The organism is Glutamicibacter sp. St.4D3, assembly GCF_059728615.1.
In genome coordinates, this window is sequence record NZ_AP039380.1 from 3,076,837 (window position 1) to 3,134,507 (window position 57,671).

Annotated in this window: 47 protein-coding genes and 1 riboswitch (2 of these 48 only partly in view); of the genes, 18 read left to right on the top strand and 29 right to left on the bottom strand. The window is 65.0% G+C overall.

Annotated features, from left to right (window positions below; genetic code table 11):
- Window positions 1–168, bottom strand: the 5' portion of a protein-coding gene (locus AC6I21_RS14205) for an MFS transporter (RefSeq protein ID WP_497762683.1). Its footprint begins 1,155 nt before the window's first position; only the first 168 of its 1,323 coding nucleotides appear in the window; the start codon lies at window positions 166–168; its stop codon lies off the left edge, out of view.
- 142 nt (window positions 169–310) lie between these two features.
- On the opposite strand from AC6I21_RS14205, the gene AC6I21_RS14210 reads away from it, so the two are divergent.
- Entirely contained in the window at window positions 311–979 is a 669-nt protein-coding gene (locus AC6I21_RS14210) for a GntR family transcriptional regulator (RefSeq protein ID WP_497762684.1), read from the top strand.
- A gap of 45 nt (window positions 980–1,024) precedes the next feature.
- Here AC6I21_RS14210 and AC6I21_RS14215 read toward each other — a convergent pair whose 3' ends face one another.
- Window positions 1,025–2,359: an MFS transporter gene (locus AC6I21_RS14215; RefSeq protein WP_138926913.1), complete on the bottom strand. Its 1,335-nt coding sequence runs from the start codon at window positions 2,357–2,359 to the stop codon at window positions 1,025–1,027.
- A gap of 301 nt (window positions 2,360–2,660) precedes the next feature.
- Window positions 2,661–3,257, bottom strand: a complete 597-nt coding sequence (locus tag AC6I21_RS14220) for a TetR/AcrR family transcriptional regulator (RefSeq protein ID WP_497762685.1) — start codon at window positions 3,255–3,257, stop codon at window positions 2,661–2,663.
- 90 nt (window positions 3,258–3,347) lie between these two features.
- On the opposite strand from AC6I21_RS14220, the gene AC6I21_RS14225 reads away from it, so the two are divergent.
- The 9 genes from AC6I21_RS14225 to AC6I21_RS14265 all read left to right on the top strand — a co-directional run bounded on the left by AC6I21_RS14225 (window position 3,348) and on the right by AC6I21_RS14265 (window position 13,480).
- Window positions 3,348–4,913 carry a class I adenylate-forming enzyme family protein gene (locus AC6I21_RS14225; protein WP_497762686.1) on the top strand — a complete coding sequence of 522 codons (1,566 nt, stop codon included), beginning with the start codon at window positions 3,348–3,350 and terminating at the stop codon, window positions 4,911–4,913.
- 4 nt (window positions 4,914–4,917) lie between these two features.
- Window positions 4,918–6,123, top strand: coding sequence for an acyl-CoA dehydrogenase family protein (locus AC6I21_RS14230; protein WP_497762687.1), 1,206 nt, complete (start codon window positions 4,918–4,920; stop codon window positions 6,121–6,123).
- Window positions 6,120–7,967: an alkyl/aryl-sulfatase gene (locus AC6I21_RS14235; RefSeq protein ID WP_497762688.1), complete on the top strand. Its 1,848-nt coding sequence runs from the start codon at window positions 6,120–6,122 to the stop codon at window positions 7,965–7,967. Before AC6I21_RS14230 ends, AC6I21_RS14235 begins: the two co-directional genes overlap by 4 nt.
- A 60-nt stretch (window positions 7,968–8,027) precedes the next feature.
- Entirely contained in the window at window positions 8,028–9,272 is a 1,245-nt protein-coding gene (locus tag AC6I21_RS14240) for an acyl-CoA dehydrogenase family protein (RefSeq protein WP_497762689.1), read from the top strand.
- 26 nt (window positions 9,273–9,298) lie between these two features.
- Complete coding sequence (locus AC6I21_RS14245; RefSeq protein ID WP_497762690.1) at window positions 9,299–10,513, top strand: acetyl-CoA C-acetyltransferase; 1,215 nt, start codon at window positions 9,299–9,301, stop codon at window positions 10,511–10,513.
- A 51-nt stretch (window positions 10,514–10,564) separates the two neighbouring features.
- Window positions 10,565–11,320: a 3-oxoacyl-ACP reductase FabG gene (gene fabG / locus AC6I21_RS14250; RefSeq protein WP_497762691.1), complete on the top strand. Its 756-nt coding sequence runs from the start codon at window positions 10,565–10,567 to the stop codon at window positions 11,318–11,320.
- Window positions 11,313–11,789 carry a MaoC family dehydratase gene (locus tag AC6I21_RS14255; protein WP_497762692.1) on the top strand — a complete coding sequence of 159 codons (477 nt, stop codon included), beginning with the start codon at window positions 11,313–11,315 and terminating at the stop codon, window positions 11,787–11,789. Before fabG ends, AC6I21_RS14255 begins: the two co-directional genes overlap by 8 nt.
- 72 nt (window positions 11,790–11,861) lie before the next feature.
- Window positions 11,862–12,926, top strand: a complete 1,065-nt coding sequence (locus AC6I21_RS14260; protein WP_497762693.1) for an alcohol dehydrogenase — start codon at window positions 11,862–11,864, stop codon at window positions 12,924–12,926.
- Window positions 12,927–13,096: 170 nt separating this feature from the next.
- A complete protein-coding gene (locus AC6I21_RS14265; RefSeq protein WP_497762694.1) occupies window positions 13,097–13,480 on the top strand; it encodes a hypothetical protein in 384 nt (127 codons plus the stop codon).
- A gap of 508 nt (window positions 13,481–13,988) precedes the next feature.
- Here the strand turns inward: AC6I21_RS14265 and AC6I21_RS14270 are convergent.
- Complete coding sequence (locus AC6I21_RS14270) at window positions 13,989–15,293, bottom strand: MATE family efflux transporter (RefSeq protein WP_138927273.1); 1,305 nt, start codon at window positions 15,291–15,293, stop codon at window positions 13,989–13,991.
- Between the two features lie 174 nt (window positions 15,294–15,467).
- On the opposite strand from AC6I21_RS14270, the gene chrA reads away from it, so the two are divergent.
- Window positions 15,468–16,688 (top strand): chromate efflux transporter, encoded by a 1,221-nt coding sequence (gene chrA / locus AC6I21_RS14275; protein WP_497762695.1) that lies wholly within the window; start codon window positions 15,468–15,470, stop codon window positions 16,686–16,688.
- 164 nt (window positions 16,689–16,852) lie between these two features.
- Window positions 16,853–17,641 (top strand): MBL fold metallo-hydrolase, encoded by a 789-nt coding sequence (locus tag AC6I21_RS14280; RefSeq protein WP_497762696.1) that lies wholly within the window; start codon window positions 16,853–16,855, stop codon window positions 17,639–17,641.
- 13 nt (window positions 17,642–17,654) lie between these two features.
- Here the strand turns inward: AC6I21_RS14280 and AC6I21_RS14285 are convergent, their stop codons facing one another.
- The 6 genes from AC6I21_RS14285 to AC6I21_RS14310 form a co-directional block, all read right to left on the bottom strand.
- Window positions 17,655–19,103, bottom strand: a complete 1,449-nt coding sequence (locus tag AC6I21_RS14285; RefSeq protein WP_497762697.1) for an APC family permease — start codon at window positions 19,101–19,103, stop codon at window positions 17,655–17,657.
- 149 nt (window positions 19,104–19,252) lie between these two features.
- Window positions 19,253–20,425 carry an MFS transporter gene (locus tag AC6I21_RS14290; protein WP_497762698.1) on the bottom strand — a complete coding sequence of 391 codons (1,173 nt, stop codon included), beginning with the start codon at window positions 20,423–20,425 and terminating at the stop codon, window positions 19,253–19,255.
- Window positions 20,426–20,470: 45 nt separating this feature from the next.
- The gene (locus tag AC6I21_RS14295; RefSeq protein ID WP_138175478.1) at window positions 20,471–21,250 is read right to left on the bottom strand and encodes a CPBP family intramembrane glutamic endopeptidase; all 780 of its coding nucleotides are present in this window, start codon (window positions 21,248–21,250) and stop codon (window positions 20,471–20,473) included.
- A gap of 122 nt (window positions 21,251–21,372) precedes the next feature.
- Complete coding sequence (locus AC6I21_RS14300; protein WP_497762699.1) at window positions 21,373–22,299, bottom strand: FUSC family protein; 927 nt, start codon at window positions 22,297–22,299, stop codon at window positions 21,373–21,375.
- Between the two features lie 344 nt (window positions 22,300–22,643).
- The gene (locus tag AC6I21_RS14305; protein WP_497762700.1) at window positions 22,644–23,525 is read right to left on the bottom strand and encodes a LysR family transcriptional regulator; all 882 of its coding nucleotides are present in this window, start codon (window positions 23,523–23,525) and stop codon (window positions 22,644–22,646) included.
- Between the two features lie 79 nt (window positions 23,526–23,604).
- Window positions 23,605–25,512: a glycoside hydrolase family 15 protein gene (locus AC6I21_RS14310; RefSeq protein ID WP_497762701.1), complete on the bottom strand. Its 1,908-nt coding sequence runs from the start codon at window positions 25,510–25,512 to the stop codon at window positions 23,605–23,607.
- Window positions 25,513–25,586: 74 nt separating this feature from the next.
- Here AC6I21_RS14310 and AC6I21_RS14315 point away from each other — a divergent pair, with 74 nt between their 5' ends.
- Window positions 25,587–26,963, top strand: coding sequence for a glucose-6-phosphate dehydrogenase (locus tag AC6I21_RS14315; protein WP_497762702.1), 1,377 nt, complete (start codon window positions 25,587–25,589; stop codon window positions 26,961–26,963).
- A 64-nt stretch (window positions 26,964–27,027) separates the two neighbouring features.
- Here the strand turns inward: AC6I21_RS14315 and AC6I21_RS14320 are convergent, their stop codons facing one another.
- The 3 genes from AC6I21_RS14320 to AC6I21_RS14330 form a co-directional block, all read right to left on the bottom strand.
- Window positions 27,028–28,359: an SH3 domain-containing protein gene (locus tag AC6I21_RS14320; protein WP_497762703.1), complete on the bottom strand. Its 1,332-nt coding sequence runs from the start codon at window positions 28,357–28,359 to the stop codon at window positions 27,028–27,030.
- Between the two features lie 245 nt (window positions 28,360–28,604).
- A complete protein-coding gene (locus AC6I21_RS14325) occupies window positions 28,605–29,648 on the bottom strand; it encodes an LLM class flavin-dependent oxidoreductase (protein ID WP_497762704.1) in 1,044 nt (347 codons plus the stop codon).
- A gap of 39 nt (window positions 29,649–29,687) precedes the next feature.
- Window positions 29,688–30,350, bottom strand: a complete 663-nt coding sequence (locus AC6I21_RS14330) for an NADPH-dependent F420 reductase (protein WP_497762705.1) — start codon at window positions 30,348–30,350, stop codon at window positions 29,688–29,690.
- Window positions 30,351–30,439: 89 nt separating this feature from the next.
- Here AC6I21_RS14330 and AC6I21_RS14335 point away from each other — a divergent pair, with 89 nt between their 5' ends.
- Window positions 30,440–30,952, top strand: coding sequence for a MarR family winged helix-turn-helix transcriptional regulator (locus AC6I21_RS14335; RefSeq protein ID WP_497762706.1), 513 nt, complete (start codon window positions 30,440–30,442; stop codon window positions 30,950–30,952).
- Between the two features lie 125 nt (window positions 30,953–31,077).
- On the opposite strand, the gene arcA is transcribed toward AC6I21_RS14335, so the two are convergent.
- The 5 genes from arcA to AC6I21_RS14360 form a co-directional block, all read right to left on the bottom strand.
- Entirely contained in the window at window positions 31,078–32,325 is a 1,248-nt protein-coding gene (gene arcA / locus AC6I21_RS14340) for an arginine deiminase (protein ID WP_497762707.1), read from the bottom strand.
- A gap of 84 nt (window positions 32,326–32,409) precedes the next feature.
- On the bottom strand, window positions 32,410–33,858 hold the full coding sequence (locus AC6I21_RS14345) for a basic amino acid/polyamine antiporter (RefSeq protein WP_497762708.1): 1,449 nt from the start codon (window positions 33,856–33,858) through the stop codon (window positions 32,410–32,412).
- 382 nt (window positions 33,859–34,240) lie between these two features.
- A complete protein-coding gene (locus AC6I21_RS14350; protein WP_497762709.1) occupies window positions 34,241–36,322 on the bottom strand; it encodes an ABC transporter ATP-binding protein in 2,082 nt (693 codons plus the stop codon).
- The gene (locus AC6I21_RS14355) at window positions 36,323–38,056 is read right to left on the bottom strand and encodes an ABC transporter ATP-binding protein (RefSeq protein ID WP_497762710.1); all 1,734 of its coding nucleotides are present in this window, start codon (window positions 38,054–38,056) and stop codon (window positions 36,323–36,325) included. It lies immediately after the preceding gene.
- Window positions 38,057–38,287: 231 nt separating this feature from the next.
- On the bottom strand, window positions 38,288–38,659 hold the full coding sequence (locus AC6I21_RS14360) for an SdpI family protein (RefSeq protein WP_497762711.1): 372 nt from the start codon (window positions 38,657–38,659) through the stop codon (window positions 38,288–38,290).
- A 303-nt stretch (window positions 38,660–38,962) separates the two neighbouring features.
- Between AC6I21_RS14360 and AC6I21_RS14365 the strand changes: the two genes are divergently transcribed.
- Complete coding sequence (locus tag AC6I21_RS14365; RefSeq protein WP_497762712.1) at window positions 38,963–40,510, top strand: alkaline phosphatase family protein; 1,548 nt, start codon at window positions 38,963–38,965, stop codon at window positions 40,508–40,510.
- A gap of 109 nt (window positions 40,511–40,619) precedes the next feature.
- Here the strand turns inward: AC6I21_RS14365 and AC6I21_RS14370 are convergent, their stop codons facing one another.
- The 4 genes from AC6I21_RS14370 to AC6I21_RS14385 all read right to left on the bottom strand — a co-directional run bounded on the left by AC6I21_RS14370 (window position 40,620) and on the right by AC6I21_RS14385 (window position 46,427).
- Window positions 40,620–41,996, bottom strand: coding sequence for an NAD-dependent succinate-semialdehyde dehydrogenase (locus AC6I21_RS14370; RefSeq protein WP_497762713.1), 1,377 nt, complete (start codon window positions 41,994–41,996; stop codon window positions 40,620–40,622).
- Between the two features lie 43 nt (window positions 41,997–42,039).
- Window positions 42,040–43,758 carry a thiamine pyrophosphate-dependent enzyme gene (locus AC6I21_RS14375; protein WP_497762714.1) on the bottom strand — a complete coding sequence of 573 codons (1,719 nt, stop codon included), beginning with the start codon at window positions 43,756–43,758 and terminating at the stop codon, window positions 42,040–42,042.
- Window positions 43,745–45,385, bottom strand: coding sequence for an amidohydrolase (locus AC6I21_RS14380; protein ID WP_497762715.1), 1,641 nt, complete (start codon window positions 45,383–45,385; stop codon window positions 43,745–43,747). Before AC6I21_RS14380 ends, AC6I21_RS14375 begins: the two co-directional genes overlap by 14 nt.
- 109 nt (window positions 45,386–45,494) lie before the next feature.
- Window positions 45,495–46,427, bottom strand: coding sequence for a LysR family transcriptional regulator (locus AC6I21_RS14385; RefSeq protein ID WP_497762716.1), 933 nt, complete (start codon window positions 46,425–46,427; stop codon window positions 45,495–45,497).
- 703 nt (window positions 46,428–47,130) lie between these two features.
- On the opposite strand from AC6I21_RS14385, the gene AC6I21_RS14390 reads away from it, so the two are divergent.
- A complete protein-coding gene (locus AC6I21_RS14390) occupies window positions 47,131–48,462 on the top strand; it encodes an MFS transporter (protein WP_138178463.1) in 1,332 nt (443 codons plus the stop codon).
- Between the two features lie 546 nt (window positions 48,463–49,008).
- On the opposite strand, the gene AC6I21_RS14395 is transcribed toward AC6I21_RS14390, so the two are convergent.
- Both AC6I21_RS14395 and AC6I21_RS14400 read right to left on the bottom strand, forming a co-directional pair.
- A complete protein-coding gene (locus tag AC6I21_RS14395; protein ID WP_497762717.1) occupies window positions 49,009–50,385 on the bottom strand; it encodes an NAD-dependent succinate-semialdehyde dehydrogenase in 1,377 nt (458 codons plus the stop codon).
- A 132-nt stretch (window positions 50,386–50,517) separates the two neighbouring features.
- Window positions 50,518–50,832, bottom strand: a complete 315-nt coding sequence (locus AC6I21_RS14400; protein WP_497762718.1) for a 4a-hydroxytetrahydrobiopterin dehydratase — start codon at window positions 50,830–50,832, stop codon at window positions 50,518–50,520.
- Between the two features lie 222 nt (window positions 50,833–51,054).
- On the opposite strand from AC6I21_RS14400, the gene bcp reads away from it, so the two are divergent.
- Entirely contained in the window at window positions 51,055–51,531 is a 477-nt protein-coding gene (gene bcp, locus AC6I21_RS14405) for a thioredoxin-dependent thiol peroxidase (RefSeq protein ID WP_138926945.1), read from the top strand.
- Between the two features lie 124 nt (window positions 51,532–51,655).
- Here bcp and dsdA read toward each other — a convergent pair whose 3' ends face one another.
- The 5 genes from dsdA to AC6I21_RS14430 all read right to left on the bottom strand — a co-directional run bounded on the left by dsdA (window position 51,656) and on the right by AC6I21_RS14430 (window position 57,072).
- Complete coding sequence (gene dsdA, locus AC6I21_RS14410; protein WP_497762719.1) at window positions 51,656–53,005, bottom strand: D-serine ammonia-lyase; 1,350 nt, start codon at window positions 53,003–53,005, stop codon at window positions 51,656–51,658.
- A gap of 138 nt (window positions 53,006–53,143) precedes the next feature.
- Window positions 53,144–54,415 carry an AI-2E family transporter gene (locus AC6I21_RS14415; protein ID WP_497762720.1) on the bottom strand — a complete coding sequence of 424 codons (1,272 nt, stop codon included), beginning with the start codon at window positions 54,413–54,415 and terminating at the stop codon, window positions 53,144–53,146.
- 195 nt (window positions 54,416–54,610) lie between these two features.
- Window positions 54,611–55,309, bottom strand: a complete 699-nt coding sequence (locus tag AC6I21_RS14420) for a 4a-hydroxytetrahydrobiopterin dehydratase (protein WP_497763433.1) — start codon at window positions 55,307–55,309, stop codon at window positions 54,611–54,613.
- 125 nt (window positions 55,310–55,434) lie between these two features.
- The gene (locus AC6I21_RS14425) at window positions 55,435–56,115 is read right to left on the bottom strand and encodes a hypothetical protein (RefSeq protein WP_497762721.1); all 681 of its coding nucleotides are present in this window, start codon (window positions 56,113–56,115) and stop codon (window positions 55,435–55,437) included.
- A 58-nt stretch (window positions 56,116–56,173) separates the two neighbouring features.
- Window positions 56,174–56,290, bottom strand: a riboswitch (SAM riboswitch).
- A 116-nt stretch (window positions 56,291–56,406) separates the two neighbouring features.
- On the bottom strand, window positions 56,407–57,072 hold the full coding sequence (locus AC6I21_RS14430; RefSeq protein WP_497762722.1) for a M15 family metallopeptidase: 666 nt from the start codon (window positions 57,070–57,072) through the stop codon (window positions 56,407–56,409).
- A gap of 75 nt (window positions 57,073–57,147) precedes the next feature.
- Between AC6I21_RS14430 and AC6I21_RS14435 the strand changes: the two genes are divergently transcribed.
- A protein-coding gene (locus tag AC6I21_RS14435; RefSeq protein ID WP_497762723.1) for a response regulator transcription factor crosses the window boundary here: on the top strand, window positions 57,148–57,671 show its 5' portion. Its footprint extends 172 nt past the window's final position; 524 of the gene's 696 nt are visible here — the first part of the coding sequence; it begins with the start codon at window positions 57,148–57,150; its stop codon lies off the right edge, out of view.

Consider the following 57,671-nt stretch of genomic DNA (forward strand, 5'->3'; position numbering starts at 1 on the left):
CGCGAAGAACAGCGGACCGATCACCACCGAGGCCGCCGCCCCATACAACGCGTAGTCGTACCATTCGATGGCGGTGCCCAGCACGGAGGCGAAGATCGCCCGACGGCGCTGCTGCGCATGGTGCTGCTGGGCGGGGCCAACGCCAACGCTTGTGTCCTGCGGTGCCATGATGCGCTCCATTGGAAGGTGGGGAAGGTATCCGCCGATGACAGATACCTGAAATATCTTTCAGGTCAGACTAAGGTGTAGCTAGGGTCACAGTAAAGACCCGAGGACAAAGATTACGCGCCAGATACTGGCGGGAGCCGGGATGGGAGATGAGATGGCCACCTCGCTCACCGAGAAGCTCACCGCCGAACTGCGTGAGCGGATCCTGTACGGGGTGATTGCCCCGGGAACCATGGTGGTCGAGCCGCGCCTGGCCGAGGAATTCAAGGTGTCCAAGACCCCGGTGCGCGAATCCCTGCGCCAGCTGACCAGCGAGGGACTGCTGCAGATCCTGCCCAAGAAGGGGTACCTGGTCCGCGGGGTGACCCTCAATGACGTGTACGAGACCCTGGACATGCGGATGCTGCTCGAGCCCTTTACCGCCGCCGGTGCCGCGCGGCATGCCACCGCGCCGTTCATTGCGGCCCTGCGCAGCCAGCTTGACGAGCAGTCCCGGCTCGCGGCGGAGGATCCGATCGGCTCGATGCGCTGCGCCCAGCAGTTCCACCGGCAGCTGGCCGAGGGGGGACGCAATTCGCGTATTGCCGCCGCGCTGGAGCGCTGCTTCCATGACACCGCCCGTGCCCATTACGTGCTGCCCGGAATGCAGGCCTATATGTCCACTGCCCGAGAAATCCAGGAACATGAGGCCATCGTGCAGGCGATCGAAGCCGGTGAGGCCAAGGCGGCCCAGCAGGCGATGGCCGAACACCTCAAATCGATCCGCAACGCCATGCTCGACCAGTTCGAAACCGACGACATCTGGAGCTAGCGCCACTGGATTTGGCCTTGCCGACCAGCAGGAATCCGCTCTTTGCTACTTGGTCTGCGCGGCGCGCAGGACCTCGGCGCGGTTGCTTCCGGATTCGGCATCGATTTCCCGCAATGCGGGGACCGCATGGCGCGGGATGAGCACCGCGAAGGCCACGAAGGCGCAGAAGATGACCAGCACCGTGGCCATCCACGCGTTCCATCCCAGGCTGTCGGCCACGTGCGGTGCGAAGAGCACCGAGGTGAGGATGAACAGGTTCTTGACCACGTCGTTGAAGCCGAAGGCAAAGCCGTGGCCCTCCGGATGGATTTCCTCAATGGCCTCGGAGAAGCTGGCCATCCACGGGGAGAACACCGCGCCCAGTGAGCCGCCGATGAGCACGAACAATCCCATGACCAGGATGCCCGGGGTGCTGGGCCAGGTGAACATCACGGTGACCAGGGTTGCCAGCAGCGCGGCGGCCGTCAGTCCACCGCCAATGACCATGCCGCGGCGCACCCGCAACCGGTCCGAAAGCCGGGCGAAGAACAGCGAGGCGCCCAGGTTCGCCACCCAGAAGCCCATGGCGACCACCGAAGCCATGCGCACGCTGAAGCCAAAGAATTCCACGAGCATCAGCTGCGCGTAGGCGTTCATGGTGGCCAGGAAGAAGTAGAGGCAGGAGATGGCCAGGACGTGGGTCCAGAAGGCCCGGCTGGTCAGCAGGCTACTGCGTGACCCGGCGCCCCCGGACAGGGATTCACGCGCCGCCCCTTCGGTGTCCCGGATCTGTCGGCGCACGTCCGGGTGCAGGTCGCGAAGGATCAGCGCGATGATGATGGCCCCGAGCAGCGCCACCCCGGCCATCAGGTAGATCTGCGCCCGCCACGAGTAGTCGAACAGCTGCAGCGTCAGCGCGGCAATCGCGGCGGCAAAGAAGTTGGCCCCCACCGGCCCCCAGGTCCAGAAGGCGTAGGCCTGGGCGCGTCCGGTGCGCGGGGTGAAGTCGCGGATCAACGGCGCGGTGCCGGCCATGGCGATGCCCTCGACGAAGTTCATCGAGATGCGCGCCGCCGTGAAGTGCAAGACATCCGGGGCCATGGCCATGTACAGGCAGGAGGCCGCCGAGATGAAGGCGAAGGGGATCAACACCCTTACCCGCCCAATGCGGTCCACCATTTCCCCGCCAAGATACCCGGCCAGTGCGCCGGCGAGCAGGGAGACGGCGGTAATCGAGCCGTAGAACGCCGGGGTCATTCCCAGGTCCTTGAGCAGCAGCGGCAGCACCGGTGCCAGCTGGCCCTCGAAAGCGGAGATGAACACGGCCAGCACCACCACGCCCAGATAGACCCGGCGCCGTGCTCCGGTCGGGTATTCAAGCAAATAGCGGCGCGAGCGCATGTCGGGGCACCTTCCACTGAAAGAAGTTAGACAGAACGTCTAAGATTGATCTACCCCAAGTTACGTGACGTGAACCAGCTCACGCAAGGTCTTGCGCGGAAAAACTTTTCCGTGACGCGCAGCGGGCGCCGCAGCGGCAGTATGACGATTTCTTCGCCCCGCTGGGCGCGGCTCACCGCGGGCCCCGCTGGAGCACACCCCGCCGGGGCGGGGACTGCGAAAACGTGCCCACGAGGCAAAAAAGCCTGCCCCGCACGAAGCCTTTCGTACGGGGCAGGCGATGCGGCCCTGGCTGGCCGCACTATGGCGTGACGCTGAATCCCGAGGCCCAGTGGCGTCCATAGCGCGAGAGGTCGGCCAGCGTCTGCACCACCTGGTCCAGCCCCGGACGCGGCGCCGGGGCATCCAGCCACCACAGCAGGACCGCCACCTGCTCCCCCGCCCACGCCTGCGCGATGACCCGCAGATCCACGCGCGGACGCACATCCTGGGCGTGGACGCGGTCGGCGAAGATCTGTTCGGCGACCGCAGCCCAGCGCTCAATGAGCAGGCGAAGGCCGCGCCCGTCCCCCTCCCCGCGCAGGATCATCCGGTAGGTGTTGGGGTTCTTCGAGGCGTGCCCAAACAGCGCCCGCACCGGCTGGCCGGTGAAGCCGGCGTGTTCGCGGTCCACATCCTCCAGCAGCAGGCGCAGCTCGCCCAGGATGCTCTCCACCGTGTAGTCATACAGGGCTTCCTTCGTGGCGAAATGCGTGTAGAACGTTGCCCGCCCCACTGCGGCATGCGCCGCGACATGTTCGACTTTCACGGCGGCATAGCCCCGTTCCAGCACCAGTTCCACCAGTGAGTTGGACAGTGCGGCGCGGGTGCGCACCGTGCGCGGGTCTTCATAGCTCATGGTGCATTCATAGCAAACAAACTCCCCTCTGGACACTTCCTAGACAGTGTGTCTAAGATCATGACTAATCAATCGTTCTCTGGAGTAGGCATGAATCTTGGTATCTATCTGAATCGCTCGAAGCTCTACTGGCCCGACACCGAGGCCCTGGTCGCCGGGGACCGGCGCTGGACCTACCGCCAGCTCGACGATGACGCGAACCGCCTGGCCTCGGCCCTGGGCGGGCTGGGCGTGGAGGCCGGCACCAGCGTGGCCACCCTGGCCAGCAACCGCGGGGAACTGGTTGTCACCGAATTCGCCCTGGCCAAGTGCGGGGCGGTTCGGGTGCCGCTGAGCGTGCGCCTGGCCCCCACCGAAATCGCCCACGTGCTTTCCGACGCGCAGGTGCGGGTCATCCTGGTGGATCCCGAGCAGCTGGCCACCGCCCGCGACGCGATCAGCGCCGCCGGGGCGGACTGCCAGGTCGTGGTCTTTGACCCGGTGCCCGAGGCAAGGTCCGGGATCCTGGCCTACGAGGACCTGCTGGCCTCCGGCTCCACCGAGACCGTGGAGGTGGACGTTGCCGTGGACCACCCCGCGGTCCTGAACTTCACCTCCGGGTCCACCGGCACCCTGAAGGCCGCGGTGCAGACCGTGGGCAACCGGCTGGCCAACCTGCGCAAGATGACCATGAACCCGCAGGGCTCCATGTCCGCCGGCAGCATCTACCTGGTCACCGGGCCGATCACCCACGCCTCCGGGATGGGCGTGCTGGCGTGCGTATTCCGCGGGGTGAAGGTGGTGGTGCTGCCCAAGTTCAGCGCCGAGGAGTTCCTGGCCACCGTTGAGCGCGAGCGGGTGCAGCTGACCTTCATGGTCCCGGTCATGCTCAACCGCATCCTCAGCTTCCCGGGACGCGGGAAGTACGACATCTCCAGCCTCAAGGGCATCACCCTGGGCGGCTCGGCGATCTCCCCGGCCCGCCTGCGCGAGGCCTACGAGGCCTTTGGCCCGATCGTGAACCAGGGCTACGGGCAGGGCGAAACCACCAGCGCCGTGCTGTTCCTGACCAATGACGACGTCAGGCGCGGGGTGGAGGAGGACCCGCAGATCCTGCAGTCCTGCGGCCGGGCCGTGTACGACACGGAGGTGCGGGTCATCGACGAGGACGGCCAGCAGCTGCCGCCCGGCGAGGTGGGCGAACTGGTCGCCCGCGGCGCGGACTGCGTCACCGAGTACTTCCGCAGCCCCGAATCCACCGAGCAGACCTTCCGCAACGGCTGGGTGCACACCGGGGACCTGGGCTACATGCGCGAGGACGGCTACTTCTTCATCGTGGACCGCAAGAAGGACATGATCATCTCCGGCGGCTTCAACGTGTACTGCACCGAGGTCGAAAGCGTGCTCTACGAACACCCCGACGTCTTCGAGGCCATTGTCATCGGCGCCCCGGACGAGCGCTGGGGCGAAACCGTCAAGGCGTTCGTGGCCCTGCGCCCCGGCGCCAGCCTGACCCAGGAGCAGCTGCAGGAATTCTGTGCCCGCTCCCTGGCCAAGTACAAGGTGCCGCGCCTGGTCCAGTTCGTTGACGAGCTGCCCAAGAACCGCAACGGCAAGCCCGACCGCCGCGCCCTGCGCGAAGGCGAATGGGCGGCCAGCGACCGGAAGGTGGGTTAGCGAAATGACCTTCTCACTGCGACCCAGCTACCGCGAGAACCCGGCCCTGGCCGAACTGGTGGCCAGCCTGCGTGACTACCTGAACGGGGAACTGGCCGACTACGAGGCCGAACTGGGCATCAACCACGAATCCGTGCTGCAGCGCAGCATGCTGCAGCCGGTCTGGCGGCGCAGCCGCGAACTGGGCTTCTACGGCATCCACCTGCCGGCCGAATACGGCGGACGCGGGCTGAGCTATGTGGAGCTGGCGGCCCTGAAGGAAGAGGTCGCCGCCTCCCGCCGGGTGCTGGCCACCAGCGTGCTCGGGGACATGGGCGGCCCGCTGCGGGTCGGGGCGATCTTCCAGATCGCCACCGAGCAGCAGCGCGAAAAGTACCTGCTGCCGGTGGTCGCCGGCCAGCGGGCCTGCTGCTTCTCCATGACCGAAACCGATGCCGGCAGCGACGTGAAGGCCATGAGCACCACGGCCACCAAGGTGGCCGGCGGCTACCGGATCAGCGGGCACAAGGTGTTCTCCACCGGCGGTCCGTTCGCGGACTTCAGTGTGCTGATCGCCCGGATGGCCGGCACCGACAACGTCTACAGCGCCTTCCTGGTGGACCTGGACGCCCCCGGGGTGCAGGTGCTGCCGGGCCAGACCCCGCTCAGCGGCCAGCACATGGAGGCCGACATTGTCCTTCAGGACGCGTTCGTGCCGCAGGAGAACCTGCTGGGCGCGGAGGGTGAGGGCCTGAAGGTGGGCCTGGGCCGCGTGGTGGTCAACCGGCTGCTGCACTGCCCCACCGCCCTGGGGGCGGCGCGCACCGCACTGGAAATGGCGCTGGACTTCGCCGCCACCCGGATGATCGACGGTGAGCCGCTGATCCGCAAGCAGGCCATCGGCCACGAGCTGGCGCGCATGGCCACCGACTTCCAGGCCGCCCGCGCCCTGACCTATCAGAGCCTTGAGGCGCTGGACCGCGGGGAGGTGCCGGCCATCGACTCGTTCATGTGCAAGTACCTGGTGGCGGAGAACTCGTTCAGGATCGCGGATGCCTCCCTGCAGATCCACGGCAAGGCCGGGATGGTCCAGGGTTCGCCCATTGACCAGATCTGGCGCAGCCTGCGGATGTTCCGGATGCTGACCGGCTCCTCGGAAATCCAGCTGAACGGGATCGCCCGCCAGCTGGCCAAGCAGGCCGGGCAGAAGAACCTGGAGGTGGCCAAATGAGCCCGCACACCGCCGTGGCGCACGATTCCCTGCGCGGCTTCATCGCCACCCGCAGCGATCCGCTGATCCGGGACGAGAACGGCGAGGTCGTGGTGGATCTGGCGGAATACGCGTTCCTGCAGCAGGACCCGGCGCCCAGCGCCGATGCGAAACTGTGGACGCATTCGCGGCACACCGCCGCCCACGGGTTGTTTGAGATCTGCCCCGGCTTCTACCAGGTACGCGGCTTCGACCTGGCGGCGATGACGTTGATTGAGACCACGCACGGGGTGCTGGTGCTGGATGTGCTTTCCTGCAACGCCACCGCCGCGGCCGCCCTGGAGCTCTACTTCCAGCACCGCGGACGCCGCCCGGTCACCGCGGTGGTCATCACCCACCCGCACGCCGACCACTTCGGCGGGTTCGGCGCGGTGCGCGAACACCTGGCCGAGGACGCGGCGATCATCGTGCCGCGCGGCTTCCGGGAACACGCGATCAGCGAGAACATCCAGCTGGGGCCGGCCATGAAGCGCCGGGCCGGGTACATGTACGGTTCGGCGCTTTCCGCCGGGTCCGAGGGGCACCTGGGCTGCGGCATCGGCCAGCGGGTCGCGGCCGGGCCGATGAGCCTGCCCGAACCCACCGTGCTGGCCGAGGCCACCGGCGAGCGCTTCACCGTGGACGGGCTGGAATTCGAGGTGCAGCTGACCCCGGGCACCGAGGCCCCGGCGGAAATGAACCTCTACTTCCCGGCCGGGAACGTGCTGTGCATGGCGGAGAACGCCCTGCACAGCATGCACAACATCCTGACCCTGCGCGGGGCGGAGGTGCGCGACGCGCAGGCCTGGAGCCGCTACCTGGATGAGGCGCTGCGCCGCTACGGGGCGAAGGCCCAGGTGCTGTTCGCCACCCACCACTGGCCCACCTGGGGCAACGAGCAGATCCGCGACTTCTTGAGCGTCCAGCGTGATCTATACGGCTACCTGCACGACCAGACGGTGCGGCTGATCAACCTGGGGTGCACGCCGCGGGAAATCGCCGAGCAGCTGGTGCTGCCCCCGGCGCTGGAGGCCCGGGACTGCGCCCAGGGCTTCTACGGCTCGCTGAGCCACAACGTCAAGGGCATCTACCAGCGCTACCTGGGCTGGTACGACGCGAACCCGGCGAACCTGTGGCCGCTGCCGCCGCAGGATGAATCCCGGCGCTGGGTGCAGCTGCTGGGCGGCGCCGAGGCGGCCCTGGCCACCCTGCGCGGCCAGCTGGGCGCACTGGGTGAACCCGGCGCGCAGCCTACCGAACAGGTGGACACCGGGCAGCTGCGCTTCGCCGCGACCGTGCTGAACCACCTTGTGTTCGCCGCACCCCAGCTGGGTGCGGCCCGCGAACTGCTGGCCCGGGTCTACCGGCAGCTGGGCTACAGCTGCCGCAACGCCACCTGGCGCAACATCTACCTCACCGGGGCCGGCGAACTGCTGCACGGCCCGGTGAGGGAAACCGGGGGTTCACGCATCGGCGCCGGGGTGGATTTGTCCACCATGCTGGACGTGCTGGCCGTGCGCATCAACGCCCCGGAAGCCTGGGACCGGCCGCTGGGCATTGACCTGCACGCCACCGACACCGGAGCGCGGATCCACCTGCGCCTGTCCAACGGGGTGCTGCACCACCACGAGGTGGACAAAGCCGGGGACGCGGACTGCTGCCCGCCGTCGCAGGCGGCCTTCACCGGCCCGGCCGCGGCCCTGCCCGGGGCGCTGCGCGGGAAGCTGGAGACCGTGCAGGCCAGCGGGGACGTGGCCGCCACGCTGCAGCGCCTGCAGCGCATCATCCAGGCCCCGGACCCCGGCTTCGCCATCGTCACCCCGTAGCCGGCTCCCGGCCCACGGCATCCAAACAACGTACAGAGCACCGCCAAGAAGGAGAAAACCATGAGCGTCTCAGCCGCAACCGATTCCCAGAAGGACACCAAGCCGGCGTCGAAGAAGACCGCCCAGCTGCCCGACCACGACATCTTCCTGCTCGACGAGCGCGATGACGAGCAGGTGCGCCAGGTGCGAGAAAAGATCCGCGCGTTCAACACCGAACACGTCGAGCCGATCATCAACGACTACTGGGAGCGCGCCGAGTTCCCGTTCGAGCTGATCAAGCCGCTGGCCGCGCTGAACATTGCCGGGGGCACCATCACCGGCAACGGCTGCCCGGGGCTCTCGGTGCGCGCCTCCGCGGCGGTGTCGGTGGAGCTGGCCCGCTGCGACGGGTCGATCAACACCTTCTTCGGCGTCCACTCCGGCCTGGCGATGGGCTCGATCAACATGCTGGGCAATGCGCAGCAGCGGGCCCGCTTCCTGCCGGCCATGGCCAGGCTGGAGAAGATCGGCGCCTTCGCCCTGACCGAGCCGGAGCACGGCTCGGACTCCGTGGCCCTGGAGACCAGCGCCCGGCGTGAGGGCGACAACTGGGTGCTCAACGGCGCCAAGCGCTGGATCGGCAACGCCTCCTACGCCAACATCGTCATCATCTACGCCCGCGACGAGGCCGACGGGCAGGTCAAGGCGTTCGTGCTGGAGCGCGAACCGGGCACCGAGTTCCCGGCCGGGTTCGCCCCGACCGTGATCACCGGCAAGGTCGGCAAGCGCGCCATCCTGCAGCCGGACATCGTCATCAAGGACCTGGTGATCCCCGAGGCCAACCGCCTGGAGCACTGCAACTCCTTCAAGGACGTGAACAAGGTGCTGAACGCGACCCGCGCCGGGGTGGCCTTCGAGTCCCTGGGACATGCGATCTCCGTGTACGAGGACGCGGTGAAGTACACCGCGAACCGGGTGCAGTTCGGCAAGCCGATCGCCAGCTTCCAGCTGGTGCAGAACAAGCTGGCGAACCTGCTGGCCGAGGTCAGCGCCATCAAGCTGTATGTGGACCGGATCCTGGAACTGCAGGAATCCGGGCAGATGACCGGCACCATGGCCTCACTGGCCAAGATGTACTGCTCGCGCACCGCGCTGCAGGTGGCCAGCACCGCCCGCGACCTGCTCGGCGGCAACGGCCTGCTGCTGGAAAACCATGTGGCCCGCCACCTGACCGACATGGAGGTGGTCTACACCTATGAGGGCACCGACCACATGCAGTCGCTGATTGTCGGCCGGGCCATCACCGGCATCTCCGCCTTCGCCTAACCACCACGAACCCCCAAGGACACCTCATGAACGACGCCGTCATTGTCAGTGCGGTGCGCTCCCCGATCGGGCGCGCCCACAAGGGCAGCCTGCGCGAAATGCGCTCCGATGAAATGGCCCACCAGATCACCAGCGAAGCCATCGCCCGGGTGCCGGGGCTGCAGCCCGAGCAGATCGATGACCTGGTCCTGGGCTGCGGCATCCCGGAAGGGGAAAACGGGTCGAACCTGGCCCGGGTGGTGGCCGTGCGCAACGGCTGGGACACGGTGCCGGGCACCACGGTCACCCGCTTCTGCGCCTCCAGCGTGCAAAGCACCCGGATGGCCCTTCACGCCATCCGCGCCGGGGAAGGGGAAATCTTCGTCTCCGCCGGGGTGGAGTCCACCAGCTCGCTCGGACGCCACCGCCTGGACTCCGATGTGCGCAACCCCCACTTCCGCGACGCCTGGCAGCGCACCGCGAAGCGGGCCGAGGGCGGTGCCCAGACCTGGAGCGACCCGCGCGGGCAGGGACTGGTTCCGGACATCTACATCGCCATGGGCCAGACCGCGGAGAACGTCGCCCAGCTGCGCTCGGTCAGCCGCGCCGACCAGGACGCCTGGGCGCTGCTCTCCCAGCAGCGGGCGCAGGCCGCGGCCGAACGCGGGTTCTGGGACAAGGACATCACCGCGCTGACCCTGCCCGACGGCAGCACCGTCAGCACCGATGACTCCCCCCGCCCGGGCACCACCGCCCAGGGGCTGGCAGAGCTTGAACCGGTGTTCCGCCCGGACGGGACGGTCACCGCCGGCAACGCCTGCCCGCTGAACGACGGGGCCGCGGCCCTGGTGATCATGAGCTCGGCCAAGGCCGCCGAACTCGGGGTGCAGCCGCTGGCGCGGATCGTGTCCACCGGTCTCAGCGCCCTGTCCCCGGAAATCATGGGCCTGGGACCGGTCACCGCCACCCGCCAGGCGCTGCAGCGCGCCGGCATGGGCATCAAGGACATTGACCTGGTGGAGCTGAACGAGGCGTTCGCCGCCCAGGTGCTGCCCAGCGCCGAGGACTTGGGCATTGACCACGACCGGCTGAACGTCAACGGCGGGGCCATTGCCCTGGGCCACCCCTGGGGGATGACCGGGGCGCGGATCACCACCACCCTGATCAACTCGCTGACCGAACGCGGCGCCGGCACCGGACTGGTGACCATGTGCGTGGGCGGCGGGCAGGGCATGGCCATGGTCATTGAACGCCTGGGCTAGCCCGCACCCTTCGCGCACCGAATCAACTTGCAACGAAAGAGAAGCCATTACATGAGCAACCAACGCACCGCCATCGTCACCGGGGCCGCCCGCGGCATCGGGGCGGCCATCGCCGCCCGCCTGGCCGCTGCCGGGATGAACATCGCCGCCGTGGACCTGCAGGAGGAGCACTGCCGGGACACCGTCGAGCAGATCAACCAGGCCGGCGGCACCGCGGCGGCCTTCGGCGCCGACGTCTCCGATGAGCAGTCCGTCGAGGAGCTGGTGCAGCGCATCGCCGAGCAGCTCGGCGCCCCCACCGTGCTGGTGAACAACGCCGGGGTGCTGCGCGACAACCTGCTGTTCAAGATGAGCGCCAGTGACTGGGACACGGTGATGAACGTGCACCTGCGCGGGCACTTCCTGATGTCCCGGGCCGTGCAGCGCCACATGACCGAGGCCGGCTGGGGGCGGATCATCAACCTGTCCTCCACCTCGGCGCTGGGCAACCGCGGGCAGGCGAACTACTCGGCCGCGAAGGCCGGGATCCAGGGCTTCACCAAGACCCTGGCCATTGAGCTGGGCCAGTTCGGCGTCACCGTCAACGCGATCGCCCCGGGGCTGATCGAGACCGCGATGACCCGGGCGACCGCCGAACGCATGAAGGTGCCCTACGAGGTGTTCACCGCCAAGGCCGCCGAACACATCCCGGTGCGCCGCACCGGCAAGCCGCAGGACATTGCCGCCGCCGCCGCGTTCTTCGCCTCCGAGGACGCCTCCTTCATTTCCGGGCAGATCCTGTACGTGGCGGGAGGACCCCATGCCTGAGCAGAACCTGACCGACTCCCCCACCCTCTTTCCCAACCTGCAGGCCTTCGCCCAGGCCGCCGGGCAGCACCTGGGCCACAGCCCGTGGGTGCGGGTAACCCAGGAGCAGGTGAACCTGTTCGCCGACGCCACCGATGACCACCAGTGGATCCACGTGGATCCCGAGCGTGCCGCCAACGGGCCGTTTGGGGCCACCATTGCCCACGGGTTCCTCTCCCTGTCCCTGCTGCCCTCCTTCCTGCGCCAGATCTACACCGTTCAGGGCCTGCGCATGGGGGTGAACTACGGACTGAACAAGGTGCGCTTCCCCGCCCCGGTGAAGGTCGGGGCGCAGCTGCGGGCCGGCGCCGAGCTGGTCTCGGCCGAACCCACCGAGCGCGGGCTGCTGTCCACCATCAAGGTGACAGTTGAGGCCAAGGACGTGCCCGCCCCCGTGTGCGTGGCCGAGTTCCTGACCCTGCAGGCCTAGCCGGATACCAGCCGGGTGCACCCCGGCACCGAATCACCGTCCACACCATGCATGAGAAGCGAAAGTAGCACCATGAAGTCCTATGCGGCATTTGAAGACCTGAGCATCCGCGAGGTCATCAGCGAAGAGAAGGACCTGGCACCGCACGAGGTGCGTCTGTCCATCACCCACTGCGGGGTCTGCCACTCCGACATCCACCTGCGCGAGGGCCACTACGACCTGGGCAGCCGCGGGAAGCTGGAGCTGGCCAAGACCGGCATTACCTACCCGATGGTGCTCGGCCATGAGATCGTGGGCACCGTGAGCGCGGTGGGCAGCGAAGTGACCGGCGCGCAGCCCGGGGACAGCCGGATGGTCTACCCGTGGCTGGGTTGCGGCAAGTGCGCCACCTGTTTGGCCGGGGATGAGAACCTGTGCGCCTACAACACCTCCATCGGCCTGGTGCGCCCCGGCGGCTACGCCGAGGCGATCACCGTTCCGCATGAGAAGTACCTGCTCGGGCACACCGGCATCGACCCACGCTGGGCGGCCACGCTCAGCTGCTCGGGGTTGACCGCCTACTCGGCGGCGCGCAAGGTGCTGCCGCTGGACCCGCAGGCCCTGGTCGTGGTCATCGGTGTCGGCGGGGTGGGCGGCATGGCCGTGAACATCCTCTCCGCCCTGGGGCACCGCAACATCACCGCGGTGGACCTGAATCCGGAAAACCTGAAGCACGCGCAGGCGGCCGGGGCCAGCAACACCCTGCTGCTGCCGGGCAACGGCCAGCGGGCCGAGCAGCAGGGAGATCTGCGCGGCAAGGCCCGCGCGGTGATCGACTTCGTGAACAACGGGACCACCGCTGAGCTGGGCTTTGACCTGCTGGCCAAGGGCGGCACGCAGATCATGGTGGGCCTGTTCGGCGGAGAGCTGGTGGTGCCCACGGCCATCATGGCCACCAAGGCGCTGAACCTGCGCGGCAGCTATGTTGGCAGCCTGGGTGAGCTGAAGGAACTGGTGGAGCTGGCGGCCACCGGCAAGATCAAGCCGCTGCGCCTAAGCGCCGGGGAGCTCAGCGCCCCGGGCGTCAGCGCCGCCCTGCAGGACTTGTCCGAAGGCAAGGTCACCGGGCGCCTGGTGCTCGAACCCGTAGGGGCCTAACCCCTCCCACGCCCCGGCCGGTCCCGGCATCCCCGCCCCTGCGGCGCGGATGCCGGGACCGGCCTGCTTTAACCGAGTTGTTTCATTGGTTGCCTGGAGGCGGCTGAAGCAACTGGGCTGCGACGCAGTACAGAACCTGCGCCTATCCTCGGGTTCCAAAGGAGTTAAGGGTGAAGGCCGCGCGCTACTACGACCGCAAGAATATTCAAGTTATGCCCGGTCGTCCGGAACGAGGCTTCAAACCGCCGGGGCGATCGCCGCACGTCACATCACTCTATGGTGCACTATTGACTCATGAGTTACGGGCTTTAAATCGAGACAGCTGGAAAACCACCAGAAAAAGAACAAGGGCTACTAATAGATGGACAGATGATTCATTGCTGGCTTTGAGCAACCAACCCTTTATGCCAGTCATGGTTCCATCTGCAACGCTCTGCAACGGGTCACGTCCAGGCCCACTTGAAAAGTTGATAATCAGCAAAACACCGGAAGATACTACAAAACTAGTACTCACCGCTAATCTGACTGGCAGCGAGAAATTCCGAGGAGCATAAGCGACAATGTACGCGGTTAGTACTCCCATGCACATGATTGCAGTCATTTGGAGGGCCGGAATTTTCGGATCTTGAACCCCAACTACAATGTTGTTGAGATTAAGGACAGCGCCACTTCTGGTCGCTGTGGCCTAGACAGACAAGATGCCCACTACAGCCATATAGACGACCGACGTGAGGCACCCACCCACGGTAGCGATGAGAAGATTAACCCACTTGATCTTTAACATTTAGTTCCTCGGAAATTTTCGCGTCCCTTAATGCACCCAACAATCTAGTTTAGCGTTTCCTCCTATATTTTGAAAAAACCAAGAATAGTTACTGCGAGCGTTTTTTGTCGTCTGGGTCTTATATTGTTAATCATTCCTGCGTTACCTGCATTGAAGGCTACAACCTGATATCCGGGATGCGGGTAATAAGTTCTGATGGTGTGGCTGCCGATGCCCAGGGCAACACTTGAAGAACCTCCAACGCCGTTAAGCCATCGCTGCGCCCGGCGCCAGCCGGATCAGAGACCCAGGCGCATCCACTTGTCGGTGCGGGCCCGCACCCCCAGGGTTATCATCCGGGCCAGCATGTATCCCCCGGCGAAGGACACCCAGATCCAGATCATGGAGCTGAGCTGGTCCTGGGCAAGGACATCCACTGCCCAGAGCATCGGCAGGTAGGCGGCCAGGTTCACCACGCCCACCAGTCCCAGGTAACGGGCGTCCCCCGCTCCCATCAGCACCCCGTCCAGCACGAACACCACGCCGCAGATCGGCTGCGAGATGGCCAGCAGCCACAGCCCCGGGGTGGCCAGTTCATGCACCGAGGAATCGGAGCTGAGCAGCACCGGCAGCACCCAGGACAGGGCGAAGATGAACAGGCCGGTGAAGATCCCGAAGTAGACGCCCCAACGGGTCATCACCCCGGTCAGCTTGGTGGCCTGCTCCTTGTCCCCGGCCCCCAGCTCCTTGCCGATCAGCGCCTGCGCGGCAATCGCCAGTGCGTCCAGGGCGAAGGCCAGGAAGGAGAAGAGGGTGAACACCAGCTGGTGAGCAGCCAGCGTCACCTCGCCGGCGTTCGTAGCCACCACCACCGTGGCCAGCAAGGCAATGCGCATGGTGGCGTTGCGCAGCATCAGCCATGACCCCACGTGTCCGGTGGCCTTGAATCCCGCCCAGGTGGGAGCCAACGGCAGTCCGGCCTGGCGGATCTGCGGAATGATCAACCGGAAGTAGACCAGAGCCATGACCCACTGGGCGATCGAGGTGCCCAGCGCCGCCCCGCTGACGGACATGTTGAACCCGTAGACCAGCGTGAAGTTCAGGACAATGTTCAACCCGAAACCGGCGGAGGCCACGATCAGCGGGGTCTTGGTGTCCTGCATGCCGCGCAGCACGCCGGTGGCGGCAAAGACCAGCAGCATGGCCGTCACCCCGGGCAGGGAGTACATGATGTAATCCACCGCGAACTGCTGCACGGCGCCCTCGGCCCCCATCAACCGCACCAATGGTTCGGCGCCAAAATACCCAATGACGGTCAGCACCAGGCCCAGGGCCAGGGCAAACCACATGCCGTCGCGCCCGGCAGCCATGGCCCGACCAAACTGGCCGGCCCCGATGGCCCGGGCCACGGCGGGAGTGGTGGCGTAGGCCAAGAAGATCATCAACCCCACCGCGGTCTGGATGACCGTGGTCCCCAGACCCGCACCGGCCAGCTCGGAGACACCCAGGTGCCCGATGATCGCGGTGTCGGCCAGCAGGAATAGCGGCTCGGCGATCAGCGCGCCGAGCGCGGGAATCGCCAGCGCCAGGATCTGGCGTGCCATGGAGCGGTTGGATTCGGTGGGTGCGGTGCGAGGCTTCACGGAACTACTCTACGAAGCCGGTCCGGGCATCTCCATTTCGGCGCCGCGGGCCGCGTCATGCTCGCCCCGAATACGTCACCGTGTCTTCACAAGATATCCAGCTTCCCGTCAACTGGCGCCCCTACGATGGGCAGGATGAACACCGCTGCCTCTTCCCCGAAACCAGCTGCCCCTGCCCGGGACCCCTGGGAAGTGTTTGCCGTGTTCCTGCGCCTGGGCCTGACCTCCTTCGGCGGCCCGGTCGCTCACCTGGGCTACTTCCACAACGAGTTTGTGGTGCGCCGCCGCTGGCTGAAGGAAAACACCTACGCCGATCTGGTGGCCCTGTGCCAGTTCCTGCCCGGGCCGGCTTCCAGCCAGGTGGGCATGGCCGTGGGGCTGCAGCGCGCCGGGCTGCCCGGGATGCTGCTGGCCTGGGTTGGCTTCACCCTGCCCTCGGCGCTGCTGCTCTTTGGGTTCGCCTTGGGAGCTCCATGGCTGTCGGACACCCTGGGCACCGGCTGGATCAGCGGCCTGAAGGCGGCGGCCGTTGCCGTGGTGGCGCACGCGGTAATTTCGATGGCCAGGATGCTGACCCCCGATGCCCGCCGCGCGACTCTTGCCGTAGCCACCATGGGCGTGGTCCTGTTGCTGCCCGGCCCGCTCACCCAGGTGTTGGCCATGCTCGGCGCTGCCCTGATCGGGCTGCTGTGGCTTCCGGTGCCGGAAGCGGCCGGCCAGCAGGAGGCGCAGCTGAAGCCGAAGGTGGCCCGGGCGCTCTCGGTCACCTGTCTGGTCCTGTTTGTCCTGCTGCTGGCTTTGCTCCCGGTACTGCGCGCCCTGACCTCCACTGCCGTGGTGGCGCTGACGGATGTCTTCTACCGTACCGGCGCGCTGGTGTTTGGCGGCGGGCATGTTGTATTGCCCCTCTTGGAATCTGAAATGGTAGGCAATAGCCTGGTTGACCAGGAAGTATTCCTCGCCGGATATGGAGCGGCGCAGGCGGTTCCCGGCCCTTTGTTCACCTTCTCGTCATTCCTTGGGGCCAGTGCGCAGCTGCCTTTGGCGTCCTGGGCCGGGGCGTTGATTGCCCTGGTGGCGATCTTCCTGCCTTCTGCACTGCTGGTGATCGGCGTGCTGCCATTCTGGCAAGGGCTGCGGCACAATGCGATCGTGCGCCGCGCCCTGGGCGGGGTGAATGCCGCCGTGGTAGGTCTGCTCGCCGCCGCACTGTATTCGCCGGTGTTCACTCACGGTGTGCCCAATACCGCCACGTTCGTAGTCGCGGCGCTAGCCTTCGTTGCCTTGTCCGGATGGAAGGCCCCGGCCTGGGCGGTGGCACTGGGTGCGGCGGTCCTTGGCGGCTTCCTGTTGTAGTCCGCGGGGACATTTCTGGCCCCGACCCCAGCACAGCAATCACAAACCGCACCAGGCTCTGTCGCGCAGGCAGTGTTCAAAGTAGCGTGGTGGCTAATCGACCAGGAGGACAGGGACCAACCATGAACCCAGCAGATGCACCATGGCAATGCGCAGGATGCGCAGTGGAGTTCGAACCCTCGCGCACCCTGCCCACCCATTGCCCCATTTGCGAAGACGAGCGCCAGTACATCCCCGGTGGCACTCAACGCTGGACCTGTTCCGAAACACTTGAGCGCGAGGGCCACCAGATCCAGGTGCGGGAGCTGGAGGAGGGTTTGACCGCCCTACGGGCACCCGGGGTGGGAATCGGGCAAAGCGCACTGCTGCTCCGTTCCGAAGACGGGAACCTGCTCTTTGACGTCCCCGGGATGATCAGTTCCCATGCGGTGGAGGTCATTCGGGAACTCGGTGGTATTGCGGCCATTGTGGCCAGCCACCCGCACATGTACGGCGTGCAGGTGCAGTACAGCCAGGCCTTTGATGATGCACCGATTTATGTGGCCGAGGCCGACAAGCAGTGGGTGCAGCGCAGCAGCGATGCCATCCGCTACTGGAGCGAGTCCTTTGAGGTGCTGCCGGGCATCTGGCTGCATCAAGTGGGCGGCCACTTCCCCGGAAGCACCGTGGCCGAGTGGGCCGCGGGAGCCCGGGGCGGTGGCGCGTTGCTGGCCGGGGACGCAGTCTTTCCCGTGGCCGATGGCAATGTCACCTTCCTGCGTAGCTACCCCAACCGGATCCCGCTCTCGGCGGCGGTGGTGCGACGCATGGCCGCCCAACTAGACAGCCTGCGCTTTGACCGCCTCTACAATAATTTCGCCGCCTGCGTCCCGTCAGATGCCCACCGGGTCGTGCAGTTCTCCGCCGAACGCTACGCCAGGTGGGTTGACGGAGACTACGACGAGCTGACCTAGCGGCATGGCGCGCTTATTTCCTGCGCGCCCTGACGATCTGCAGCACCTTTTCTTCGGCGTCTTCACCGGCCGGGATTCCGCCGGGAACCTTGACGAAGTACACGGCCCCAAGGACCCACCACAGCGCGAAGGTCAGCCACGGCTCCCAGCTCAGTGAGGCGGGCATGCCGGGCATGTACAGGCTAAACAGCGCCGCGGTGAGCAGCACCGAGATCCAACCGATGACCTCGCCGAAGCGCCCCGGACCACCGATGCGCAAAGGCCGGGTCATGTTCGGCTCCCGGCGGCGCAGCAGCAGGAATGTCACGGAGACCAGGAAGTAGGCGATGATGATGCTCGGTGCCCCGGAATCCACGAGCCAGCCAAGCATTTCCGCACCGAAGAACGGGGCCAGAAGTGAAATGCCGCCAATGAAAATCAACGCGTTGCTCGGAGCCTGATACTTGGGGTGGACCCTGGCAAACCATTGCGGCAGCATCCCGGAACGTGCCAGTGAGAAGACCAGCCGGGAGGCGCCCAGCAGCAGTGAGTTCCAGGAGGTCAGGATCCCCGCGATTCCGCCGGCGATCAGGATCTTCGCCATGATTTGGGAGTTAAACAGCGCGCCGAAGGCATCGGCAGTGGCGATGTCCGCGTTGGCCAGTTCGCTGGCGGGCATTGCCGATGAAGTTGTCAGGACGACCATGATGTACCAAACGGTTGCCATGAGCACCGAAACCACCACCAGCTTGCCGATCTGCCGGGAGGGGATCTTCACTTCCTCCGCGGACTGCGGGATCACGTCAAAGCCGATGAAGAGGAACGGGACCGCCACCAGCACCGCGAAGAAGCCGGACATTCCGGGAGTGAACCAGGGTTCCATATTTGATGCTTCGCCGGAGGTCACCGAGCCGAAGATCATCATGGCGCCGACCGCCAGCAGGAAGAGCACTGTGAACGTCTGAACGACGCTGGCCTGCTTCACGCCGCGCACGTTGATCCAGGTGATGAAAAGCCCGGCCGCCACACCCACCAACGCCCAGGTCAGGTTCACTTCGAATCCGGCCACCTTCCATAGCGGAATCCGGCTCATGCCCGGGAAGATGTATTCCACGGTACGGGGGAAGGCAACCGCCTCGAACGCCACGATGGTCACGTATCCACCGGTGATGGCCCATGAACCGATGAATGACGGTCGGGGGCCAAGTGCGCGGAGAATGAAGTTGTGTTCACCCCCGGCCTTGGGCATCGATGCGGTTAGTTCCGCATAGGTCAGGCCCACCACGGCCATGATGCCGCCGCCGACCATGATGGCGACCATGGCACCCAGGGTTCCGGCGTTGGAAAGCCAGCCGCCGGTGAGGACGACCCACCCGAAACCGATCATGGCGCCAAAGCCCAGCGCCAGGGCATCCCAGTTCCCCAGGGTCTTGGCCAGGGTCGTATACCCGTGGGGTGATGTTGCATTGTGTGTCTTGCTCATCGACACCTTCCTGCGTGATCTCCACCCTCTCCGTTGAAGGGCCGCAGAAAATCCTGCCGGATGTGTTGGCGCCGGGACCGGCCAAGTGACGCGCATCAAACCACGAATCCGGCGAACGGCGTCAAACAAGCCGACGAACGGTTACCGCTTCATTCAGTACTACGTTCGATGACGGGCTGTGGCTGGCGCGGCGGCCTGAGGAACCAGGCGGCCGCCGCGGCCACCAGCTGCAGGCCCACCACGCACCCCACCAGGGCGGACCAGCCGAAGTGCATGAAGGGGATGCCCAGCAGCCACCCGAACAGCGAGGAGCCGATGTAGTAGCCCAGGTTGTAGAGGCTGGCAGCCTGCGCCCGGGTTTCCGGGGCCAACACCGGCACCCAGCCGCTGGCCACGGCGTGCGCGGCGAAGAACCCGGCGGTGAAGATCAGCATGCCAAGGATGATCACCCACAGAACCGCAGACAGGGTCAGCAGCAGCCCGGCCCCCATCACCCCGATGCCCAGCAGCAGTGAGGTGCGCCGGCCCACCCGGTTCACGATGCGGCCACTGGCCATGGAGGACCAGGTCCCGGCAAGGTAGGCCAGGAACACCAGGGCGGCCAGCGCCGGGGGAATCATGAAGGGCGGGGCCTCCAGGCGGAACGCCAGATAATTGTAGGCGGCAACGAACCCGCCCATCAGCAGAAAGCCCTGAAGGTAGAGGATGGGGCGCCGCCCCTGCAGGCTGGCGCGAAAACGCCGCAGCACCGGGCGCAGGTGGACATCGGGCACGGGGGTGAAGCCCTGCGCCCGCGGTGCCTTGATAAAGAACACGATCATCGCCGCGGCCGCCAGCAGGCTGACCGCGGCAACGCCCCACCGCCAACCCAACGGCTGTGCGACCCAGGCGGCCAGCAGGCGGCCAACCAAGCCGCCGATCGTGGTGCCCGAAATGTAGATGCCGCTGGCGATGGCCACCGCCCGGGCGGAAAGCTCCTCGGCCAAATAGGCCAGGGTGGTGCCCGGAACCCCGGCGAGCGCCACGCCCTCCAGGAACCGGGCCGCCAACAACAGCTCCACGCTGGGGCTAACCGCCCCGGCCAGCCCCAGCACCACGGAGGAGACCAGCGCGATGCCGATAACCTGCCGACGGCCCATCCGGTCCGAGGCAATCGCCCACGGGATCACCGCCAGGGCCAGGCCCAGGGTGGCGGCCGAAACGCTGAGCGCCGCCTGCACCTCGCTGATGTTCAGGTTCCGGGACATCTCCGGCAGCAGGCCCTGCACCGAGTACAGCTGCGAGAAGGTGGCCAGGCCGCTGGCAAACAGCGCCAACAGCATCCCCCGGTAGCCGCGGCTGTGTGGTTCATGGCCGGTAAACGTGGTTTACACCCCCGCGGCGGGCAGCAGCGGGGCCAGCGTGTAGAGCACCAGCAGGGCCATCCCGTTGTTGGCCACGTGCAGCATGTAGGCGTAGGCCAGCGACTTGCCGGTGAGGATGTAGGCCAGGGACATCATCAGTCCCAGCATCAGGTACGGCAGGATTTCCACCACGGAGCCGATCCCCCCGCCATTGGCGAAGTGGATCGAGGCGAACAGGACCGTGGAGATCAGGGCACATACCCAGATGTTGACCTTGCGGGAGAGCTTGCCGATCAGCAGGTGCCGGAAAATGTACTCCTCCACAAACGGCCCGAACAGGGCCGTGGTCACGAACATCACCGGGAACGGCACCGACTGGGTCATATCCTGCAGGGCCTGCTGGTTCATGCTGGTCTGGGGACCGCCGAAGAACATGGTGATGAATGCGGAGATCATCACCGTCAGCAGCCAGCCGCCGGGCAGCATCAGCCATTTGAGCCACGGGTAGTAGCGCATGGTGGCGAAGGATTCGAAGAACTGGGGCCCGCACTGGATCATGGCCAGGATGAAGAACACCGTGTACAGGATCATGTTCACCCCGAACAGCGCCGAGTCCTCATCCGGGAACGCGTGCATGTAGCCGGGGATCAGGGCGATCAGCATCGCCCCGCCGAGGATGAAGAACACAATGTACGCCGCGACGGTGAACAGGTCACCCTTCTTGACCGCCCCGGCCTCGAAGACGCGTTGCCGGCGCACCGGCGGCAACCCTGGCTGGTGGTAATACGGCGGGGTGTGAGACATGCTCCTAGCCTATCGACCGGATCCGGTCGACGCCCGACCCCTTGCGGCGAATCGGCTGTGTCTCACATCGCAGCGTCTCCTCGGCCACTTTCGTGGGCCGTTTCCTGGGCGGCACGCCTTGGTCAGCTTTCTGTTTCCAGTACCCGCCGCCGCGGATCAACAATCCACGAGCCAACCAGCCCCGCCGTGACGCCCAGCAGGTTTCCTCCGGCGCGTTCCCACAGCTGCTGGGAGCTGGTCCCGGGCGCGGTCAGATCCAGCATCAGCATGATCAGTGGGGTGAAGAAGCTCAGCGCCAGCCCGTAGTTGCGGGTCATGTACGCCTCGGTGGGAAACATCAGCAGGATGACCGCAATGCCCAGCGCCGTCTGGTTCAGGTGCAGTTCAAAGAGCACCAGCAGCACACCCAACCCGGCCACGGTTCCGGCGACGCGATGTGCCGCCCGGTGCACCCGGCCGCGCGCATTCCCGGCGGCCAGCGGCACCACGGCACCGGCCAGCACCCACTGCAGGTGTTCAAAGCCGAACAGGATCCCGGCCGCGCCAGCCAACAACACCACCAGCCCATAGCTTGAGGCGTGTCGTGCCGTGTACGTCCAGGTGGGAATCGGCACCGGAGCCTGCTGCCCGGAACACCGTCCCAGCTGACCCAGCAGCAGACTCACCAATACCGCCAGGGCGTACGCCGCCAGCCCGGCCAGGTCCGGTTGATCGTGTCCGGGCAATGTAGCCAGCGCGCCGAACGCGAACAGCGGGAAGAACGCCCCGTGCGGGCGCAGCGCGAACCGGTCGGCAATCACCAGGCTGGCCACCGCGCACCCCACGCTGACCAGCACCAGTGACCAGTTCCGCAATCCCAGGGGCGCGGCAAGGATTCCGCCGAGCCCGGCGCCCAAGAGCATTCCGCCAGCCAGCAGCTGGTCACGCAGCCGCTGGCCCCGGTGTGGGCTGCGACCGTACATCCCGGTCACCGAGCCAAAGACCGCGTAGATCATCAGGTCGGCCCGCCCCACCAACAGCAGGGTGGTGCCTGGAATGGCCAGTCCCATCCCCACGCGCAGCGCTGGTCGCAGATCTGGGGACCTCCGCCAGTTCCTTGGCCCAAGACGCCCGGCACCGGCTGGCCCCCGGGATGATGCGGGCAGCGTCATCGGCATAAAGCGCTTCTCACCGGTCTGCATGAGGCAAGCGTGCGGAAGTCGGTTCGCTGGACATCGAGATTCCCTCTCACGAAAAGGCTGGATGAAGGGCCGGGAAGGACCCACTATCCAGATTTCCGCAAGCTCTTGATTACGTCCAAGACTTATCTTCAATGAATCAATAGGCACCTCTTATTGACTTGTAGGGAACAGCAGAAAACGACATCATGCGGGGCAGTGCCCGCGGAAGGTCGCTATGAATACACTTCCCGTGCGGTCCGCAACAGGGCGCGGGACATCAGCGGCACCGGCTCGCTGGCGTTCAGGACGAGGCTGATCTGCGGGGAGAGCTCCGGCTCGCTCAACGCTGTCATCCGGATTCCCGGCAACGGGCCCAGCGGGGCCAGCCATTGACGGGGCACGATGCTGGCCCACTGGCCGGTGGCCACATGGGAGAGCAGCGATACCACCGAATCGGTTTCGATGCGCGGTGAAGCGCTCATCCCGTGGCGTTCCAGCGCGGCATCCAATACCTGCCGTCCGCGCATCCTGGAATCCAGCAGGCACAGGGGCAGGTCCAGTGCCTGCCGCCACCCGGGGACCGCGGCTTCGGTGAGCATTCCCGGGCCGGTGATCAGCACGTGATCCTCCGCGTACAGCGGGAGCACCACCAGATCCTGCGCATCCTCCGGCGCCGCGTAGATGATCCCGGCGTCCAGTTCGAAACCGCGCACCTGCTCGATGATGTGGGAGGAGTGCAGGCTGGTCTGCACCTGAATCGACACCCGCCGGTGGCTCGCGGCAAAGGGAGCGGTCAGTTCCACGACGGTGGAGCTGACCGCCGGCACGACGCCCAAGCGCAACCTTCCGCTCAGGGCCTCTTGCAGCCCCTCCACTTCCTGGCGCAACGCCTCATGGTCCAGCAGCATCCGCCGGGCCCACGGCAGCACCTTCTCCCCCTCCGCGGTGAGCCCCTGGAAGGAGTGGCCGCGGCGCACCAGCGGAACGCCGAGTTCGGCCTCCAGCTTTCGGATTGCCTCGGACAACGCGGGCTGCGAGACGTAGCAGGCGGCGGCCGCGCGGGCGAAATGCTGTTCGCGGGCCAGCGCCACGAAGTATTCCAATTGCCGTAACATCACGCCCTTATTGCATCACGTGCCCGCCGCCAAAGGGCAGCTGGCGCTCGGGGCGGAAGTACTGCGGCGCCAGCCGCTGCTAGACCCCGGACTTGCGCGGGGTGCCTTCCACCGCGTCCACCGCCCGGATGAAGCCCAAATGGCTGAAGGCCTGCGGGAAGTTCCCGGCCAGCCGCCCGCCCGCCGAATCGTATTCCTCGGCAAAGAGCCCCAGGTCGGTGGCGAAGCCGGCCAGACGGTCCAGCAGCCGCCTGGCTTCGTCGCTGCGTCCGGAGCGGGCGTATTGTTCCACCAGCCAGAAGCTGCACATCAAGAACGAGTACTCGTTGCCCGGCAGCCCGTCCATGCCGGTTTGGGTGCGGTAGCGGCGCACCATGCCCGCCTCGTCAAGCAGGTCCGCCTCGATTTTCGCCACGGTGCCCAGCATCTTCGGGTCCTCGGGGTGCAGCAGCCCGGTATTGGGCAGCTGCAGCAGTGAGGCGTCGACTTCCTTGTTCGAATAGGTCTGGGTAAAGGAATTCAGCTCCGCGTCGTAGCCGCGTTCCATGATTTCTTCCCGCAGCCTCTCGCGCAGGTGTCGCCAGCGTTCCACCGGCCCGCTCAGCCCGTGCTCCTCCACCGCCCGCACCCCCTGGTCGAACGCGGCGAACATCATGGCCCTGCCGTGGGTGAAGAAGTCCGCGTTGCCGCGCATTTCCCAGATCCCGTGGCCCTTGCGTTCCATGTTGCGCTCCAGGAAGCTGAGCAGGTTGCGCTGCAGCGCCCAGGAGAACTCATCCTCCCCGTGCCCGGCATCACGCAGGGCCGCCAGGGCCAGCATCACCTCACCGACCACGTCGGCCTGGTACTGCTCGAACGCACCGTTGCCCACCCGCACCGGCCGGGACTGCTCATAGCCCTGCAGGTGGTCGAGCACTGATTCGGTCAGTTCGCGTTCCCCGGCGATCCCGTACATGATCTGGATATCGTCCGGGTCTCCGGCCACCGCACGCAGCAGCCAGTTGCGCCAGTGCAGTGCACCGTCGGTGAAATCGTGGGCCACCAGGGTGTCAATGGTCAGCGAGGCATCCCGCAGCCAGGTGTAGCGGTAGTCCCAGTTGCGCTGTCCACCGAACTCCTCGGGCAGCGAGGTGGTCGGTGCGGCCACGATCCCGCCGGTGGCCTGGTCGGTCAGCGCCCGCAGCACCATCAGCGAACGCAGCACCTGGTTGTCATAGCGGTCGGTGACCTGCACCCGGGCCGACCAGTCGCGCCAGTACCTGACGGTGGCTTGCAGCGCCTGTTCGGCATCCAGCGGCTTGGGCGGCTGCAGATGAGACTTGTGCCAGGTCAGTACCCAGTCCTGGGTCTGCCCCGCCTTCAGGGTGAACCGTCCAGTCAGCCGGTCCGGGACCGCGCCCTGGTAGTCGGTGGGCCGGCCCTGGCCACGGTCCGCGCTGTCCTGCCGCTCACGGCGTTCATGGCGCTGGTTCCAGGCATGGTCGGGCTCCAGCTGCGGACCGGTCAGCAGCAGCGCGTCCGGTCCAGCCACGGAGAGCAGGCCGGTGGCGCCCTCCTTGGTCAGCGTGACCTTCCGGGTCCAGGGTTTGGCGCGGTTGTAGTCGAAGCGGATGCGCAAGTCATGTTCGATCTCGGCCTCCCCTTCCAGGCAGGTGACCCTGCGGATGACGTCGGCCTGCTCGATGCTCGGCGGCATGAAGTCCAGCACTTCCAGCGTGCCGGTGGCGGTGCGCCAGATGGTTTCCAGGACAAAGGTGCGCGGCAGGTAGCGGCGGGAGACCACGCTTCCCTCCGGAGCCCAGAGCCGCCAGCGCCCGTCGGCGGCCGAGCCGAGCAGGGCGGAGAACACGGCCGGCGAATCGAATCTGGGAAAACACAGCCAGTCAATGCTCCCGTCCCGGCTGAGCAGCAGCCCGGTGCGCAGGTCCGAAAGCAGCGCGTAGTCTTCCAGCGGCGTGGATCCAGTGTTCTCATTCTCGCTAGCCATGACCTCATTCAAACAAACTGGGCGATAGCGCGAAAGGGTACAGTTCCCTCTTCACAGGGAGTAGGGTGCGGGGCATGGACAGCATCAAGAATCTGGTAATTTTTGGCGCCACCGGCGATCTGGCCTCCCGTCTGCTCCTCCCGGGCCTGGGCACCTTGCTGCGTGCCGACCCCGAGTGCCGGGTCACCGTCATCGGCGCCGACCGCAACGATGACGGCACCTGGAAGCAAACGGTGCAGCAGGCCTTTGACACTGTGGACAGCCACGGTCCCGCTGCCGAGCACACGCTGAACACCACCCGCTTCATCACCTGTGACGCCACCAGCGCGCAGGATCTGCAGTCCCTGCTTGATGGCCTGGAGGAACCGGCCTGCCTCTACTTTGCCCTGCCGCCCCAGGTGACCATGAAGTCCCTGGAGGTGCTGGAGGGACTGCAGCTGCCCGAATCCCTGGTGCTGGCCCTGGAGAAGCCCATCGGCCACGACCTGGAGTCCGCCCGCAAGCTGAACCAGCTGGTGGCGCGACTGGTTCCCGAGAAGCAGACGTTCCGGGTGGATCACTTCCTGAACCTGCCCGCGGTGCATTCCTTCGCCGGGCTGCGCTTCGCCAACCGGCTGCTGGAGCCGCTGCTGAGCCGGGAGCATGTGCAGTCCATCGAGATCACCTACGACGAGACGCTCGGGCTGGAGGGGCGCGCCGGGTTCTACGACTCCAGCGGTGCGTTCCGCGACATGATCCAGTCCCACCTGCTGCAGGTGATGTCCCTGGTGATGATGGAGCCACCGGCCCGCATTGACCATGTGGAGCTTCCGGCGCTGACCGCGCACGTGCTGCGCTCGGCCCGGTTGTGGGGCAAGGACCAGGCGTCCTCGGTGGTGCGCGGGCGGTACACGGCCGGCAGCGTGGGCGGCAAGGACCTTCCCGACTACGTGTCCGAACAGGGGGTGGACCCGGTAAAGAACACCGAAACCTTCGCCCAGGTGACCCTGGAAGTGGACAGCTGGCGCTGGAACGGTGTGCCGGTGACCCTGCGTTCGGGCAAGGCCATTGGCAAGCCGCGCAAGGAGATCACCATCAATTTCCGCCGCCCGCCCCACGAGTACCCACAGTTCCCCCACGACGGCCGGGTGCCGCCGAATGTGATGCGCCTGCGCCTGGATACCGGCCAACTGGAGTTCGAGATGAACGTGGGCGGCCCCTTCGCCGTGCAGGGCATGGAGCGGGTGACCTTCCAGACCGACACCTCGGCCCCCAGGCTTTCGGCGTACGGCAACGTGCTCAAGGGCATCCTGAGCGCCGATGCCACCTTCAGCGTGCGCGGGGACGCCTCCGAACAGGGCTGGAGGATTCTGGCGGACATCCAGAAGCTCTTTGATGACGGCCTGGTTCCGATGAGCGACTACGCCGCGGGCAGCCCAGGCCCCACGATCCCGCCGCTAAGCAGCAAATAGGACCGCTGGGTTCCAGGGGCGGGCTGCACTGCGCCTCTGTAACCCACGGCCTGCGGCTGCCGGCCTACTTCCCCATGTATTCGAAGTGCCAGGCTTCGGCGTAGGGGTTCTTGGAACCATCCGACCGGTACTCCTCCAGGTTCTTGCGGTGGGTCCAGTTGTACTTGTGGGAGTTGGCTTTCAGCCACTTGTAGTACTTGCCGCGGAAGGAGTAGTCGTAGGTTTCGGGCACGTCAATGGCCAGGCCCCAGCCGTGGTTTGAGGTTCCGGGCTTCGCCGCAATGTAGGAACCCAGCTCGGCATAGAGGTATCTCTGGGTATCCAGCGTCCGGTAGGCCAGGTCGATGTCCAGGTTCTTCCCAAACTGCTTCTTGAAGGCGGTGTTCAGCCGGGTCAGGTCCTTCACGGCCGGTGCGGCGATGAGGGTTTTCTCCTTGTCCCACGGCACTGCGGCCAGCATGGAGCTGGAAACCTTGCCGTTGGGCTGCTTGAGCACCTGGGCGCGGGTGTATCCCTTCGAATTGGTGGTGCCCGCATTGCTGCTGCGCTTCAGGTCGCTGGCCTTCATCCAGCCGTTCAGCCCCTGGGTGCGCACGAAGTACCAGCCGGCCACCTGCCCGCCTTCCTTCTCCCACTTCAGGTCCCGGTAGACGATGGAGTTCTTTGGAATATCCCCCACCCTCCGGGTCCCGCCGACGGCGGCATAGAGGTCGCTGCCGTTGGCCTTGGTGAAATACCGGTCGCTCAGCCCGGCCCGGTTGGTGGTGTAGTCGCCGGTATCGACCTGGCATCCCTTGGAGCAGGTCTTGACGTACTTGTTCGACACCCAGCCGGTCTTGTTCTTGTAGCTGATCTTGTACCAGCCGTTTGCGGCCCGTTCGGTCGCCTTGGCGACACTGTTCTTCGGCAGGGTACCCACGGAGGCGTGCCCGGTGCTGCTGCCCTTGCGGATATTCACGTTCGCGCTCGCCGTCACCCACAGTTTCACCGTGCTGGTGCCCTTGGGGACCGGCTGCTTGGGCGCGGTGCTCGCTGCGACCTTGGTGTACTTGTTCGAGATCCAGCCGGTCTTGCCCGCATAGCTGACCTTGTACCAGCCGTTTGAGGCGGTTGCCGAAACGTTGACCGTCTTGCCCTTGGGAATGGTTCGGATCACCTTGTGCTTGGTGCTTGAACCGGCGCGCAGGTTCAGGTTGGCGGTGGTCGTGACCTTGGTGACGACCTTCTTGGCCGCGGCCGGGGCGGCAGCCAGTTGCGGTGTGGAGAGCGCCGGAACATCGGAGGCCGGGGCGGTGAAGCCGGCCGCCGCGGTGGCGGCGGTGGCGCCGCCGGCAAGGGCAACCGCCAGGGCGCCGGCGCTCAGGGCGCGCAGTACGCGCGTACGGGGAACAGGCATGGGGTGGGCCTTTCGTGGACACGAGGATGATAAGGCAACATGGTGCGCAGGCGAAGGCAGCGCCCGCGGGGAACATGTTCTGTTTGAACAGTAGTGTCCCCTGTCCCAAAAGGTGAATTGCATCCAGTCATTTCAGAGTCTGCGCCCGTTTCCCGCACGCCCCCCCTGGCAGACTCCGGGCAGTGCAAAGGGGCGCAAACACCCTGGTGGTGTTCGCGCCCCTTTGTTCCGCCGCTAACCCGCGACTACTTCTTTTCCAGCAGCCGCTGGACGCGGGGCTTCACCTCGCTGGCCAGCAGCTCGATGGATTCGAGAAGCTGCTCCTGTGGGATGCCGCCGACGTCCATCTGCAGGAAGTGCCGCATGTGGCCCAGGTAGCCGTGCAGGTGCACGATGCGTTCGGCCACTTCGTCCGGGTCACCGACGTAGTAGGCGCCCGGTGCCTCGGCCTGGATGTCGTAGGCCCGCTTGTCCGGTGCCGGCCAGCCGCGCAGGCGCCCCATTTCCAGGTTCAGGTTGTACCAGCCCGGGTAGAAGCGCTCCAACGCCTCCTTCTTGGTCGGGGCGATCAGGCCCATGGCCGCCACGGAGACCTTCAGGGTTTCCGGTGCGTGCCCGGAGGCGGCACCGGCCTTGCGGTACAGGTCCGCCAACGGGGCGAAGCGGTGCGGTGCCCCGCCGATGATGGCGTAGGACACCGGCAGGCCCAGCTGGCCGGCGCGGGCCGAGGAGCTCGCGTTGCCGCCGGTCGCCAGCCAGATCGGCAGCTTGCCTTGGGCCGGACGCGGCACTACGGCCAGGTCGTTCAGGGCCGGGCGCTTGTTCCCGGACCAGGTGACCTCCGGGGCCTGCGAATCATTGATGGTCATCAGCAGATCCAGCTTGTTGGCGTAGAGCTCGTCATACTCCTCCAGGTCGTAGCCGAACAGCGGGAAGGTTTCCACCGAGGAGCCGCGGCCCGCGGTGATCTCCACACGGCCGCCGCCGGAGATGATGTCAGCGGTGGCAAACTGCTGGTAGATCCGCACCGGGTCATCGGTGCTGATGATGCTCGCCGCGCTGCCGAGCTTGATCTGCTCGGTGGCTGCGGCGGCCGCCGCGATGATGGCTCCGGGCGAGGAGGCCGGCATGCTGGTGGTGTGGTGCTCCCCCACCCCGAAGTAGTCCAGCCCGCGGCGGTCGGCCAGCTTGATGGCCTCGAACAGGTTGGTGATGGCTTCCGAGGTGCTGCGCAGTGAATCGTCAGCGTTGCGCTGGGTGTCGCCGAAGCTGTAGGCGCCGAGTTCCATGTCGTGGGTTCCTTGTCTTGGTGGGTAGCGGTGATGTGGTTAGCGGGAGACGCGGGCAGCGTTGAGCTGCTCTTCCATTTCCGCCGCGGTGAAGCGCCCGTTGAAGATCGGCGTTCCGGGTTCGAACAGCCGCCCGGAGCGCAGGTCCCCGGCGATCACCGGGGCGAAGCCGACGCTGCTGATGAACTCGGCGACCTCCTGGACGGCCCGGGGGTCATCCCCGGCCAGGGCCAGGGCGCGGGCCTCGCCGTCCCCGGCTCCCCCGGCTTCCGGCTCCATGTCGTGGTAGCCGACGTGGTTGAAGGACTTCACCAGGTTGGCCCCGGCCAGGTGCTGGGCGATGACCTCGCTGGAGGACTGGGTGGGGTCCTCGAATTCGGCGATCTCACCGTCGGTGCCCGACCAGTAGTTCATGACGTCAATGACGGTCTTGCCCTGCAGCAGGGCCGGGTCCACGGTGCGGTACTTGTGCAGGGGCACGGCGACCACGATCATTTCCGCGTCGGCCAGGTCGCTGGCGTTGACGGCCTCGGCGCCCGGGGTGACGATGTCCACGATCAGACTGATCTCGCTGGCGGGCTTGGAGGTCGCGATCTTGACCCGGTAGCCGGCGTCTAGGGCCAGGCGGGCCACGGCGGTGCCGACGCGGCCGGCACCCAGAATCCCCACGGTCTTCTGGTCGCGCTGCTGAACTGAATCCATCTGACACACCCTTCAAATATGTTGTAGTACAGACTATATTGATTACAGAACATCTATGCAAGCGCATATATTCCGATAGAATGGATGACATGAACACCGCACCGGACACCGTCACCGCCCCAGCCGCCGCCAGCACCCCCAATCCCGGGGACCTGGCCTGGCATCTGGGCATGATCCTGCGCGGGCATCAGTCACGGTTCGCCGAGGCGGTCGCCGGGATCCCCTGCGGGGTGCGCGGCTTCCAGCTGCTGTCCACCGTGGTGCACCATGACCCGGCCAACCAGCAGGCGCTCGGTGGGCACCTGGGAATTGACCGCACCGTGCTGACCTACCTCATTGACGACCTCGTGCAGGCAAACCTGGTCGAACGCATCCCCGCCCCCTCCGACCGGCGGGCGCGCAAGATTATCGCCACCGCGCAGGGGCTGGAAACCCTGAAGCGGCTCGAGGGCAAGGTCGCGCAGGCGGAGCAGGAACTGCTCGCCCAGCTCGATGAGAGTGAAAGCCGCCAGCTGCAGGAGCTGCTGGCCAAGCTCTCCCTGACGGTGCGCAACCTGCAGCCGGGCACCAACCCCTGCGATGCCGTGGAACAGCTGCGCTAGGAGCCCAAAACCCAAAAGACCCCGGGAACCGGCGGTCGGCCAGCAAGCCGACCATCCGTTCCCGGGGTCTTTGCACGCCAATGCGCCGCCTCGTCAACTGCGGGACACCTGTGGGCAGGTGCGTGCTAGTACTGCACGGCGTCCCGCTCAATGGGGCAGGTCATGCAGTGCCCGCCGCCGCGGCCGCGGCCCAGCTCGGCGCCGACAATCGGCAGCACCTCGATGCCGGCGGCACGCAGCGCATCATTGGTTTGGGTGTTGCGGTCATAGGTGTACACCACGCCGGGGCGCAGGGCCACGGCGTTGTTGCCGCTGTCCCACTGCTGGCGTTCGGAGTCATAGTTGTTCCCGGCGGTGGCCACCACCCGCAGCTTGGGCAGGTTCAACGCCTGGGCGACCACGTCGGTGAAGCTCTTGGTGCCGTGGTCAATGACCGTGACCCCCGGATCCTGATCGGAGGGACGCAGCGAGAAGGTGTGCACCTCGTCCATGATCTTGGGATACAGGGTCACCACGTCATGGTCCACGAAGGTGAACACGGTATCCAGGTGCATCGCCGCACGCAGCTTCGGCATCCCGGCCACGATCACGTGCTCAGCCACCCCCTGGCGGAACAGTGAGGAGGCCAGCTGGGTAATGCCGTGGCGGGAGGTGCGCTCGCTCATGCCGATCAGCACCACCCCGTTGCCCACCGGCATCACATCCCCGCCTTCCACGGTCACCTGGCCCCACTCCTGTTCGGGATCCCCCCACCAGATCGTCGAATCCCGGAATTCGGGATGGAACTTGTAGATCGCCTTCATCAGCAGGGTCTCATCCCGGCGGGCATCCCAGTACAGCGGGTTCAGGGTCACTCCCCCGTAGATCCAGCAGGTGGTGTCCCGGGTATAGAGGGTGTTGGGCAGCGGCGGCATCAGGTACTCATAGATGCCGCGGGATTCGCGGGCCAGGTTCACGTAATCGGTGCGGTAGTCCTCGGGCAGGTCGCTGGTGGCCATGCCGCCCAGCAGCAGCTCGGACAGGCGCCGCTCGTCCAGCGAATCCAGGTAGGCCCGGGTGCCCTCGACCAGCCCGCCACCCACCACGTTGGGCACCACCTTGCGTTCCAGCAGCCACTGCCGGGCTTCGGCCTGGGCCATGGTCTGGGTGAGCACCTCCTGCAGCTCCAGCACCTCCACCCCGTTGCCGCGCAGGTTGGAGACGAAGTCGGCGTGGTCGCGCTGGGCGCTTTCCACCCACATCACGTCGTCAAACAGCAGGTCATCACAGTTCGACGGGGTCAGCCTGCGGTGGGCCAGCCCCGGCGCGCACACCAGCACCTTGCGCAGCTGCCCGACCTCCGAATGCACACCCTTGCCCGTGGTTTCGCTCATGGTCCGTGTTCCTTCCGTTCCTTGCGAATCGGACAGCCGCCCGACCCTGGTGTTTTCTCGTTGTGCAGTTCAGCCGCTGGCGCCCTAGAGGTGGATCCACCCCGCGCCCAGGGCCACGACGCCCAGCAGGGCGCCGAGCAGGGAGAGGGCAAAGATCACCGGTTCGCGGCCTTCGAAGGCCTTGCGTCCCTGCTCCCGGCGGGCCATGACGAACAGGATGGTGGCCGGGGCGTAGATGATGAAGGAGAGCAGCAAGAAGTGCCAGCCGGCGGCGAAGACCAGGAAGGCGGTGTAGGCCACCGCCAGCACCGAGGTGAGAAGGTCCCGCCCGGAGGCCCGGCGCTCCCCCTGCCCGTGCCGGGCCGCGTGGGCCACCTTCACCGCGTACAGCGCGGCGAGCAGGAACGGGATCAGCGTCAGGGAGCTGGTCAAATCCAGTGCCAGGTCCAGCGCGTCCTCGGCGAACAACAGGATGACCAGCATGCCCTGTACCAGCACGGAGGTCAGCAGCACCGCGTTCACCGGCACGTCGGTGCGGTTCAGCTTGCCCAGGAAGCAGGGCATGTCCCGTTCGTTCGCGGCGACGCTGAGCACCTCGGCGGCCATCAGCGACCAGGCCAGGTAGGCGCCCAGCACCGAGATGATCAGCCCAATGCTCACAAACCAGCGGCCCCACGGGCCGACCGCGTATTCCAGGATCCCGGCCATGGAGGGCTGCTCCAGCTGGCTGATCTGCTCCATCGGCATCACCCCGTAGGAGACGATGGTGACCGAGGCAAAGATCGCGAACACGGACAGGAACCCCAGGATGGTGGCCCGTCCCACGTCCGTCCGGCGCCGGGCGTGGCGCGAATACACGCTCGCGCCCTCCACGCCCAAGAAGACAAAGACGGTGACCAGCATCGTGGAGCGGACCTGCTCAAAGAGTGATCCGGCGTAGTCCGCGCCGTACCAGTTCTGCCGCAACGCCTCCGGATCCAGCACGAACAGGCAGATCAGGATAAAGATGATGATCGGCACCAGTTTGGCGATGGTGACAATCTGGTTGACCAGGGCCGCGCTTTGCACGCCCCGGCGGATCAGCAGGAAGAAGACCCACAACCCGATCGAGGACAGCCCCACCGCCAGCAGGGTGGCTCCGGAACCCAGCCCGGCCACCCCCAGCCCGGAGAGGGTGGACATGATGAACACCCAGTAGAAGGTGTTGCCCGCGCAGGCGCTGGCCCAGTACCCGAAGGCGGCGAAGAATCCGAGGTATTCCCCGAACCCGGCCTTCGCATAGGCGTACACCCCGGCGTCCAGTTCGGGCTCGCGGTTGGCCAGCATCTGGAAGACGAAGGCGAGCATGAGCATGCCGGCCCCGGCGATGATCCAGGCGATGACCGCGCCGAAGATCCCGGTTTCGCTGGCGAACCTGCCCGGCAGTGAGAAGACCCCGGCGCCCACCATGGAACCGACGACCACGCCGGTGAGGGTGAGCATGCTGAGTTTTGCTACGTGGCCCTGTGTCGCTTCCCCGGTCTCAGCTGCCATGCTTGGTTCATCTTTCCCTCGGCGTGCCACTGCGAACATGCATCCGGCCACTCATCGTGGTACCCGATGCCCGGGCCCCGATTCGGGCCGCACGCTCCGGACGACGCAACGACGTTGGAAAACAGCCAAGTGGTCGGCGATCCGCTGTCAGTATCCAACTATCCAAAGCGGCCTGTCAACGCTCCCGGCGCGCTGCCAGGAAGCTGGATTTCCGCACGGACACCGGCATTCGCCCGTTCTGCCGGGCCCGTTCCACCCCGGGCAGCACGGGGTTGCCACCGCGGCATGGGCAACATCACTGCGCGGGGTTGGCCCCTTAAATGCGTCAGGGCCGCGATGGCGGGAAGGGGCGCTTCCCGCCGTCGCGGCCCTGCGGGCAGGACTACCGTCCGGTCTCGGCCTGCTCCCCCGGGGTGGGGGAACCGGCGGCGGCCGGGGCGCCGGTCACCGGCACGGCGGCGGTGTCCGGGTTGGCGTCCACGTCCTCGGCCGGACCGGAGAACTGGGACTGGTACAGCCGGTAGTAGGCGCCCTCGGCGGCCAGCAGCTCTTCGTGGCTGCCCTGCTCCACGATCCGTCCGGCCTCCATCACCAGGATGGTGTCCGCGTCGCGGATGGTGGACAGGCGGTGGGCAATCACGAAGCTGGTGCGGTCGGTGCGCAGCGCCGCCATGGCCTGCTGCACCAGCAGCTCGGTGCGGGTGTCCACCGAGCTGGTCGCCTCATCCAGGATCAGCAGCGAGGGGTTGGCCACGAACGCGCGGGCAATGGTGATCAGCTGCTTCTCACCGGCCGAGACGTTGGTGCCCTCCTCGTCGATGACAGTGTCATAGCCCTCGGGCAGGGCGCGGACGAAACGGTCCACGAAGGTGGCCTTCGCCGCCTCGATGACCTCGTCATCGGTGGCGTCCAGCCGGCCGTAGCGGATGTTTTCCATGATGGTCCCACCGAACAGCCAGGCATCCTGCAGCACCATGCCCACCTTGGAGCGCAGATCCGCGCGGGACAGGTGGGTGATGTCCACGTTGTCCACCAGGATCCGCCCGGAGTTCAGCTCGTAGAAGCGCATCACCAGGTTCACCAGGGTGGTCTTGCCCGCCCCGGTCGGCCCCACGATCGCCACCGTGTGCCCGGGATCCGCGTCAAAGGACAGGTTCTCGATCAGCGGCTGGTCCGGGGTGTAGGAGAAGCTCACGTCCTGGAAGGAGACGTGCCCGTCGGTGCGGGCCGGCAGCTGGGTGCGGGCATCCTCCGCCTCCTGCTCCTCGGCGTCCAGCAGCTCGAAGGTGCGTTCGGCGGAGGCCACACCGGACTGCAGCATGTTGGCCAGCCCGGCCATCTGCCCCAGCGGCTGGGTGAACTCGCGCGAGTACTGGATGAACGCGGTCGCATCCCCCAGGCTCATCGACCCGGAGGCCACGCGCAGCCCGCCGACCACGGCGATGCCCACATAGGAGAGGTAGGAGACGAAGTTCATCACCGGCATGATCATGCCCGAGACGAACTGGGCCCCGAAGCTGGCCTTGTACAGTTCGTCGTTGCGCTGGGTGAAGCGCTCCACCATGTCGTCCTCGCGCCCGAAGACCTTCATCAGCTCGTGGCCGGAGAAGGATTCCTCGATCTGCCCGTTCAGCGCACCGGTGTTCTTCCACTGGGCGGTGAACAGCTTCTGCGCCCGGGTGCCGATGATGCCGGCGGCCACCGCGGACAGCGGCAGCGCCACCAGCGCGATCAGCGCCAGCTGCCAGGAGACCACGAACATCATGATCACAATGCCCAGCACGCTCAGCGCGGACTGCACCAGCTGGCTCAGCGCCTGCTGCAGCGCGTTTTGGATGTTGTCCACGTCGTTGGTCACCCGGGAGAGGATGTCCCCGCGCTGGCGGGTGTCGAAGTAGTTCAGCGGCAGTGCGTTGATCTTGTCCTCAACGTCCTTGCGCAGCCGGTACACCACCTTCATCACCAGGCGGTTCAGCAGCCAGCCCGAAAGCCACATGAAGATCGAGGCGATGAAGTACATCGACAGCACGATCAGGATGAAGCGGGAGAGCTGGGTGAAGTCGATGCCCTGCCCGGGCACGAAGTCCACCCGGGAGAGCATGTCGGCCTGGGTGTCATCGCCGCTGTCGCGCAGCTGCTGGATCAGCACGTCGGCCGGGGTCCCGGCCGGGATGTTCTTGCCGATCAGCCCGGCGAAGATCACGTCCATGGCCCGTCCCAGCACCCGCGGGGCGGTGACCGAGAGGACCACGTAGATGCCGATCATCGCGAAGACGATGCTCATCCCCAGCTTGTACGGGGCGAGCAGTCCGACCAGGCGCTTGGCCGAGGGCCAGAAGTGCTGGGCCTTGCGTACCGGGGCCTCGTCCCAGGTGTCGCTGCTGGCCGCGGCCGCGAATTCGTCGACCTCTTCCAGGCTCGCATCCACCTCGGGGGCCGAGGAGTTCTTCTTCTGATCCGCCATCTAGGCCACCTCCTCCGCACTGTGCTGGGACGAAACGATTTCCTGATAGGTTTCCGAGCTTTCCAGCAGCTCCTCATGGGTGCCGCGGGCCACGATTTCCCCGTGGTCCAGCACCAGGATCTGGTCGGCCCGGGTGATCGTGGAGACGCGCTGGGCCACGATGATCACTGCGGCGTCCTTCGTCGGCTCGGCCAGGGCGGCGCGCAGCTTCGCGTCGGTGGCCACGTCCAGTGCCGAGAACGAGTCATCGAACAGGTAGGTGCGCGGCTTGGCGGCCAGGGCCCGGGCGATGCACAGGCGCTGGCGCTGCCCGCCGGAGACGTTGGTACCGCCCTGGGAGATCTTTGAGTCCAGCTGCCCATCGCGTTCGGCGACGAAGTCCGCCGCCTGGGCAATGTCCAACGCCTGCCACAGCTCAGCGTCGCTGGCCCTCTGCGAACCGAAGCGCAGGTTGCTGGCGATGGTGCCGGAGAACAGGTAGGGGCGCTGGGGGACGGCGGAGATGTTGCGCGAGATCGCATCCCGGCCCAGTTCATCCACCGGCACCCCGCCGATCAGGATCTGCCCACGGGTCACGTCGTAGAGCCGCGGGATCAGGTTCAGCAAGGTGGTCTTGCCCGAACCGGTGGACCCGATGATCGCGGTGACCTTGCCCGGCTGGGCGGTAAAGGAAATGTTGTTCAGCACCGGGGCCTCGGCACCCGGGTAGCCGAAGCTGACGTTGCGGAACTCCACGGTCCCCGGGGTGGGCAGGTGCACCTCGCGGTCCTCGGCCTCGGTCATGCTCGGCTTGGTGTCCAGCACCTCGCCGATGCGGTCCGCGGAGACCATGGCGCGCGGGACCATCATGGCCATGAAGGTGCCCATCATGACCGCCATCAGGATCTGCAGCAGGTACTGCAGGAATGCGGTCAATGCCCCGACCTCCACCTGCCCGGCGTCCACCCGGTGCCCGCCGAACCACAGCACGGCGGCGGTGGACAAGTGCAGGATCATCGAGATCGCAGGGAACATGAGCACGAACAGGTTGCCGACCTTGACGCCCAGGTCGGTCAGCTTCTGGTTCGCGTCCGCGTAGCGCTCGGTCTCGTGCTGTTCGCGCACGAACGCGCGCACCACGCGGATGCCGGTGATCTGCTCACGCAGCACCCCGTTGATCCCGTCAATGCGCACCTGCATCTGGCGGAAGAGCGGCATCAGCTTGATGACCAGGATGCCCACCACAATCAGCACCACCGGCACCGACACCCAGACCAGCCAGGACAGGCCCGGGTCCTCGCGGATGGCCATGATGACCCCGCCAATGGACATGATCGGGGCGGTGATCATGAAGTTCAGCAGCATCAGGGTGAGCATCTGCACCTGCTGCACGTCGTTGGTGCCGCGGGTAATCAAGGTGGCAGCCCCGAACTTGTTCACGTCCTGCGCGGAGAACGTGGAGACCTGCTCGAACACGGCCTGGCGGATATCCCGGCCCAGGCTCATGGCGGTCTTGGCGCCGAAGTAGACGGCGCCGATCGCGGTGATCACCTGCACGAAGGCAACGACCAGCATGATCCCGCCGGTGCGCCAGATGTAGTCAATATCGGTGTTGACCACACCCACGTCAATGATCTTGGCGTTCAGGCTGGGCAGGAACAGCGTGGCCATGGTGGTGGCCAGTTGCAGGATGAAGACCGCAACGATCCACCCGGCATAGGGTTTGGAGTGTTTTAGGATGAGCTTCAGAAGCATGTGGTTTGTCCTCGCTAGCGTCAGCCCCGAAACCGCTGGGCGCGAACCGGTTTTTCGGCGCAGGGATTTGAGGGCGAAAGCCAGTCTAGTAGTCCCCGTTGGGCTTTGGAGTCATCCTTTTGATTGAATTGTGCCAATCACTTATGGCGTTCGACACGTTCCCCACCGCGCAGGACTACCCGCCAGGGCTGAAGTTGGCAGGAATCCGCGAATCGACGCGCAATAACCGGCTCAGGGCCGCGCGTCCGCGACCGCCTTGGCGGCGCGATGGCCGGTGACGGCGGCGGCCAACAGCCAACCGATCACCAGCAGGTAGCCCGCCCCGGCCACCGCGAAGCCAACAGGGGGCCGAAAGAGCGCCGCACCCAGCACGGAAGCCGCCAGCAGCAGCCATCCACTACGGGCCGCGCGGGCCATCTGCGGGACCGCGGCGGCGTGACCCGTCAGCCATGCCTCGTCCGAGGCCAGCGTAGCGCTGGTGCGAAGGCCCACCGCGGCGTTGCGCCGCAGGCTGCCGCTGCGCATGGATCCAACCAGTAGCTGGGCGGTCAACGTGATGATTCCCAGTCCCGCCAGGAACGGGATCACCTCAACCCAGCCCATACCCCTGCTTCCCTTGCCGCCTCTGCCACGGTTTGCCGCGGCTGCCTCCACGCTACCGCAGAACCCCGGCGCTCCCGCGCCCGGTCTTCCCTGTACGCACAAGCTGCAGGGGGTTCACTAGGGGTTTTGGCAAACGCCGCGTGACCGCCCGGCAACCAGCATGGACAACAGGTGAACTCCGGCAGAACTTGTCCGAACAGGCCCGGTTTTTCATTGTCTGACGCCTGCCGGCGGGCCACCATGGTCATGGCCCGGCCAGTTCCGGGCGGATCATCCTTTGAACTCTGACCATGGAGAACACCCGTGAATTCATCCTCGCGCATCCGCGCATCCGTGGCCGCTTCCGCGCTGGCGCTGGCCGTAATTGCTCCGAGCGCGGTCGCCGCCGAACCGGCCTCGGCCCCGCAACCCCAGCTGGCGGCCAAGAAGTCCACTGCGGCCCATGAGGGGCTGCCCTCGGGCGTGCACAAGAAGAAGACCCTGGTGATTGGGCTGGATGGCGCCTCGATGGCGCAGATCAACAAGCGCAACACCCCGAACCTGGCCAAGCTGAAGGCCGAGGGCATGGTCGCCAACTCCAACCTCTACGCCAACCCCATGGCGCCCACCGTCTCCGGGGCCGGCTGGTCCACCATTGCCACCGGCGTATGGCCGGACAAGCACCAGGTGCCGGACAACTCCTTCTCCAACCCCAACTACGATCAATACCCCGATTACCTCACCCGCCTGGAGGCGGCCCGGGCCCAAAGCTCCACCCTGGTGGTGGGCACCTGGGGACCGACCCCCCAGCAGGTCTTCGCCCAGGGTGCGGACCTGCTGCTCGCCGGAGGCAATGACGCCGGCACCACCTCCACGGTGGTCAACTACCTGAAGAACGGGAACCCGGACAGCACCTTTGTGCACCTGGACGAGATCGACGGGGCTGGGCACAGCAACGGCAGCGACTCGATCTCCTACACCCGTGCCCACGCGAAGGCGGATCAGCAGATCGGGGACATGCTGCAGGCCATCGATGAGCGCAGCACCCGGCACAAGGAGGACTGGCTGGTCATCGTCACCTCGGACCACGGCCACACCCCCGGTGGCGGGCACGGCGGCAGCAGCATCCGCGAACGGGCCACCTTCGTGATTGCCAACGGCAAGAAGTACGCCCCGGGCAGCACGCGGCATGATGTGAAGCTCACCGACATCGCCCCCACCGTCCTAAGGCACCAGGGCGTACGCATCGAGGACGATTGGGCCCTGGACGGGCAGGCCATCCAATCCATCAAGCCCGATGACTTTGACTCCCTGCGTCCGCACCTGAAGAAGGCGAAGGACGAGTCGAAGCTCGGTGCGAAGACCAAGGGCTGGACCCACACCGCACCCAGCGGCTGGAGCATTGAGAACAAGGACATGCCCAAGGGCGGGGTGCGTGAATGGCGCGGCTGGTCCTTCACCACCGACGAGTTCTGGACCAATGCCGAGCTGAACCAGGGCCGGGAGACCAGCGTGCACAACCGCAACGTCTTCGCGGTGGCGGACTCCGATGAGTGGGATGACAAATCCCACGCCGAGGGGCAGTTCGATTCGACCCTGATCAGCCCCAGCTACAAGGTCAAGGGCGGCAAGCAGGCAACCTTGAGCTTTGCCTCGAACTACAAGGTGGACGGTCCGCAGAGCGCAGAAGTGTTCATCAGCTTCGACAATGGTGAACCGGTACTGGTGAAGTCCTATGAAAAGGACTTCAACGGGGTGGAGAAGCTCTCCATCGACGTGCCCAGGAAAGCCAAGCGCGCCCAGGTTTCCTTCCGGTACACCGGAACGAACTCCGCGTTCTGGACCGTGGACCAGGTGTCGTTGAAGAAGTAGGCGGCCCGGCACCAAAGCCGCACGGCCGGTGGCTTAACCACCAAGGGTGGCGCACGAGAATCGTGCGCCACCCTCACCTGTCCCCGGCCTGACGGCGAGGGGGTGTGGACTAGCGTCCGGAAATCTTCACCAGCTTGTGATTGACGAACTCATCCATGCCGTACTTGCCCAACTCGCGACCGATGCCCGAGCGCTTCACACCACCGAAAGGCAGCTCAGCAGCAGTGCCAGAGGGCTCGTTGATGGCCACCATGCCAGTTTCCAGCTGGCGGGCAATGCGGTCAGCCCGCTCGGCGTCCTGGGTGTGGATGGAGGCACCCAGCCCGTAGTCGGTGTTGTTGGCCAGCTTCACGGCCTCCTCCTCACCGTCCACCTTGTACAGCACGGCGACCGGGCCGAACAATTCCTCGCTGAAGGCACGCATGTCCTGGGTGACCCCGGCCAGCACGGTCGGCTCAAAGTAGGCGCCCTCCCCGTCCACCGGCTTGCCGCCAGCCAGCACCGTTGCGCCCTTGTCCACAGCGTCCTTCACCTGGGCGGCCAGCCCGTCGCGGGCCGCGGCCGAGGACAGGGGCCCGACGAAGTTCTCCGCCTCGCTCGGATCACCCATCTTGATGCCGGACACCAGCTCCACCAGCGCCTTGGAGAACTCGTCGTACACCGAGGAGTCCACGATGAAGCGCTTGGCGGCGTTGCAGGCCTGGCCGGTGTTGCCGAAGCGGGCGCGCATGCCCAGCTTGGCGCTGCGGGCCACGTCCGCGTCCTCCATCACCAGGAACGGATCCGAACCGCCCAGTTCCAGCACGACCTTCTTCAGGTTGCGCCCGGCGATCTCGGCCACCGCGGCACCGGCGCGCTCCGAACCGGTCAGCGAAACCCCCTGGATCCGGCGGTCGGCGATGATGTCGGCCACCTGGTCATTGGTGGCGAAGATGTTCACGTAGGCGCCTTCCGGGGCGCCGGCGTCCTTGAAGATCTGCTCCATGGCCAGCGCCGATTCCGGGCACTGCGGGGCGTGCTTGAGCAGGATGGTGTTGCCGTTCATCAGGTTCGGCGCCGCGAAGCGGGCCACCTGGTAGTAGGGGAAGTTCCACGGCATGATGCCCAACAGCACACCGACCGCTTCCTTGCGCACCAGCGCCTTGCCGCCGCTGGCGACCTCAAGCTCCTCGTCCTGCAGGAACTTCGGACCGTTCTTGGCGTAGTAGCGGTAGATGGAGGCGACAATGCTGATTTCGCCCTGGGCCTGGCGCACCGGCTTGCCCATCTCGCGGGTGATGATCGCGGCCAGTTCCTCCGCGCGTTCCTCGTAGATGTCGGCCACCCGCTCCAGCAGCGCGACGCGCTCGGAGATCTTGGAGGTGGACCAGGTGGTGAAGCCCTGGTGGGCCGCGCCAATGGCCTGCTGAATCTCGGCGTCGCTGGCGGTGGGGTAGGTTGCCTCTACGACTCCGGTAGCGGGATTGGTCACTGCATACATGCTCATGGGATTCCTCCTCGAAAATGGCGTCTTGCCGGTAATGTGGGGTCTATGGAAACAAGATGCCCTGATCCACAATGACGTGTAGAAGGGCCGGGCGATGTTCTTTGAGCACCACATCCAGAGCACGCTGCACTGCTTCGGCGGCCTGAGCATCGCTGGTCACAGTTTCGCCGTGCCCCCCATAAGCGCGAGCCAACGCCGCAAAGTCCGGGTTCTGCAACTGGGTTCCCGAAACGCGGCCCGGGAAGTGGCCCTCTTGGTGTGCGCGAATAGTTCCGAACTGTCCGTTGTCCATTACTACAGTCAGCAACGCAGCACCGTGTTGGGTAGCACTGGCCAGTTCCTGCCCGTTCATTAAGAACTCGCCGTCACCGCAAATCGCCAGCACCAAGCGCTCCGGAGCCTCCAGGGAGGCAGCTACCGCCGCAGGAATAGAGTAACCCATGGATCCATTGCGGGTACCTAACTGGGACGGGAAAATATTGGTTGGCACGTACCTCATGGGCCACGCACAGTGGTTGCCTGCCCCCATGGTAGTCACTACATCTTCGGGAAGACGCTGAACCAGCTCAGCAATCACCGCGCTCATGTGAGCGGTACCCTCGCGGGTTGGCGACAGCTCCTCGCGCTGTGGCAGCTTCGTGTATGCTTCTCGCGCTTCGCGCCCGGCAGCTCGCCAAGGCTCCCATTGAGTTTCCCGCTCCAGACGCAATTCTTCTAGCGCTTCGGCAAAGACACCGGGAGTGGCCAAAATGTGACGGGTTATCGCCCCAGAGCGCCCACGCAATGAGGTGTCAATGTTTACAAGATAGTTTACTGCCCGCCGGTTCTGACGCAGGGTGAATCCATCGGTGGGTACATCGGAGGGTACCGCCCCAATTGCGACCAACACATCAGCTTCTTCGAACATCTGGGCCGCCTTATCGGTGCGCCCGTACCCCAGCTCGCCCATGTTCACTGGGGAATTGAACGGCACCCGATCCGCAGCGTGCCAATCATGTACCACCGGAATGTTGTTTGCCTCCGCAAAAGCCGTCACCCCTGCGGCAGCCTTCGCGCTCCAGCGCTGGCCACCGACAAACAGCAACGGTTTCTGAGCGTTGGATAGGGCGCTTGCCAGCTCCTTGAGTTCCCCGGTTGAGACAGCGCCCTCGGCCACGGTAAGCGGCTGGTGCAATTCACCGGCGAACTCATGGGCGACCACGTCCTCGGGAAGACCCACGATCACCGGGCCCGGACGACCTGACGCTGCCGCGAAAAAGGCCTCGGCCACGATCTCGGAAGCCCGCTCGGCTTCATCAATAACGAAAACGCGCTTGGCCTGACTGCCGAACCAGGCATAGGGGTCAAATTCCTGGAACGACTCGCGCATCCGGTCGGCTACCGGAATCAAACCCACGAACAGCACCATGGGAGTCCCATCCTGCCAAGCGGAGTGAACGGCCACGTACGCGTTGGCCGCACCGGGTCCACGGGTCACCATGGCGACCCCGGGCTGTCCGGTGAACTTGCCGTGAGCCTCGGCCATGTAAGCGGCGCCTCCTTCGTGGCGCACTACTATGTTGTCGATATTCGCGTCGTGCAGACCGTCCAGCACAGCCAGGTAAGACTCTCCTGGAACCGTGAAGACGCGTTTGACACCGTGACGCGCAAGGGATTCGACGATTGCCGCTCCGGCGTGTGTTGGGCGGGCCACGTGCGAACTGCGCCGCGAGGTGTCTGCCGACGAGGCGAGTTGGGTCGGAATGATGCTAGAGGTTTCCATATACAAGTTCTCCTGCCACTACCGTGGCCTCGACTCGGGTATTAGCTATGTCTTCGGTGGGGATGTCGTAAATGTCCTGGGAAAGCACCACGAAGTCGGCCAGATGGCCGGGAACCAATTTGCCCTTGTAGCTCTCTTCGTGGACCGCGTGGGCGCTGCCCACGGTGTAAGCGTGCACCGCTTGAGCCACTGTGAGCTTCTCGCCATCGGTAAAGGGCGCGCCCGCCAACGTCGTGCGCTCTACCAGAGAGGCAATGTTCAAGAGTGGATCCGCACTGACCACGGGAGCATCGGTCGACCCGGGAATGACGAGGCCTGCGTCCAAGAAGGACTTCACCCGGTAGGCAAGCGGTTGTCGTTCGGCTCCCATAGCTACGGCAACCCCGTCACCTAGTTCGTGGATGAAGCGGCCCTGTGGGACCGGAATGAGTCCTAACTGAACCATGCGCTGAATTTGCGCATCTGAGGCCACGGACGCATGCTCGATCCGGTGGCGCGCATTAGGACGGGGGGCGAGTTCCTGCGCCTGGGCGATGACGTCCATGACTACATCCAAGGCGGCGTCGCCTATAGCGTGTACCGCTAACTGCCAGCCCGCTAAATGTGCTCCGATCAGCTTTTCTCGTAGTGTTTCCTGCGAAAACTGCAACAGGCCTCGGTTTCCCTCATCCGTGGCGTAGTCGCAGCACATGAAGGCGCTGCGGCCGATGAGCGAACCGTCGGAGAGGACTTTAGTCGGGCCGATGCGCAGCACTTCGTCGCCCATGCCGCTGCGCATGCCCAGGTCGAGCCCGTAGCGCTGGTGACCCTTAAACGACTCCGTGTCCAGCGGGTGCAGGGTGGTCAGGTAGGGCATCAGAGTGGCGCGCACGCCAAGTTGACCGCGCTCGCGGGCCATTTGATAGCCGGCTAGATCCACTGAGCTCTGCCCGATGTGATCCGGCGCACCGATTCCCGGTTCGGTGATTGAGGTGACGCCCAACTTGAGCATCTCACGCGAACCCGCCGCAACCAGATCAGCGACGTCCTGGATGGACTTAACCGGGATATGGTCCAGCACAATACTCCGCGCGGTTTCCTGCAATAGGCCCTCTGCGAGGCCACGCGCGTCGCAGGGCACCGCTCCGCCGTCCGGCACTGGTACGTTACGGCGCTCTGGATAGCCGGAAAGCTCAAAGGCGCGGGTGTTCGCTACAGCCATGTGCCGCGACACGTGCCAGAGAAAGACCGGATGTCCGTGGCTAACAGAGTCCAGGGCCCGTGCGGTGGGGTGTTCATCGCCGAGGAAGTTCTGGTCATAGCCTGTGCCGATGACCCACGCACCGGGCTTAGCCGTGCTGGCCGCAGCATCTACTGCAGCGAGCAACTCCTCCATGGTCTTTACACTCTCCGGGCGCAAGTCCACTTGAGTCAGCGCGTCCCCAATGAAGGTGAGGTGAAGGTGGGCATCGTTAAAGCCGGGGACCACCGCTGCCCCACCGAGATCCACGACTTTTGCGAAGTGCCTGGGCTCGAGTTCATGGTCGAGACTAATGACTCGCCCGTGGTGAATTCCTAGCGCTTGAGCAAGCGGACGTTGGGGATCTTGGGTGTGGATGATCCCGTTGGTGTAAAGCACGTCGAACATGCGGCCTCCTGAACTAGGAACTAAGTGATCTAGCTCAAGTATCCGAAAAGCCCAGTATGCTGTCTAATACATATAAGTTCTTTATTCGATAACTTTATGGCATGAGAAGTTATTCTCCTCGCATGTCCAAAGCGGGTGCTGTACCTGCATCCAGTTGACCGCGCTCAACCCACGGCCGCATCCGCCGCGCAATATCGCGGATTCGTTCTTCGGCATAGTGCCCCCGATGCCAGGCGAGGTGCAGGTTGAGAGTAGGCCGAACTGAGGGCTGCACTTCCCTGCTTTCGATGATGGCCACCCGACGGTTACCAAACGAGGGCAGCTCGGTACCGACTCCCACTCCTCTGCCGGAGGCCACTAATGCACTAATGGCCAACCCGTCCTCGCATTCGGTATATTGCGCCAAATGCACACCATGTCGATTGAGCGCGTCATCGAGCACGTGGCGACTCACGCTATTGCGCGTGGGCAGAATCAGGTGCTCCGAGCACAGCTCCCGAAGATCCACTTCTACACGCCCGTCGGACACCCATGGGTGACTTGGCGGGCAAGAGGCCTTGAGAGCCACAACCCCTAGGGACTCTGAAGCTAAATCTCCACTGGGGACTTGCGGAGTAACCACGAAATCCAGATCGTGCAGTAGAGCCTGTTCCAAGTCGAAGTGGCTGACTTCGCGCACCACGATCATCGGGTCTCGCGGGGAAAGCGAGGCGATGAAAGGTGCCAAGAAACCGCGGATCGAAGCCGAGGTGGAGCCACAAGCGAACTTGGCAACGTCCCCGGTACGCAGCACTGCTACCGCTTCTTGCAGATCCCTGGTTTGCAAGAGCAATTTTCGGGCCAAGGGGACGAAGGCGCGGCCACTGGAGGTGAGCACCAGCCGGTTGCCCCGCGATTCAAAGAGCTTCAACTGCAGTTCCTGCTCAAGGGTTTTGAGTTGGCGACTGAGTGCCGGTTGGGCAATGTGCAGTTCTTCGGCGGCTGCGGTAACTGTCCCATAGTCGACGGTGCTCAGGAAATACTGCAAGCGGCGATAGTTCACGGCCCTACCATAGCAAGCCCCCGGCAATAGCTCGGGTTACAGCTTCAAATTGATACCCTCCCAGGGTCTGGCCTGCGCCGCTTTGGAGCAGGCGGTTCGGCCCTCTCCACCAAAAGCACGACGCGTCGCAGTTCCTCTAACGGGTCCTCCTGCAACGAGATGTTCAAGAGTTGCAACATTTCTACTCGGGGCAGCTGCACTCAGTTCTGTCCCCTTCTTTTTGCTGTCCTCGCTTGGGACCGTAACGGCCCTTGGGTGGGAAACATCCAAGGGGCATCACGCACTTCGTGGACGACGCCCCCGACCCGCCCAAAGCCCCGGTGAAGGTATCAACACACCTGGAACGTCACGAGCTTGATCGAGCTGACTTCTTCAGACTTTCCAAGACAGATAAGCAGGACGCGTGCAACAGTGCGGGCATCGGTCTCCTCACGCTCCGTTCCGCCTGTTCCTGCTACCGCTTCCCAACCTACGGTTTCGCCCTGATCACTTCAAGGGCAAGGATACAACTAGCCCCACAGACACAGCGGATTTCGCAGGCACAGTCGCTCTGTGGAGAACTGCTGAGCATAACAAAAAAGCATGTATTCGCGGCCTAAGAGGTCTTGGACGGGATGTAGTTTGCGACGGGATACTGAAAGTGACGTACGACTATGGTGCGGATCACGGATCTCGGACCGCACGCCTCATAAGGAAGACGCAGATGAAAACTCGCACCCTCACGCCGCAGCAGCGGCAAACCCGTGCCACAGCCGGCGCCTTCGTAGGCACCGCCATTGAATGGTATGACTTCTTCATTTTCGGAACGGCCGCGGCCCTAGTCTTTGGAAAAGTGTTCTACCCGGATATCGCAGCGGGAGCCGGCATCATGGCTTCTTTCGCCACTTTTTGGGTGGGTTTCCTGGCTCGCCCTCTAGGAGGCGTGCTCTTTGGGCATCTGGGAGACCGTTTTGGACGAAAGAACGTTCTAGTTGCCACACTGTTCCTGATGGGTGGTGCCACCACCCTGATTGGCCTGCTGCCAGGTTATGCCAGCATCGGCGTCGTGGCCCCAATTGCCCTGGTAATCCTGCGCGCAATGCAGGGACTTGCTGTGGGTGGCGAGTGGGCCGGAGCCACTTTGATGGCTACCGAATCTGCTTCTGAAAAAAAGCGCGGCATGGCAGGGGCCTGGGTTCAGCAAGGTTCACCCGCTGGCTCCATCATGGCTACGGTGATGTTTCTGCTGGTGGGCATGCTCGATGACGCGGCCTTCCTGTCCTGGGGGTGGCGTGTTCCGTTCCTCTTCTCCGCCCTGCTGGTCATCGTAGGGCTGATCATTCGTTCGAAAGTCGAAGAGTCTGCAGACTTCACGGCCTCGCGCGCCCAGCACGAGGTGGTCAAGGTACCAGTTATCGAGGTATTCAAGAAGGCTCCCGGATACGTGTGGCTGGGCGTGGCAGCTTCGGTGCTTGGTATCGCGATCGCATTTTTCAACAACACGTTCCTGCTGTCTTGGACGACAACAGCTGTCGATGCCGGGGGCATGGGCATGGATCGACAGGTAATTCTGAATATCTTGCTGATCATGTCGGTTCTGCAGTTCCTCTGGCAGCCCATAGCAGCGAAAATCGCCGAACGCATCGGCGGGGTGCCCGTCATGCTCTGGGGGCTCGTGTTGAACCTGCTAATCATCGTTCCGCTCTTCCTGGCCATAATGAGCGCTAACGCGCTGATCATCGGTTTCGTACTGGGGGTCTCGATTCTAGGCGGCACGGCATACTACGCGATGCTCTCGTCTTTCCTGTCTCAAGCCTTCCCTGTCAACGTTCGCTTTACCGGCGTTGCCCTAGCGAACGGCCTATGTGCCTCCCTGATCGGCGGGTCTACCCCGCTACTCGCGCAGGCAATACTTGGCTCCTTCGGTCCATGGGGAGTTGCGGCTTTCTACGGGATTATCGCCTTAGTAACAATGGCAGGAGTTTGGGGACTACATCGCAAAATGCGTGCACGTGATGTCTTTGCCGCCGATGCAGCCGCGGTCCTTCAGAAGTAGCGTTTCTGGCCCTAAGTGAGTAAGTCCTGAATCTCAGAGGAACCAAAAGGTCTCCTGAACAGATTAAAGCATCTGCTCAGGAGACCTTTTCTTGGGTAGCGAAGAGTGTACAAAACTGTGACGTGAAAACAACCGGAACACCCCTCGTGTTCCTTGACGGCCACGTCATTCCGGCCCTGCTGGTTAGAACGAGTGGAACTACCCTGGCTGCCCAGTCGCGCGCAGCAGCCATGTCTATACCTGGTCCAGTCCCGGCCGCATGCAAATTCCTGAGAAACGTGCTGGATCTGGCAACCCCGTACACATTTGAAGCCGATAATTTCGAGTATGTCGTCAATCTCGCCATGACCGGCCTAGCTCCACAGCCCAGGTTTCCTTCCGGTACACCGGAACGAACTCCGCGTTCTGGACTGCGGACCAGGTGTCGTTGAAGAAGTAAGCGGCCCGGCACCAAAGCCCCACTGCCAGTGGCTTAACCACCAAGGGTGGCGCACGAGAACCGTGCGCCACCCTCACCTGCCCCCGGCCTGCTACCGAGGGTGTGGACTAGCGTCCGGAAATCTTCACCAGCTTGTGGTTGACGAACTCATCCATGCCGTACTTGCCCAACTCGCGACCGATGCCCGAGCGCTTCACACCACCGAAAGGCAGCTCAGCAGCAGTGCCAGAGGGCTCGTTGATGGCCACCATGCCAGTTTCCAGCTGGCGGGCAATGCGGTCGGCCCGCTCGGCGTCCTGGGTGTGGATCGAGGCACCCAGCCCGTAGTCGGTGTTGTTGGCCAGCTTCACGGCCTCCTCCTCACCGTCCACCTTGTACAGCACGGCGACCGGGCCGAACAATTCCTCGCTGAAGGCACGCATGTCCTCGGTGACCCCGGCCAGCACGGTCGGCTCAAAGTAGGCGCCCTCCCCGTCCACCGGCTTGCCGCCAGCCAGCACCGTTGCGCCCTTGTCCACAGCGTCCTTCACCTGGGCGGCCAGCCCGTCGCGGGCCGCGGCCGAGGACAGGGGCCCGACGAAGTTCTCCGCCTCGCTCGGATCACCCATCTTGATGCCGGACACCAGCTCCACCAGCGCCTTGGAGAACTCGTCGTACACCGAGGAGTCCACAATGAAGCGCTTGGCGGCATTGCAGGCCTGGCCGGTGTTGCCGAAGCGGGCGCGCATGCCCAGCTTGGCGCTGCGGGCCACGTCCGCATCCTCCATCACCAGGAACGGATCCGAACCACCCAGTTCCAGCACCACCTTCTTCAGGTTGCGCCCGGCGATCTCGGCCACCGCGGCACCGGCGCGCTCCGAACCGGTCAGCGAAACCCCCTGGATCCGGCGGTCGGCGATGATGTCGGCCACCTGGTCATTGGTGGCGAAGATGTTCACGTAGGCGCCTTCCGGGGCGCCGGCGTCCTTGAAGATCTGCTCCATGGCCAGCGCCGATTCCGGGCACTGCGGGGCGTGCTTGAGCAGGATGGTGTTGCCGTTCATCAGGTTCGGCGCCGCGAAGCGGGCCACCTGGTAGTAGGGGAAGTTCCACGGCATGATGCCCAACAGCACACCGACCGCTTCCTTGCGCACCAGCGCCTTGCCGCCGCTGGCGACCTCAAGCTCCTCGTCCTGCAGGAACTTCGGACCGTTCTTGGCGTAGTAGCGGTAGATGGAGGCGACAATGCTGATTTCGCCCTGGGCCTGGCGCACCGGCTTGCCCATCTCGCGGGTGATGATCGCGGCCAGTTCCTCCGCGCGTTCCTCGTAGATGTCGGCCACCCGCTCCAGCAGCGCGACGCGCTCGGAGATCTTGGAGGTGGACCAGGTGGTGAAGCCCTGGTGGGCCGCGCCAATGGCCTGCTGAATCTCGGCGTCGCTGGCGGTGGGGTAGGTTGCCTCTACGACTCCGGTAGCGGGGTTGGTCACTGCATAGGTCGACATGCTGCTCCTTCAACGTTGGGGAATCCGCAAGGCCACCACGGGACGCGGATATATCCCCACCATTTCACGGATCACGTCGGGAAAACAGCGGCAAAAGCCCAGAATGACGCGCCTTAGCGCAGGGCGAACGCCCTAGCCGAGATCCGCCTGCGCGGCCAGCACCGCATGGCTGATCTGCTGGGCCAGGGCCACATCCCGGGCGGTGATCTTCCCACCCACATCATGGGAGGTCAAGGCGATCAGCAGCTTGTCATAACGCCAGTCCACGTCGGGGTGGTGCTCGGCCTGCTGCGCCAGTTCGGCGATTTCGGCAAACAGGTCAATCGCCTGCTGCGCGCTGGCACAGGCAACCCGGGTCCGCAACGTGCCCGCTTCATAGCTCCAGCCGAGCAAGCGCTGCAGGTTGCGCTCCAGCTCCTCGGTGTTCAGCACTTCGTCAGGGGACATGGCTCTCCTCGGCTTCACAGTGAATCAGGCCAGGACGGTGTTCGGGCGGTCAGATGCTTCCAGTGTGCCACCGGATGCGCCCGGTGTGGGGAATAGACCCGCACCCGGAAGAACGCGGGCAGCCGGGAAAGCGGACGCAACATCGTTAACTTGCCCTAGAAAATGGAGAGACGTATCACTAGAATGAAAATAATTTCCCGCTAGATGAAAGTAGGTTTTCCCATGGCTGCAGTCTCCACTCCCCTGCAGACCGGCGCGCAGGCTCCGGCGTTCACCCTGAAGAACAGCGAGGGTCAGGACGTCTCGCTCTCGGACTACGCCGGCAAGTCCGTCATTGTCTACTTCTACCCGAAGGCCGCGACCCCGGGCTGCACCACCGAGGCCTGCGACTTCCGGGACAACCTGAACTCGCTGCAGGGCGCCGGCTACAGCGTGCTGGGCATCTCCCCGGATAGCCCGCAGGACATTGCCAAGTTCGCCGCCGATGAGTCCCTGACCTTCCCGCTGCTCTCCGACCCGGACAACGAGGTCGCCAAGGCCTACGGCTCATACGGTGAAAAGACCGTCAACGGCAACACCTTCGATGGCACCCTGCGCTCCACCGTCGTGGTCGATGCCCAGGGGAACATCAGCCACGCCGAATACGGCGTGGATGCCCAGGGCCACGTGGCCCGGCTGCGCGACACCCTCGGGGTGTAGCACGGCCGCGCTTCCAGTAAATTGAAGCGCCTGAGCAACGATGCCGCGGGTGGCGAAGAATCCCTTCGCCACCCGCGGCATTTGCGTTCCCTGCCCGGCAATCCCAGGGATGGTGCGCCCGAACCTAGCCCAGCTGGACCTGCTCCAGCTCCCGGTGCCCCTCCAGGAGGTACCCGTCCATTTCCTTCTCCGGCACCATCGCCCCACCGGTGGACCACACCAGGTGTGTGGCGTTGGCCCACTGGGTTACGCTCAGCCCGCTGGTTCCACGGAAATCGGGATCGCCCGCCACCCGCCAGGGCAGCAGCAGACCGGCCGTGGCCGAGGGTTCCACCCGAATGTCCTCGCAGTCAGCCAGCAGCGCGGTCAGGGCGAGCATCTTCTGGTCGGTGACCGTCGCATAGCCATCCACCACATCGGCGAGCGCCCGGCCCACCAGCTCGGAGGGACGCGCCACCGCCAGGCCGTCGGCCGCGGTCTTGCCGTCCAATCCCAGGTCGAACGCGCTGATCCGTTCATGCAGACCGGTCCGAACCCCCAGCGTCACCGCCGGGGAATGCGTGGGTTCGGCGAAGAAGCAACGCACCGCATCCCCAAATACGTGCTTCAGCCCGAAGCTCACTCCCCCGGGGCTGCCGCCGACCCCGCACGGCAGGTACACCATCAGGGGATGTTCCTGGTCGACCCGCACCTCCAGGGCCCTGAGCTGACCGGCCAGCCGGTGCGCGGCCGCGGAATACCCGGCGAACAGGGCCATCGAGTTCTCGTCATCCACAAAGTGCACGCTCGGATCGGCCTCCGCTTCGGCCCGCCCGGCGTCCACCGCCTCGGTGAAGTCCCCGGGATGTTCCACCACGCTCACGCCCCGGGAACGCAGCAGCTCCTTCTTCCAGGAGCGCGCGTCGGCGGACATGTGCACGGTGGTGCGCAGCCCCAGCGCGGCGGCCACCACCCCGATGGAAAGACCCAGGTTTCCGGTGGAGCCGACCATGATTCCGTGATCCCCGAGCACTTGACGCACGTCCGCGTCGGCGAACCGTGCGTAGTTGTCCGTGGGTTTGAGCACCCCGGCATCCACCGCGATCCGTTCGGCCACCTGCAGCACCTCGTGGATCCCGCCGCGGGCCTTGATCGAACCGGCCACCGGCAGCATGTCGTCCCGCTTCATCCACAACTTGCCCGGCAGCTGGCTTCCCAGCCGGTCATCCAGCTCGGCCTGCAGGTGGTGCAGTCCGTGCACCGGGGATTCGATAATGCCGTAGCTGATCGAGGTTTCCGGGAATTGGCGCACGAACCAGGGGGCAAAGCGCTCAAACCGCTGTCGGGCGTCCTCGATCAGATCGGCGTCCAGTCCGCTGGAGTCAAGGGCCTGCGCGGTCGGGGTGAGGCTCTGGCGGAACCACAGTGTCTCCTTGCCCTGCGACATGGCTTCGACCACCGGGTCTTCCAGCAGCTTGTCGATGTTGAGTGTCATCGTGTCCGTGGTCCTTTCCAGGGTTGGCACTGAGCGGTCCTGCTGCCAGTGTAACCACGGGCAGCAGGACCGCTCAGTGCCGTTTCCGGGCCTTCGGCGGACGCTCATGTTGCTTTTTGGTCCCGCAAATAAAACAGGTCAGTCCCGGCCTTCGGCGCGCTCAGGCTGCTGTTCCCCGCTCAGCTCCTCGGCCTGCTCGGCAAGTTCGGCCGCTTCCTGCTTCTCCTGTTCGGCAGCGTTCGTTTCCTCTTCCTGCAGTTCCTCCACATGTTCAATGTCTTCACGGGCCTGGGGCACCGGATCGCTGGTTTCCCTGCCGGTCCACACCTTCACCACCCGCCACCCCGCCGCGGTCAACGGCACGGCCACCACCGCACCGACGATTCCGCCCAGCACGGTTCCGGCGGTCAAGGCCATCAACACCACCAGGGGATGCAGGCTCAGGGTGTGCGCCATGACCACCGGCTGCAGGAAGTGGCCCTCCAGCTGGTTCACCAGGATCACCGCGGCCAGCACGATCAGCGCGCTGACCGGACCGTTGGTCACCAGCGCCACCAGGGTTGCCAGCACCCCCACCACGGTCGCGCCGACCAGCGGGATGAAGGAGCCGAGGAAGACAACCACCCCCAGCGGCAGCGCCAGCGGTATCTGCAAAATCAGCAGGGTGAGGGTGATGCCTGCGGTGTCCACGGCGGCCACGATCGCGGTGCCGCGAATATAGCCGCCAAAGGTGTGCAGCGCCCGGTCCCCGGAGAGAATCCAGGTGTGCCGGAAGTGGGCGGGCGTCCAGGAGACAAAGAACGCCCAAATCTTGTCACCGTCCTTGAGGAAGAAGAACAGGATGACCAGCAGCAGGATCGTTCCGGTGACCAGGCTGCCGGCGGCGGTGAGGGTGTGCAGCGCCCCGGTCCCGAATTCGGAGCTCGTGATGAACGCGGTCACCCGTTGCACCGCGTCATCCAGCTGCTGCCCGTCAATCCTGAACGGCAGCCCGCCCACCACGTTTTGGACCGTGGAGTTCAGCTGGTTGAACCCCTCCACGGCCTGCTCGACCAGGGTGGGCCACTGGTTGATGACCGAGAACACCAGCCCGGTGCCGATGCCTCCCAGGATCAGCAGCGCGCCGAGGAAGACGGTCCACGCGGCCAAGAGCGGGGACATGACCCGGCGCAGCCGAATCACCAACGGCCACAAGGCGCAGGAGAGGATCACGGCGATGAGGGTGGGAATCACGATCAGGGTCAGCCGCAGCATCCCCAGGACCACCAGGCCCGCAATCACGCCGATGATCAGCAGCTGCAGGCACCGGGTGCCGAGCCTGCCCAGCGGGTCGGTCCACAATCCCTGGAAAGTCACCGCGGGGCGCTCAACCGAGGCCCACGCCTGTTCATCCAGCGGGGAGGACTCCACCCGTGTTTTCCTGCTGCCTGATGTACGCCTGCGAAAGAAAGCCATGGTCGCTCCTACCATCGGCCAATATTGGGTCGGGCAGCAGTCGCGCCCGGTAGGTCCTGCACTGCTGGTTCAGCCGAGTACCGTTCCCGTCGACATCACCATTTCATCTTCGTGCCACGCAGATGCAGCGACGCTGCACCACGCAACGGACTATTCGCGGCCGGACTCGGCCTCGGTGCAAATGCACAGCCGGTTGCCCTGCTTGTCCGTGACAATCACCCAACTTGGCGCGTACTCGTAGTCGAACTCCGCGTCGGTGGTTTTCAAGGTTTCCAGCAGGTCGCCACTGTGGCTGTGGGGCACCGTTACATCAACGTGGAATCGGTTCTGGTTCGGCGTCTGGGTCTCCTGGAACCAGATGGCCGGGCCACGGCCATGCGGGTCGGTCAGCGCACCGTCCGCCGCCTGTTCATAGCCCAGGGCCGCCTGCCAGATCTTGGAGATCTGTTGCGGGTTTTCGGTATCGATGGCGATTTCCACCGTCCGGACCAGGCCCAGGTCCACTTGGGCACCAAAGTTTTCGGCCTGATCGGAGATCTGGGTGGCCAGGGTGAAGTCCCGTGACGTTACTCCGCCGACATCATGGGACACCAGGTTGACGAACACCGTGTCATAACGCCAGTCCACGTCCGGATGATGTCCGGCTTCCTCGGCCAGCGCGCCAATCGCCGACACGAGCTGAATCGCGGCGGCCGAGCTCGGGCACTTGAAAGCGGTCCGCAAGGACCCCAGCCCGTAGCGCCAGTGCGGCAATTGTGAGAGCCGTGCCTGAATTTCGTCTGATGACAGCACATCTTTGCCTGACATTGTTCTTGCCTCTCTGCGGATGGAGCCAACGACCGTGACCATAATGGCCACGGTCGTCCTCAGCTTGCCGCTCCCCTGAAGAAGAAAGAAGGCCCCTTAGCCAATTGCCAGCGTTGCGCGTCGAACGCGCCGTCGCTCGTCGTAGCAGGCCTCCCCCCTGTCCCGGTCTACATACCCAGCAGGAGGATCTTCTCCACCGCTACCGAGATCGGCAGGCGGACCAGCAGGCCCGGCAGGTCCTGCCAGTGCTCGGGGTTGAGGTTCGCACCGTTCGCTCCGAGGCTCCCGCTGGAAAGATTCAGTTCGGCCAACCGGCCCTCGAACCAATCCTCACGCCCTGCCCACTTCGCCTTGCTCCGGCAGCGCTCCACGACGCTTTCAAGCTTCGCGTGCAATAGACAGTACAGTTCCGGGGTAAACCCGGCGCGCATCCACTTGTGGATGTACCGTTCCGTGTCATGCCCGCGGTACAGTTCGCCATCCAGCAGCATTGCGGACCGTTGGCTCTTGACGATGCGCCAATTTCCCTTCGGACGCGGGAGGTACGGTGGAGCGTACGGGTTTTCCAACAGTGCGGCATCCCACCGCAGGTCCAGTTGTTCCCTTACCGTTGGTTCATTTCCCTTGATGCCTGCCGGCAGACCGTACTTGTCGACCGGAATCTCTAGCGGGCCTCCCCGAACCAGCTCGGCCCGGCCGTCGGCACGCAGTCTCATGGCCTGATAGATCTTCGCGGCCGATTCCGTGCCAACAACATCATCACCGTAAAGCTCCCGGCGCCAGGCCTCGAAGTCCTGCGCATGTTCCTTGTTGAAGTTCTCGTGCTGGCTGCGTTCGTTTTCAGACAATTGTTGTTCCCCTCGCATGGGAGGACCCGGCGACGGAGGATTTATCTCCGCCGCGGCATCCACCGACTTGCCCGGCGGCTGGTGCCGCGGACCGGTTCTTCCCCTGGGGCACCCCGCTCGGTTGAGGAGGGTTGCCGTGCAGCAAGCCAGGTACTTATCGCTGCAGCTCGTGAACCTGGGAATCATCCTATGCGTCCGGTCCGACGGTTTGGCGTCCGCGTAGGCCGCGATTGCTCACTGTGGATTGTTCATTATCGAAGGAACGGTCCACTTGTCACCTAATTCGTGTTTCTAGCGCTGCAGCCGAGGGTCTTCTGTCGGATCCGTGTACGGGGCGGGGCAGCCCTGGCTGACCGCTTCCGGGCGCAGCTCAAAGTGCCACGGCTCATTTTCGTACACCGTGCACAGTCCGTAGTAGCGACCATGCTGGCCTAGCCACGCCCGCGCGTCATAGGATCCGATGTCTATCGCATTGCCGGAAACATGCGGTGAAGTCTGCGCAGTTGCAACCCACCGGGCGGCTTCACGCTTCGACCCATACCGGTCTACCGCTTCGGCCAGCAGTTGCTGCTGAAATGCTTCCGAGCGCCAGCCACTGTTGACGATGAACTTGATGTCATCCTTGGCGGCGTCGGATTCTGCCTCATTCATCGCCTCGCGCAGGTCCGGACTCAAGTAGTGCACGGCTGGTACCTGGGACTTCAGGGTGGTTCCTGAAGGCACATCCCCACCAGCCACCCCTAACGCACCTGCCCTTGGCTCTTGTCCTCCCTGGACCACCGAAGTCACGGTTGCCGCCATGGATGAGGGACTCCAGTCACTGCGGGTTCCGAGCGTTAGGGCCAGGGCAAGCACCCACAGGGTGGTAAGCAGCGCCAGAAGCACCAGGATGATTTTGGTCAGGAGGGATTTCTTGCGGTGCTTGGCCAGTCGCATTTTTCTCATGAAACCAGTCAAGGCGGCGTCCTGTTGCCGGGCCGTATCGAAATTTTGATATGCCCGCGATATGTTCCGGCTCGTACGATTGGGGCTATGCGTGTACTGATCGTCGAGGACGAACTCCTGATGGCGGAGGCGATCCGGGACGGATTGCGCTTGGAAGCCATCGCTGCAGATATCGCCGGGGACGGTGATACGGCCTTGGAACTTTTGGAGATCAATGCCTACAAGATCGCCATCCTCGACCGTGACATTCCCGGCCCCTCCGGCGATGAAGTGGCCCGTTCCATCGTGGCCTCCGGTACCGGTTTGCCGATCCTGATGCTGACCGCCGCCGACCGGCTCGATGAGAAGGCCTCAGGTTTTGAATTGGGCGCGGATGACTACCTGACGAAGCCATTTGAGCTCCAGGAACTGGCGATGCGCCTGCGGGCATTGAGTCGGCGCCGGGCTCATCACCGCCCTCCGGTCCGCGAAATAGCTGGAGTAAGGCTGGATCCCTTTCGCCGCGAGGTCTACCGAGAAGGCCGCTATGTGGCTTTAACACGCAAGCAGTTCGCGGTATTGGAAGTCCTCATGGGAGCAGAAGGCGGAGTGGTCAGCGCGGAGGAGCTGCT

Excerpts from the sequence above, each read along its gene's own strand:
- AC6I21_RS14210 (WP_497762684.1), top strand. The coding sequence starts at position 311 with ATGGGAGATGAGATGGCCACCTCGCTCACCGAGAAGCTCACCGCCGAA.
- AC6I21_RS14215 (WP_138926913.1), bottom strand. The coding sequence starts at position 2,359 with ATGCGCTCGCGCCGCTATTTGCTTGAATACCCGACCGGAGCACGGCGC.
- AC6I21_RS14220 (WP_497762685.1), bottom strand. The coding sequence starts at position 3,257 with ATGAGCTATGAAGACCCGCGCACGGTGCGCACCCGCGCCGCACTGTCC.
- AC6I21_RS14225 (WP_497762686.1), top strand. The coding sequence starts at position 3,348 with ATGAATCTTGGTATCTATCTGAATCGCTCGAAGCTCTACTGGCCCGAC.
- AC6I21_RS14230 (WP_497762687.1), top strand. The coding sequence starts at position 4,918 with ATGACCTTCTCACTGCGACCCAGCTACCGCGAGAACCCGGCCCTGGCC.
- AC6I21_RS14235 (WP_497762688.1), top strand. The coding sequence starts at position 6,120 with ATGAGCCCGCACACCGCCGTGGCGCACGATTCCCTGCGCGGCTTCATC.
- AC6I21_RS14240 (WP_497762689.1), top strand. The coding sequence starts at position 8,028 with ATGAGCGTCTCAGCCGCAACCGATTCCCAGAAGGACACCAAGCCGGCG.
- AC6I21_RS14245 (WP_497762690.1), top strand. The coding sequence starts at position 9,299 with ATGAACGACGCCGTCATTGTCAGTGCGGTGCGCTCCCCGATCGGGCGC.
- fabG (WP_497762691.1), top strand. The coding sequence starts at position 10,565 with ATGAGCAACCAACGCACCGCCATCGTCACCGGGGCCGCCCGCGGCATC.
- AC6I21_RS14255 (WP_497762692.1), top strand. The coding sequence starts at position 11,313 with ATGCCTGAGCAGAACCTGACCGACTCCCCCACCCTCTTTCCCAACCTG.
- AC6I21_RS14260 (WP_497762693.1), top strand. The coding sequence starts at position 11,862 with ATGAAGTCCTATGCGGCATTTGAAGACCTGAGCATCCGCGAGGTCATC.
- AC6I21_RS14270 (WP_138927273.1), bottom strand. The coding sequence starts at position 15,293 with ATGGCACGCCAGATCCTGGCGCTGGCGATTCCCGCGCTCGGCGCGCTG.
- chrA (WP_497762695.1), top strand. The coding sequence starts at position 15,468 with ATGAACACCGCTGCCTCTTCCCCGAAACCAGCTGCCCCTGCCCGGGAC.
- AC6I21_RS14285 (WP_497762697.1), bottom strand. The coding sequence starts at position 19,103 with ATGAGCAAGACACACAATGCAACATCACCCCACGGGTATACGACCCTG.
- AC6I21_RS14290 (WP_497762698.1), bottom strand. The coding sequence starts at position 20,425 with ATGCTGTTGGCGCTGTTTGCCAGCGGCCTGGCCACCTTCTCGCAGCTG.
- AC6I21_RS14295 (WP_138175478.1), bottom strand. The coding sequence starts at position 21,250 with ATGTCTCACACCCCGCCGTATTACCACCAGCCAGGGTTGCCGCCGGTG.
- AC6I21_RS14300 (WP_497762699.1), bottom strand. The coding sequence starts at position 22,299 with ATGGGACTGGCCATTCCAGGCACCACCCTGCTGTTGGTGGGGCGGGCC.
- AC6I21_RS14305 (WP_497762700.1), bottom strand. The coding sequence starts at position 23,525 with ATGTTACGGCAATTGGAATACTTCGTGGCGCTGGCCCGCGAACAGCAT.
- AC6I21_RS14310 (WP_497762701.1), bottom strand. The coding sequence starts at position 25,512 with ATGGCTAGCGAGAATGAGAACACTGGATCCACGCCGCTGGAAGACTAC.
- AC6I21_RS14315 (WP_497762702.1), top strand. The coding sequence starts at position 25,587 with ATGGACAGCATCAAGAATCTGGTAATTTTTGGCGCCACCGGCGATCTG.
- AC6I21_RS14320 (WP_497762703.1), bottom strand. The coding sequence starts at position 28,359 with ATGCCTGTTCCCCGTACGCGCGTACTGCGCGCCCTGAGCGCCGGCGCC.
- AC6I21_RS14325 (WP_497762704.1), bottom strand. The coding sequence starts at position 29,648 with ATGGAACTCGGCGCCTACAGCTTCGGCGACACCCAGCGCAACGCTGAC.
- AC6I21_RS14330 (WP_497762705.1), bottom strand. The coding sequence starts at position 30,350 with ATGGATTCAGTTCAGCAGCGCGACCAGAAGACCGTGGGGATTCTGGGT.
- AC6I21_RS14335 (WP_497762706.1), top strand. The coding sequence starts at position 30,440 with ATGAACACCGCACCGGACACCGTCACCGCCCCAGCCGCCGCCAGCACC.
- arcA (WP_497762707.1), bottom strand. The coding sequence starts at position 32,325 with ATGAGCGAAACCACGGGCAAGGGTGTGCATTCGGAGGTCGGGCAGCTG.
- AC6I21_RS14345 (WP_497762708.1), bottom strand. The coding sequence starts at position 33,858 with ATGGCAGCTGAGACCGGGGAAGCGACACAGGGCCACGTAGCAAAACTC.
- AC6I21_RS14350 (WP_497762709.1), bottom strand. The coding sequence starts at position 36,322 with ATGGCGGATCAGAAGAAGAACTCCTCGGCCCCCGAGGTGGATGCGAGC.
- AC6I21_RS14355 (WP_497762710.1), bottom strand. The coding sequence starts at position 38,056 with ATGCTTCTGAAGCTCATCCTAAAACACTCCAAACCCTATGCCGGGTGG.
- AC6I21_RS14360 (WP_497762711.1), bottom strand. The coding sequence starts at position 38,659 with ATGGGCTGGGTTGAGGTGATCCCGTTCCTGGCGGGACTGGGAATCATC.
- AC6I21_RS14370 (WP_497762713.1), bottom strand. The coding sequence starts at position 41,996 with ATGAGCATGTATGCAGTGACCAATCCCGCTACCGGAGTCGTAGAGGCA.
- AC6I21_RS14375 (WP_497762714.1), bottom strand. The coding sequence starts at position 43,758 with ATGGAAACCTCTAGCATCATTCCGACCCAACTCGCCTCGTCGGCAGAC.
- AC6I21_RS14380 (WP_497762715.1), bottom strand. The coding sequence starts at position 45,385 with ATGTTCGACGTGCTTTACACCAACGGGATCATCCACACCCAAGATCCC.
- AC6I21_RS14390 (WP_138178463.1), top strand. The coding sequence starts at position 47,131 with ATGAAAACTCGCACCCTCACGCCGCAGCAGCGGCAAACCCGTGCCACA.
- AC6I21_RS14395 (WP_497762717.1), bottom strand. The coding sequence starts at position 50,385 with ATGTCGACCTATGCAGTGACCAACCCCGCTACCGGAGTCGTAGAGGCA.
- AC6I21_RS14400 (WP_497762718.1), bottom strand. The coding sequence starts at position 50,832 with ATGTCCCCTGACGAAGTGCTGAACACCGAGGAGCTGGAGCGCAACCTG.
- bcp (WP_138926945.1), top strand. The coding sequence starts at position 51,055 with ATGGCTGCAGTCTCCACTCCCCTGCAGACCGGCGCGCAGGCTCCGGCG.
- dsdA (WP_497762719.1), bottom strand. The coding sequence starts at position 53,005 with ATGACACTCAACATCGACAAGCTGCTGGAAGACCCGGTGGTCGAAGCC.
- AC6I21_RS14420 (WP_497763433.1), bottom strand. The coding sequence starts at position 55,309 with ATGGTCACGGTCGTTGGCTCCATCCGCAGAGAGGCAAGAACAATGTCA.